The following is a 55,238-nucleotide window of genomic DNA, read 5'->3' as shown; positions in this document are numbered from 1 at the left end:
AGCGCGCGCGGTCCGGGAGGCGGGCGACCAGCGCCCCGGCGCCGCGGTGCAGCACCAGGGACAGCAGCGCGCCGCGCCGGGTCGCGGCCCGCCCGAACCGCTCCCGGACCACCGGTGGCAGGTCGGCCGCCGTCAGCTCGGTGATCACCCGGGCGACGACGCCCCGGACCACCCGCCAGCCGGCGTCCCCGAGGAACCACAGCCGCCGCGGCCGGGGCGCCTCGCGCAGCAGGTCGCCCATCAGGTAGCGCGCCGCCTCGGTGAACTCCAGCTTCTCGCGGGCGTACCGGGCGAAGTAGGGGGGCAAGTCCTCGGCCGTGGGCGGCAGTTCACCATCGGGCAGGTCGAAGGCGGCCACCGCCTGCTTGAACTCGTCGTACGCCTGCTCCAGTTGGGCCGCGTCGTAGCCGTCGCCGCCCAGCCGCCGCATCGCGACCACGCACTCGAAGAGCGTCAGCAGCACCCACGCCCTGGTCCCGGCGTCCCGGGCGTCGTACGGCCGCCCGTCCGGCCCCGTCCCCCGGATCCGCTTGTGCGCCCGGTCCAGCCGCGCGATCTCCCGCCGCAGCGTCTCCGCGTCCTGGTAGAACAGCCGGCGCCCGCTCCCCAGCGTGTGCTCCACCCGCCGCCACGGGTGCGCCCGGTACGTCGAGTGCTCCGCCATCCCGGCCCCGACCACCGGATCCGCCGCCTGCAGCACCAGCAGCCGCCACGCGACCAGGGCGATCCGCCACTCGGAGAGGTCCCGCTTGAACGACACCGCGCGCTCAGCCACGGCGCTCGCCGGTGATCCCGGGACCGATCACGAAACCCTTGGCGGGGCCTTCGGGGATCACGGCCTCCTTGCCGTAGGGGACCCGGGTCGAGGAGGCGTAGGCACGGCGCTCCCGGTCCGGCTCGGTCAGGACGGTGACGGCACCGCCGTCGTCGTAGTCGTCGATGATCACGTACACCGGGATGCCGGCGGCGGCGTAGGCGCGGTGCTTCAGGATGTGATCGCGTTTGCGAGCCTCGGCGCCGGGCGAGACGGTCTCGATGACGAGTGGCACGCCGGCGGCCGACAGTCCCACACCCTCGGGATGCTCGATCTCATCGGTGTCGTCGGGCGCCACGAAGACATCCGGGATGAGCACCTTGAGATCGGCAATGACGTTGCCGTCCTGCGCGGGGCCGTAGCCGGTCCCCCTCAGATGGTCATACAGAGCCCGACCCAACCGCCTGTTGACGGTGAAGTGGCGAGTTCCGCCAGTGGGTGACAACGTGATCGTCCCCTCGATGATCTCCGCTCGGAAGCCCTCGGGCACATCCATGGACTTCCACGCTTGCCACAGCACCTGGTCCAGGTTCACGGCGACGGTCCTCTCGGCGATGGCCTTCTCGGCGACGGCCCTCTCGGCAACGAGCGCGCTCATGGGAACACCCCACTTCCCGTCCAGTGTGGTCAGCCCGTGCGAGTCCGCACAAGCAACGGCAGCACGGTCGCACACGACCGGGGGGCCGGTCGGGTGATCGACGATCGGTTCACTCGATCGGGGCGTTTGGGGCTCGGAATGCCCGGTCAGCAAGGGAATTGACGGGCCGACATCTCTCCGGCGCCGACGCTCAGCAGGGCCGGTCGGCGTTGTTGGGAAGTTCGACCCGGAACGTCGCACCCTCGCCGGGCGCGGTGTCCAGGCTGAGGGTCCCGCCGTGCGCGCGGGTGAGGGCGGTGGCGATGGCGAGACCGAGTCCGGCGCCGCCGCCGTTGTCGCGGCTGCGCGAGGCGTCCACCCGGAAGAAGCGGTCGAAGACCCGCTGGGCCTGCTCCTCGGTGAGGCCCGGGCCGGTGTCGGCGACCTCCAGCAGGCAGACGCCGCCGGGCCCGGCGCCCACCCCGATCCGCACCGGGGTGCCGGCCGGGGTGTGCTTGACCGCGTTGCCGACCAGGTTGGTCACCACCTGCCGCAGCCGCGCCTCGTCGCCGAGGACGGGCGCCGCGCCGGGCGCGCCCGTGCCGGAGGGGCCGGTGAGCGCGACGGGCCGGCTGGGGTCGAGCGCGGTGAGGTCGTGCAGGGCGTCGGCGGCGAGGGTGCGCAGGTCCATCGGGGCGAGGTCGAGCGGGCGTTCCTCGTCCAGCCGGGCGAGCACCAGCAGGTCCTCGACCAGGGCGCCCATCCGGTCGGCCTCGCTCTCGATCCGGGTCATGGTGCGCTTGACGTCCGCCTCGTTGGGCAGCGCGCCCATCCGATACAGCTCGGCGAAGCCGCGGATCCCGGCCAGCGGGGTGCGCAGCTCGTGCGAGGCGTCGGCGACGAAGCGCCGCATCCGGGCCTCGGACTCGGCCCGGGCCGCGAAGGCCGCCTCGATCTGGGTGAGCATCCCGTTGAGCGCGACCGACAGCCGTCCGACCTCCGTGCCCGGGGAGAGTTCGGGCATCCGGTGCGACAGCTCGCCGGCCGCGATCCGCTCGGCGCCCTCCTCGATCCGCCGCAGCGGCCGCAGCCCGGCCCGTACCGCGAAGAAGCCGAGCGCGGCGATCAGCAGCAGGACGGCGCCGCCGATGGCCAGGAAGGAGGTGCGCAGCTTGCCGAGGGTGGCGTCGATGTCCTCGCGGGAGACGGCGACCATGACGTGGGTCGGGGTGGCCGTCGGGGAGGCGTACGCGTTGGCGCCGACGGCCGGACCGCGGGGAGCCTGGAGCGGCAGCACCAGCACCCGCCAGCGGTGCTCGCCGCGCTGGTCGGGCAGGTCGAAGGGGACGTCGGGGGCGGTCCGCGCCGGGTCCAGGCCGGCCAGCTGCGGCGCCGGGTCGGTGTCCGCGACGGGCTGGCGCATCACCGCCTGGACCTTGCCGTCCGCGGAGAGGTACTGCACCAGGTACTGGCTGGGCAGCATGATCCGCCGGCCGGTGACGGCGGGCCGGCCGGGGTTGGGGGTGGACACCTGGGCCGGGGGCTTGCGGGACAGCGGCAGCCCGTACCGCTGGAGCTGCTCGTCGAGCTGCTCCACCAGCTGGCTCCGGACGGTGCCGACGACGAAGGCGTCGCTGACCGCGAGGCCGGTGGTGACCAGCGCCAGTGCGAGCACCAGCAGCCGGGCGCGCAGCGACAGCCGTGAGGAGAACCGGGCGAACACGTGCGGCGGTACCTGTCAGCCCTGCGGGGGGCGGCGCAGTGCGTAGCCGATGCCGCGCACGGTGTGGATCAGCTTGGGGCCGTGCGCCGGGCCGGAGTCGAGCTTGCGGCGCAGGTAGGAGATGTACGACTCGACGATGGAGAGGTCGCCGCCGAAGTCGTAGGCCCACACGTGGTCGAGGATCTGCGCCTTGGAGACCACCCGGCCGACGTTGGCCATCAGGTAGTGCAGGAGCTTGAACTCGGTCGGGGAGAGCGAGACCGGGGTGCCGCTGCGGGTGACCTCGTGGGCGACCGGGTCGAGGCTGAGGTCGGCGACGACCAGGCGGCCGTCCTCGGCGGGCCCGCCGGCCCGGCGCAGGATGGCGCGGATCCGGGCGATCAGCTCTTCGAGGCTGAACGGCTTGGTGACGTAGTCGTCCGCGCCCGCGGCGAGGCCCTGGACCTTGTCGCCGACGCCGTCCTTGGCGGTGAGGAAGAGCACCGGCAGGTGGTCGCCGGGGTGCCCGTGCGCCGGCCCGGCTATCTGGCCGCGGCTGGTGCGCTCGCGCAGCTTCTCGACGACGGTGAAGCCGTCGAGGTCGGGGAGCATCACGTCGAGCACGACCAGGTCGGGGCGCTCGGCCGCGATCAGTTCGAGCGCCTCGGTGCCGCTGGCGGCGGAGGCGACCCGGAAGCCGGAGAAGCGCAGCGAGGCGGAGAGCAGTTCGCGGATGTTGGGCTCGTCGTCCACGACGAGCAGGAACGCCTCGCCCTGGCCCCCGGCCACCGTGGAGCCGCCTGGTGTGGTGACAGTGCCTTGCACGGGGCTTCGGCCTCCCGGTCGGACGATGACGTTCAGCATGAGGCTAGCTCTCGGAGGCTACGCGGCATGGATGAATGTTGGATTAACACCTTATCGGTCGGTTTTACGACGACAAGGCCATAGCGGGGCGCTCGGTGGTGTGCGGACGGGCGTGAACACGCCCGGCGCGCCCCCGGACAACAGTGCCCGCCCCTGCCCAGTCGCCGGTATGACCTGGCTCACTCCCCCGCGCCCGGAGCCCCGACCGGCGGGTGCAGGTCGGCCCACGGACGGAGCTTCTCCGGGTTGCGCACCGCCCAGATGTGGGTGATCCGGTCGTCGGCGATCCGGAAGGCGATCACCGTGACCGTGACGCCGCCCTGCCGGGCGACCAGACCGGGCAGGCCGTTGACGGTGCACTCCAGCAGCGTCGTCGCCGGCGCCAGGCGGGCGATCTCCAGGTAGGCGCGGGCGATCCGTTCGTTCCCCGACAGCGGGTGCGGCAGGGCGCCGACCAGGCCGCCGCTGTCGGCGATCACGGTGGCGCCGGGATCGAGCACGCCCATCAGCGACCTCAGGTCCTTCGCCTCCCAGGCCCGTTTGAACTCCCGCACCACGGCCGCCTGCGCGCCCGTCGGCACCGCCGGGGCCTGCGCGACGCGGATCCGGCGGCGGGCCGAGGTGGCCAGCTGACGGCAGGCGGCCGGCGAGCGGCCGACGATCGCGGCCACCTCGGCGAACGGGTACCGGAAGACGTCGTGCAGGACGAAGGCGACGCGTTCGGCCGGCGTCATGGACTCCAGCACGACGAGGAAGGCCATGCCGACCGACTCGTCCAGGGTGATCCGGTCCGCCGGGTCCGCCGCCGCGGTCGTCGCGGCGGACGTCCACTCCCGGCCCTCCGGCAGCGGCTCGGGGATCCACTCGCCCACGTAGCGCTCCCGCCGCACTCTGGCCGAGCCGAGGACGTTGAGGCAGATCCGGCTGGCGACCGTCGTCAGCCAGCCGCCGGGGGAGCCGATCGCCTCCCGCTCCCGCCGGGGCATCGCGTACCAGCGGGCGTAGGTCTCCTGCACCACGTCCTCGGCGTCGGCCAGCGAGCCGAGCAGCCGGTACGCAAGATTGATCAACCGCCGCCGCTCGCCCATGATCGCGCCCGGACCCTCGTCCCGCACCGGTCCCCGCCCCTTCGCCTCGTCGTCGGACTCCTCACCCATCTGACAGGACCGCGCAGCGGAATGTGACGCCTTTGCCGTCACCTCACATCCCGGACCGCTGTCCTGTCGTACCGCTCGAAGGCGAACAACCGAGACGGAGGAACCCGATGGACGACTTCCGAGCGACCGCCGACCTGGTCGAGATCCAGGCGCTGCAGGCCGAGTTCACCGATGCCGTGATGATGCGCGACCGCTCCCGGCTCTCGCGGCTGTTCACCCCCGACGGCGCGCTGCGGATGCCGAACGTCCCGGTCGAGCTGGTCGGCCGCGAGCAGATCCGCGTCGGCGGCGAGAAGCTGCAGGAGCAGTGGGACTTCTTCGTCCAGAACACCCACCCCGGCGCGATCCGGATCGACGGCGACACCGCGTCCGGCCGCGCCTACCTGTTCGAGCTCGCCCGTCTGAAGAACGGCTTCCAGGGGCTCAACCACGCCGTCTACCACGACCGTTACCGGCGCACCGAGGACGGCTGGCGGATCACCGAGCGGGTCTACGAGGTGCGGTACCTCGACACCACCCCGCTGACCGGCTCGGCGCCGGAGTCACCCCGGGTGTCGTTCACCGACCCGGCCCCGGCCGAGCGGCTGGAGCGGGCGGCGGCCGCCCTGACGGCCAACGGCTTCACCGTCGAGGTCCTGGACGGCCTCGCCGCCGCGCGCGCCCGGGTCGACGAGCTGATCCCGGAGGGCGCGGGCGTCTTCACCGGCGCCAGCGAGACCCTCCGGCTCTCCGGCATCGACGAGGACGTCAACGCCGGCATCCGCTACCGGGCGGTCAAGCCGCGGGTGACGGCCATGGACCGGGCCACCGAGGGCGACGGCATCCGGCGGGCGGTCGCCACGCCCGACGTGGTGCTGGGCAGCGTCGCCGCCGTCACCGAGACCGGCTCGCTCGTCGTCGCCTCCGGCACCGGCAGCCAGCTGCCCGCCTACGCGGGCGGCGCCGGCCGGGCGATCTGGGTCGTCGGCGCGCAGAAGGTGGTCCCCGACCTGCCGACCGCCCTGCGCCGGGTCGAGGAGCACGCCCTGCCGCTGGAGTCCGCCCGGGCCGAGGCCGCGTACGGGTGCCCCAGCGCCGTCAGCCAGCTCCTGGTCCTCAACGCGCCGGCCCGGATGACCCCGGGCACCGTCCTGCTGCTGCGCGAGGCCGTCGGCTACTGAGCGGGCCCCGCAGCAGTCGGCCTGTACGCCGGGTTCCGTCTCCCGAGTACCGCACCGGCGCAGGAAGTCGGCCGGACCGACTTCCTGCGCCGGACGGGCCCTACGGCTCCAGCCGGTGCGGCCCCCGGAAGAGGAAGGTCGCCTCGCGGATCGACGGCAGGCCGAGGGCGAGCATCAGCAGCCGGCCGAGGCCGAGACCGAGGCCGCCGTGCGGCGGGGTGCCGTAGCGGAAGCAGTCCAGGTAGCCGGAGAGCGGCCCGGTGTCCATGCCCTTCTCGCGGGCCTGCGCGACCAGCCGGTCGTACCGGTGCTCGCGCTGGGCGCCGGTGGTGATCTCCACGCCCTTCCACAGCAGGTCGAAGGACTCGGTGACGGTCGGGTCGTCCTCCGGTCGCAGGTGGTAGAACGGCCGCACGGAGGCCGGGAACCGGGTGACGAAGACGAACTGGTGCCCGGTCTCCTCGGCGATCAGGGCGCACAGCGTCCGCTCGCCCTCGGGGTCGAGGTCATCCTTGACGCCCTCCGGGTCCCGGCCGGTGGCGCGGAGCCGGGCCAGCGCGTCGGCCATCGTGATCCGCGGGAACGGCAGTTCCGGTACGACGACCTCCGTGCCGAAGTGCTCGGCGATCGCCCCGCCGTGGCGCTCGGCCACGGCGGCGAGGACACGGTGCAGCATCCGTTCCTCGAAGGCCATCACGTCCTCGACGCCGTCGATCCAGGCGATCTCGACGTCGACGCCGGTGAACTCGGTGGCGTGCCGGGAGGTGAAGGACGGCTCGGCCCGGAACACCGGCCCGATCTCGAAGACCCTGTCGATGCCGCCGGCGATCGCCATCTGCTTGTAGAACTGCGGCGACTGGGCGAGGTAGGCCGTCCGGCCGAAGTAGCCGACCTCGAACACCTCGGCGCCGGACTCGGAGGCCGTGCCCATCAGCTTCGGCGTGTGCAGCTCGGTGAACCCCTCCTCGGCGGTCACCTCGCGCATCGCCCGCTCGACGGTGGTCTGGACGTCGAACACCAGGTGCTGGGCGGGGCGCCGGATGTCGAGGAACCGCCAGTCCAGGCGCTGGTCGATGCCGGTCTTCTCGTCGATCGGCAGCTTCGGCTCGGCGAGCGAGACGATCTCCACGCGGGACGGGACGATCTCCAGGCCGCCGAGCTTGACCTGCGGGCTCGCGACCACCCTGCCGGTGATCTTCACCGCGGACTCCGGCGTCACCTGCTCGAACGCGGCCTCGATGACGTCGCCGTCGCCACCGCGCAGGTGGGTGACCTGGACGAGGCCGGTGTGGTCGCGGACCAGGACGAACTGGATCCGCCGCTGCAGCCGCAGCGTGTTCACCCAGCCGTAGACGGTGACCGTCTCCTCGATGCGCGCGTGGAGGTCAGCGACGAGGGTGCGCGTCATGGCGGCAACTCCCTGGGTTGCGGGCGCGTTGGTCGCGCCGACGACGAGCGGTAAACGGCCGCTCGGGGGGACGCGCCCACCATAGACGGTCAAGATCGCGGAAGTCGCCCGGTTTTCCGGCGGTACCGCCCCGGCGACACGGGACGGTACGGCCTCCTCAGCCCATGCCGAACGAGTCGTGGACCGGGCGCACCTCCACCGCCACGACGTGGAAGTCGAGGACCCGCGCGGCGATCTCCCGCGCCCGCTCCGGGCTCGCGCAGTCGATCACGTAGTAGGCGGTCAGGTGCTCGGCCGCCGCCGCGAAGGGCCCGGCCGTGGCGGTCACCCCGTCCGGTGCCTGCGACCCGTCCGACCCGTCCGATCCGTCCGGACCGCCGCCGTTCCGGCGGAGCGTGGTCGTGTCCGTCGGATACGCCAGCCCCGCGCCGTTCAGCATCTCGCCCGAGCCCTCCAGGTCCCGGTGGAGCGCCTCGTGCCGCCGGAACACGTCCGCCCGCTGCTCGGTGGTCATCGCCGCGGTCGCCGCCGGATCGGCGTACATCAGCACCATGAACTTCATGGCGCGATCCTCGCACCGGAACGCCCGGGTGCCGCGGCTCACCGCACCGGTGGCCCGACGGTCGGATGCGCACCGCGGTCGCGGCTGCGCGGGGGTGGTGGCGGGGGGGGGGGGGGGGGGGGGGGGGGGGGGGGGGGGGGGGGGGGGCGGGGGGGGGGGGGGGGGGGGGGGGGGGGGGGCCCCCCCCCCGGCCGCGCCCCGCCCCCCCCCCCCCGCGGGGGTGGACGGCTCCGGGGGCGCGGGTCAGAGGGTCCAGTCGAGGACGGTGCCGTCCGGGGCGGTGTAGCCGATGCGCTGGACGTCCGGGCCGGCTTCGAGGGTGAACCACTCGCGGCGCGGGCGGTTGTGGGCGAGCCAGCTCTTGTGGGCGGCGTCGACGTCCGCGGGGGCGGCGAGGGCGTGGAGGCCCGCCCAGAAGGAGAAGCCGGGGTCGTCCAGGACGCGCGGGTCGGCCTCCGGGGCCGCCGGGACGGGGGCCCCGCCGGGGTGCAGCGGCGCGAGGGCGGCCGGGCGGGGGAGGAAGCGGCCGACCGCACGGCCGTCGGGCAGCCTGGTGAGTCGGGCGACCGCGCCGCCGATTGGGGCGACGATGAGTCCGCCCGGCGCGCACTGGTCGAGCCAGGCCCGGGGGACGCGGCGGACCTCGCCGGTGGCGATGATCCGGTCGTACGGCGCGGCGGCCGGGTGCCCGTCCACGCCGTCGGCCCGGACGACGGACGGTGCGAGGCCGGACTCGGCCAGCCGGGCGCGGGCGGTGTCGACCGGACGCCCGGTGCAGTCGGTCGAGGTGACGGCGGCCGCGCCGGCGAGGTGGCAGAGCAGGGCCGTCTGGTAGCCGCCGCCGGTCCCGATCTCCAGCACCCGGTCGCCGGGGCGGACGTCCAGCGCGTCGAGCACGTCGGCGAGCAGGCTCGGCAGGGCGGCGGTCGACGTGGCGACTCCGCCGCGCAGGCCGCCCGGCGCGGCGTCCTCCGCGTGCACGCCGTCGATCCCGGTCACCAGCGCCCGGTTCGCGTACACCTCCCGCAGCCAGGAGTCGTCGCCGAAGTCGTCGGCGCGCCACGGCAGATGGAGCCCGCGCTCCTCGCGGTAGAACACCGGGACGAACGGGTGCCGCGGCACCGTGAGGAACGCCTCGACCACCCGGGCGGACAGCCCGGTGCTTCCGCGCTCGATCTCGGAGGCCAAGTCGACCCTGGCGCATAGGAGTTGCTCGTCGGTGTGGAGAACGGTCGGCATGCCCGGTCGGCCCTTTCGTGCTCGCGGTCACGGACGTCGGGGCAGACCGGTCAGGTGCTCGACGAAGACCGTCCGGCCGTTTTGCCTTCCCCCGCGACCGGCGCCCCCGATGCTCCCGAAGACGTGAACAGATGGTCAAGACTTGTGAATGGAGGAAATGCCGAATTCGCGGGGCCGGGCGGTCGGTTCGCGTTTCCGGGCTCAGCCGAAGACGGCCGTCGGCTCACCGGTGTACCAGGTGTTGTCGATGCGGAGCCGGCGGATGACCCAGCGGTCGCCGTCCCGGACGAGGTCGACGTCGTACGGGTTCTTCAGCAGGGCGTGGGTGGCCGGGTCGGCGGTGAGCAGGTGCTGGGCCTCCACCAGGGCGGTGAGCCGGGCGGTGTCGCCGTCGACGGTGATCCGCGGGTTGGTCACCTGGTGGGTGGTGTCCACCCGGCCGGCGAACATCGCCAGGATGGTGGTGACGATGGTGTCCCGCCCGGACATCAGCGGCGGCTCGGCGCCCCACTTGGCGGCGGCCGGGCGGAAGTCCAGCTCGGCGTCGGCGGCGAAGGCCGAGGCGAACAGCGCCTCGTCCTTGAGGTCCTGCCCCAGGCCGAAGCGGTACAGCGCGTCGATGATCTCCGCGCGGTCCCTGAGCTCCGCGACGACCGCGGCGGTGTCGTGGGCGGGGGCGGTCAGGGCGCGGTCCCGGGTGACGTCCATGATGTCCTCCTGTGGGGAGCGGTGGGGGCGTGGTGGCGACGACCTCGATCCTGCGCCGCGCCTGACGTGGCATCAACGCGCTCCTGCGCAACGATCGTGAAGTCCCGGTTGACGGTGGAGGGGTGGGTGCGCATGCTGGAGCGCCACGAGCTGGAGGCCTTCCTGACGCTCGCCGAGGAACTGCACTTCGGCCGCACCGCCGAGCGGCTGCACGTCTCCACGGCCCGGGTCAGCCAGACGATCGCCAAGCTGGAGCGCCGGATCGGCGTCCCGCTGTTCCACCGCACCAGCCGCCGGGTGGAACTGTCCCCGGTGGGGCGGCAGTTGCAGGCGGAGGTCCGGCCCGCCTGGGAGCTGATCACCGAGGCGTTCGGGCGGGCCGTCGAGGCCGGACGAGGCCTGACCGGGCTGCTGCGGGTCGCCTTCGACGGGCCGGCGGCGGGCCAGCTGCTGGTCGGCGCCGCCCGGGTGTTCCGCGACCGGCACCCGGACTGCGAGGTCCGGATCCGCGAGGCGCACCTGCCGGACGTCCTGCCGTGGCTGCGCGCCGGCGAGGTGGACCTGGCGCTGACCGGCCGCCCGGTGCACGCCGAGGGCGTCACCGAGGGCCCGGTCCTGGTACGGGAGCCCCGCATGCTCGCCGTACCGGCCGGGCACGCCTTCGCCCGCCGTACGGTCGTCTCCGTCGAGGACCTCGCCCGGGTGACCGTGCTGCAGCTCCCCGAGAGCGTGCCGGACTCCCTGCGCCACGACCTCGCACCGCGCCGGACACCCGCCGGGAAGCCCGTCCCGCCCGGCCCGTCGGCCGCGACGCTCAACGAGGCGCTGACCCTGGTCGGCGCGGGCGAGGGCGTCTTCGCCGTCGGCGCCCATGTGCGGCGCTACTTCGCCCGCCCCGACGTCGTCTACGTGCCCTTCGAGGACGCCGCGCCGGTCGAATGGGGCCTGGTGTGGCTCGCCGAGGGCGCCACCGCCCGCGTCCGGGCCTTCGGCGAGGCCGCCCTCGCCATGGTGCAGGAGCACGCCCCCTGAGCGGTCCGTGGGAAGTCGGCCGGGCCGACTTCCCACGCCGCAGGCGGCTTCCTCAGGACTGCGCCGGCGTGCCGATCGCCCGCGGCCGGCCGGACCACAGCACCGAGCCGAGCAGCATCGCGCCGGGCGCGATCCCGGCGACGACCGCGATCACGGCGACGGGGGCGTCGCAGGCGGCCAGCACCAGGCCGACGACACCGCAGGCCGCCATCCCCGCGGCGAGGACGTGCAGTGCGGGCCTGCGCCAGACGGCCGCGAGGCCGAAGAAGTGCACACCGACCACGAAGGCGATCCACGCGACGCTCGCACGGGGGGTGTGCAGCACGTTGGAGATCACGAACAGTCCGACCGCGAGGGCCAGCCCCTCGGCCGCCACCACGTACCAGTAGCGCCGCCCGAAGCCCGTGCCGCTCGGCGGTCCGCTGTCGCCGACGGTCGCGGCGTCGGTGGTGATGGCGGTGGCGGTGGCAGCGGCGGTGGCGGCGGCAGTAGGCACGGCGGCACGGCCGGCGAACACGATCCGGACGAACGCGAGGATGGCGAGCACCCGCAGCGGAGCGCCGAGGGCGGTCGGCAGGGTCCCCGCGTTCATCTGGACGAAGGCGAGGCCGAAGCCACCGCCGATGAGCCTGCTGACCTGATCTTTTGTCATGATCGTCAGATCTACAGCATGAAGATCATCCGGCACAGCGGGTTCCCGGACTTCCGCCACTGTCGGCCATCAGGGTCAAGGACGACCCCGCCTTGCTCACCCGCTGGCGTGCCTCGTGAAGCGGCCGAGCCCGTTCGGGCTGAAGTGGTGACACCATTCCCACCCGCCCGGAGAGAACCCCATGAAGATTTCCCGCACGGTGACCGCCACGGCCGCCGCCGTCGCCCTGATCACCGTGGTGTGCGGCGGCTGCTCCAGCAGCACCAAGACGACGACCACGGCGACCACCTCACCCGCGGCGAGCCCCACGGCGACGTCCACGGCGGGCGCCACCAGCAGCCCGACCGCCACGTCGACCTCGACGGAGAGCCCGAGCCCCACCGCCGGAGCCACCGGCGCGGCCGTGGTCGGGGCCGCCACCGTCGGCAAGTTCCAGAACGTCCTGGTCGACTCCCAGGGCAGGACGCTCTACCTGTTCGAGGCGGACACCTCGCCCACCTCGACCTGCTACGACGCCTGCGCCACCGCCTGGCCGCCCCTGCTGACCACCGGCACCCCCACCGCCACCGGCGGTGCCGACCAGGCCAAGATCACCACCACCGCCCGCAAGGACGGCACCTCCCAGGTCGTCTACAACGGCCACCCGCTCTACTACTTCGAGGGCGACACGGCGAAGGGCGACGCCAACGGCCAGGAGTCCAGCGCCTTCGGTGCCAAGTGGTACGTGGTCAACGTCTCGGGCAACAAGGTCGAGGGCGACTGAGCGGATGGCTGACGCCGAACGGCCGTCCCGTCCCCGGCGGCGGGCCCCCGGCCTCCTGTGGGCGCTCCTGCCGGTGGCGGTGACGGCCGGGCTCTTCTGGTACGGCCGGGCGCACACCCCCGACTACACGAGCAGCCTCTTCGGCCGCCGCTACGCCGACGCCAACCAGCTCAAGGCCCAGCTCGGCACCGCCCTGCTGGGCCTGGCGCTGGTCCAGCTCCTGCTGGCGCTGTGGATGTACGGCCGGCTGCCGGGCGCGGCCGCCGCGCCCCGCCCGGTCCGGACCGGGCACCGGGTGGTCGGCCTGGGGGCGTTCCTGCTCTCCCTCCCGATCGCCTACCACTGCATCACCGCCTACGGCGTGCAGCTGACGGACAGTCGGATCGCCCTGCACTCGTTCGCCGGGTGCTTCCTCTACGGCGCGTTCGTCGCCAAGGTCATCGTGGTCCGCCACCGCCGCGCGCCCGGCTGGGCCCTGCCCGTCGCAGGTGGCGCGCTCGTCGTCCTGATCGCCCTGCTCTGGTACAGCGCGGCGCTCTGGTACCTCGACGGGGACCACGTACCCGGCCTGTGAAACCGCCGGCGGCCCCTCGCGAGGAGCGGGGGGCCGCCGCACCGTTCAGCTCTGCCGGGGGAACGCGGAGGTGCGGGTGAGGACCGCGACCGCGACCAGGGCGAGGGCGGAGAGGCCCTGGAGGACGGCGTACCAGGGCGGGCAGAGGCCGGGGATCAGGTCGACGCCGACGAGCGCCACCGGCATGACCGTCGAGACGGTGCGGAGCCGGTCGAAGTCCCGGTAGGAGCCCTCGGCGGCCCGGGTGGCGAGCCGGAGGAGGAGCGGGGTGACCGCGAGGAGGATCACGCCGCGGACCCACATGAACGAGGTCGCCTCGTGCCCGGTGAACGCCATCACCGCGACCGTGGCGAGGATGACGGCGCTGACGGCGCCGAAGAGCGTGATGCACTTCTTCACCACGGTGAAGCTGTCCTGAGTGGTGGTGGTCGCCATGGTGCTGTTCCCTCCGTGTCGTTGTGGGAACGACGCTACGGAGTCGGGCCGCGCCCCGGTACGGGCTTGGCCCCACCGGTGGGTGGGGCCAGCCACACTCCCGGGCCGACCCTGCGGGCGCCGGGGAGGAGGTGGTCGGACCGGCACCGCGCCGGGCACGCGCGGAGGCCCTCGACCAGGGAAGGGACGAGGGCCTCGCGCGCGTCGGGCGGGTTCCGGGTCAGCCGCCGGACGGGTTCCTGGGGGCGCCGCCACCGGCACCGCCACCGCCGAAGCCACCGCCGCCGAAGCCTCCGGCGGCCGCGTTGCCTTCGACGAGCTGGCTGGCGGTGTAACCACCGTTGGCGTCGGGGGTGCCGACGACGGTCACGCTCTGGCCGGGCTGCAGGTCGGCGACCTTGCCCTCCTTGTTGAGCTGGACCTTCGTCGCGTCGCCGGTGGTGATCTTGACGGTGTTTCCGTTGGCGTCGGTCAGGTAGACCGTGGTGCCGTCGACGGCCTTGACCGTGCCCCGGGTGAGACCGGCCTGCCCGCCGCCCTGGCCACCCTGGCCGCCCTGACCGCCCTGACCGCCCTGACCGCCCTGGCCGGCCCCGCGGCGGGAACCGTTCTGCCCACCGCCCTGCCCGTACCCGCCCTGGCCCTGGCCACCCTGGCCCTGACCGCCGTACCCGCCGCCCCCCGCGGGGCGCTGGGCACCGGCGGCCGCCGCCGCGGGCCGGGCGGACTTGCCGGCGGAGGAACCGTTGCTCTGCTCGTACCAGACCCCGCCCGCGAACGCGCCGGTGGCGATCACGCCGCCGGCCAGCACCAGGCTGAGCCAGGGCAGCTTCCGCCGGGGCGGCGCGGCCAGCTCGGCGCTCACATCACGGGCGTCCGGCGGGGTGGAGAGCAGGGCGACCTGCTCGGCCGGGGTACTGCTGACCGTGGCGATCTCTTTGCTCATGGGTTGGAGTCCTACTCGTGCCGGAGGGCGTCGATCGGCCGCAGCGAGGCGGCCCGGTTGGCGGGGTAGCTGCCGAAGAACAGCCCGATGGCGACGGCGATGCCGAACGCGCCGAGCACCGATTCGGGGATCACCACCGGCTTGATGCCGACGATGCTGAAGTGCGAGCCGACCATGCCGGCCGCCACGCCCAACCCCGCGCCGATCACCGACAGCAGCGTCGACTCGGTCAGGAACTGCCCGAGGATGACCGCGCGCGGCGCACCGAGCGCCTTGCGGATGCCGATCTCACGCGTCCGCTCGGTGACCGTCACCAGCATGATGTTGGTGATCCCGATCCCGCCGACGAGCAGCGAGATCGCCGCCACCGCGCCGAGCAGCACGGTGAACGTCTTGGTGGTGCTCTCGCGCGCCGTGAGCAGCGAGGCCTGGTTGGTGATCCGGAAGTCGGCCTTGCTCGGGTCGGCGATCGCGTGCGACGCGAGCAGCACCCGGGTGATCTCCGACTGGGCCGCCGTGGTCGAGTCCGCGGAGGCGGCCTGCACCAGGATCTGGTTCACCGTACCGAAGCCGGTGAAGGCGTTCTGCACCGTCGGCAGCGGGGCGATGACCACGTCGTCCGGGTCGGTGAAGCCGCTGCCGCCCTTGGCCTGCAGCACGCCGACCACGGTGAACGGCGTGCCGCCGAGGACGATCTGCTTGCCCACCGGGTCCTCGGCGTCGAACAGCTGCTTCGCCGTGGTGGCGCCGAGCACGGCGACCTTGCGCGAGCCGAGCACGTCGTCGTTGGTGAAGTACTCGCCCTTCGCGACCTTCTGGTTGGAGGTCTCGAAGTACGCCGGGTAGGTGCCGACGATCGAGCCGGGGCTGTACGAGATGTTCCCGTACAGCGCCGTGCCGGTGGTCGTGACGACCGGGGCCACCGACTTGATCGCCCCGGGGTCGGCGTCGTTCGCCAGCGCCTTGGCGTCGGCGACGGTGAGCTTCTTGACCGAGGACGCGGCCCGGGCGCCGCCCGCCGCCGAACCGGAGCTGACGGTCAGCGAGTTGGTGCCGAGCGAGGTGATCGAGTCCTTGACCGCGACCGACGAACCGTTGCCGACCGCCAGCAGCAGGATCACCGAGGCGACGCCGATCAGCACGCCGAGCATGGTGAGCGCCGAGCGCACCTTGTTGGCGGCCAGGCCGCCGACCGCGAAGCGGAGTGTCTGCCAGAGGATCACGCGGGCACTCCCAGGTCACGAAGGGCGGGTGGCGGCCCCTCCACCGGAGCCTGCCGGACGTCGCTCACGATCTGTCCGTCGACCAGTCGCAGCACCCGCTTGGCGTGCCGGGCGACCTCGTCCTCGTGAGTGATCAGGACGACCGTGCGGCCGGTGGCGTTGAGCCCGTCGATCAGGGCCAGCACCTCCTCCGTGGAGCGGCTGTCCAGGTTTCCGGTCGGCTCGTCGGCGAGCAGCATCGCGGGGGCGGTGACCAGCGCCCGGGCCACCGCGACGCGCTGCTGCTGGCCGCCGGAGAGCTGGTTGGGCTTGTGCCCGGAGCGCTCGCCGAGGCCGACCAGGGAGAGCGCGGCCAGGGCCCGGCGGCGCCGCTCGGCGGCCCGGACGCCCGCGTAGGCGAGCGGCAGCTCGACCTGGGCGAGGGCGGTGGTGCGCGGGATCAGGTTGAAGGACTGGAAGACGAAGCCGATCTTGCGGTTGCGCACCAGCGAGAGCTGCTGCTCGTCCAGGTGACCGACGTCGACGCCGTCCAGCAGGTAGCGGCCGGACGTCGGGACGTCGAGGCAGCCGAGGATGTTCATCAGGGTGGACTTGCCGGAGCCCGAGCTGCCCATCACGGCGACGAAGTCGCCCTGCTCGATGTCCAGGCTGACGCCCTGCGGCGCGCCGGTCTCCGGGTCGTCGGGCCCGCGCAGCGCGTGCACGGTGGCGTCACCGTGCCCGTACGACTTGGTGAGCCGGCGGATCCGGATCACCGGCACGGGCGTCGCGGGGACGCGCTTGTCGATGACGTGACGCATGCTCAGCCCCGACCGCCCCGGCCGCCGCCGCCACCGCCGCCGGCACCGCCCGCACCGCCGCCCGGGAAGACCCCGGCGCCGCCGCCGGCGCCGCCGCGGTTGCCGCCGGCGCCCGGGAAGGAGCCGTTCGGGAAGCCGTTGCTGCCGCTGGTGGTGGGGAGTTCGACCTTGTCGCCCTCCTTCAGTCCGGACACCACCTGGACCGTGCTGTCGCCCTCGACGCCGACCCCGACGGTGACCCGCTCGGTGGCGCCGTTCTCGTGCACCACGGTCGCGGTGCGGGAGGTGCCGGTGCCCGACAGGGCTGAGGTGGGCAGCGAGAGCGCGTTGTCGGCCTCGCCGGTGATCACCTGGACGGTGGCGCTGAGACCGGTGCGCAGGGTGCTGGTGTCGCCGCTCAGCTGGAGGGTCGCCGCGTACTGGACGGCGGAGGAGCCCGCGGCGCCGCCGGAGCCGCTACCGCTGGGCAGCGAACTGACCGACAGGACGGTCGCGTTGAGCTTGGTGTCGGACTGCGCGTTCAGCGTGACGGTGGCCGCCTCGCCCTTCTTCAGCTTGAGCGAGTCGAGCTCGGAGAAGTTCGCGGTGACCTGCATGCCGGTCGGGTTGGTGAGCACGATGAATCCGCTGGGGGAGCTCGAACCCGTGCTGGTGCCCGTCGACTTGGTGGAGCCGCTGCCGGTGGACCCGGAGGCGGTCGCGCCGACCGTGTCGCCGACCTTGTTGGAGATCGAGGCGACGGTGCCGTCCGTCGAGGCCGTCAGCGTCGTCCCGCTCAGCGCCGCCTGGGCGTTGGAGAGGCTGGTCTGCGCGGTGGCGACCTGCTGCTCGGCCTGGGCCACGGCCGCGTCGTCGACCTTGGTGGTGGTGATGGTGGTGGTCTGCGGGGCGGGCGTACTGCTCCCGCCCGCCCCGCGTCCGCCACCGGCGGTGCCGGACCCGCCCCCGGACCCCCCGGAGGACGGGGCCGGCAGCGGCTCGGTGGTCGTGGTGGTGACCCCGGCCTGCGCCTTGGTGAGGTTGGCGTTGGCCGTGGTGAGGGCCACCCGGGCCGCGTCCACCTGCTGCTGCGCCGCCGTGGTGTCGACGGTGGCGAGCACCTGACCCTTCTTCACGGCGTCCCCGACCGCGACCTTGACCGCGGTGAGCTTGCCACCGGTGGTGAAGTCCTGGGCCGCGTCGGTGGGCGAGATCAAGGTGCCGGTTCCGGACACGGTGGCCAGGACCGTTCCCTTGCCGACCGTCGCCGTGCGGGTCGTGGGCTTGGCCGAGGCCGGACCGGAGCTGCCGCTGACCGTGGCGTACACCAGGGCCGCGCCGCCCAGCAGGGCCACGCCGAGCGCGGAGTTGACGAGGACGGCACCGCGCCGCCGTGGGAGCACCTTCATGGCGGACAGCTTCGCGGGGCGCTCTTGCGGAGCCCTGAGCGCAGGCTGGGAGAAGACTGAACGGTCGGATCCGGGCATTCCGGACGGATTGCCCGCCCCGCGCGACCTGCTTGGCCGCTCCGTGGGCGACCGTTGGCCGAACTCCCAGCCGGCTCCCAGCGATCCACAGCTTTCCGGGAGCGATCCGGGACGGAACCGGGACAACTCCGGGGCGGCTCCGGAACCGCTGCGAAACGGCCGCGGGAACGACTGCCGAACGGCTCATGAACGGCCGCGGGAACGGCCGCGCGCAGGAACGCCGCAGGAACGCCGCAGGGGCGCGCCGGTGGAGGCGCGCCCCTGCGGGTCCTGCGGGTCCTACGGGTCCTACGGGTCCTGCGGGTCCTGCCGACCCCTGCGGCCCCGGAGGGTCGGAGCGGGGGTCAGAGCGACTTGCGGAAGGCCTCGGCCACCGACAGGAAGATCGAGTTGCCCTCGGCCTCCCCGATCGACACCCGCACGCCCTCCGGGAACGGCCGCACGATCACGCCCGCCTCGGTGCAGGCCGCGGCGAACTCCGCCGAGCGCTCGCCGAGTCCGAGCCAGACGAAGTTGGCCTGCGAGTCCGGGATCTCCCAGCCCTGGGCGCGCAGCCCGGCCACCACCCGGTTGCGCTCCTCGACCAGCGCGTCCACCCGCTCCAGCAGCGCCTCCTCGGCACGCAGCGAGGCGACGGCGGCGTTCTGGGCGAGCTGGGTCACGCCGAAGGGGACGGCGGTCTTGCGCAGCGCGGCCGCCACCGGCTCGTGCGCGATCGCGAAGCCGACCCGCATGCCCGCCAGGCCGTACGCCTTGGAGAAGGTGCGCAGCACGCAGACGTTGGGGCGGTCGCGGTAGAGGTCGATGCCGTTGGGCACCTCGGCGTCGCGGATGAACTCGATGTAGGCCTCGTCGACGACCACCAGGACGTCACCGGGGACGGCGTCCAGGAAGCGCTCCAGCTCGGCGCGGTGGATCACGTTGCCGGTCGGGTTGTTGGGGTTGCAGACGAAGATCAGCCGGGTGTTCGGGGTGATCGCGGCGAGCATCGCGTCCAGGTCGTGGTCGCCGGCCTCGGTGATCGGCACCGGGACGGGCGTGGCGCCGGCGATCTGGGTGATGATCGGGTAGGCCTCGAAGGAGCGCCAGGCGAAGATCACCTCGTCGCCCGGGCCGGCCGTGGCGAGGATCAGCGACTGGGCGACGCCGACCGAGCCGGTGCCGGTGGCGATGTGCTCGGCGGGCACGCCGAAGCGCTCGGCCAGCACCGCGGTCAGCTCGCCGACGCCCATGTCGGGGTAGCGGTTGAGCGAGCCGGCGGCCTGGACCGCCGCCTCCAGCACGCCGGGCAGCGGGGCGTACGGGTTCTCGTTCGAGGACAGCTTGTAGGCGTCGGCGCCGGCCGGCTTGCCGGGCTTGTAGGTGGGGATGCCGTCCAGGGTCGGCCGCAGGCGCGGGCCCTGCGCTGACGTACCACTGCTCACGGTCGTACTCCGTTTCCAGAAGTTGCACAACTGTCCGGTGCGCTCGCCCGCCACGGACGGGTTCGCCCCCGTGCCCGGGATCTCCTGACGCGCCCGGACCACCCCGGTCGGGTGCCTTGCACCATACCGACCGCCCTCACCCGTAGGAGTGAGATGCCCGGTCGGGTTACAGGTGCAGATCAGCCATTCTGCCCGGTTCCTTTGGCACATGTCAGAGGTAAGAAGCCTGGTTTCGGGCGGGTATCGAAGGAGCGCACTACGGCTCACTCTTGGAGAAACGTATCTCCGAAGGCTCCCGATGCGCCGGTCACAGACCCTTGTCAGGAGCCATACGATCGGTCCGCCATGACAGCAGCAGCCAACCAGAGCGGTCGGCGACCCACCACCTCACGGCGTCTGGAGCGGGCCGGCATCCGGGATGTGGCGGCAGCCGCCGGAGTGTCGATCACCACCGTCTCCGACGCGCTGAACGGTAAGGGCCGCCTGCCCGACGAGACCCGCAGCCGGGTGCGCGAAGTCGCCGAGCGCCTCGGCTACCGCCCCTCGGCGGCAGCCCGAACCCTGCGCACCGGGCGGTCCGGCCTGATCGGGCTGACCGTCACGACCTACGGCGAAGAGCCCTTCACCTTCACCGAGTTCGCCTACTTCGCCGAGATGGCCCGGGCCGCCACCAGCGCCGCCCTCGGCCGCGGCTACGCGCTGGTGGTGCTGCCCGCCTCCTCGCGCCACGACGTCTGGGGCAACATCGCCCTGGACGGCACCGTGGTGATCGACCCGCCCGACCAGGACCCGCTGGTCAGCGAGCTGTACCGGTCGGGCGTCCCGGTCGTCAGCGACGGCAAGCCGGGCAACTGCCCGGTCACCGCCTGGGTCGACAACGACCACGAGGCCGCCGTCCTCGGCATCCTCGACCACCTCTCCGAAGCCGGCGCCCGCCGGATCGGCCTGCTCACCGGCACCAGCACCGACACCTACACCAGGCTCTCCACCGAGGCCTACCTCGGCTGGTGCACCAAGGTCGGGCAGGAACCGGTGTACGAGGCCTACCCGGCGCACGACCCGGCGGCCGGTGCGGTCGCCGCCGACCGGCTGCTCGCCCGCCCCGACCGGCCGGACGCCGTCTACGGACTGTTCGACCCCAACGGTACGGACCTGCTCGCCGCCGCCCGCCGGTACGGCCTGCGGGTGCCGGACGACCTGCTGCTGGTCTGCTGCAGCGAGAGCGACGTCTACGCGGCCACCGAACCGCCGATCACCACGCTCTCGCTCAAGCCGCGCAAGATCGGCACCACCGTGGTCAACCTGCTCATCGACGCGATCGAGGGCGTGGACTCCGGGACGGGCGTCGACATCGCGCGGCTCTTCCCGCCCCGGTTCCGCACCGCCGGCAACGGCCCGCCGCCGGGCACCCTGATGCCGACCGAACTGATCGTCCGCGCGTCCTCCCAACGCCGGAGCCCGCGCACCACCGTCAGCCCGCCCCGCCCCCCGGGCGAGGTCTAGACCGCCGATGCCGACCGGCACCGGCGGGGCACCGGCCGGACGCCTCCCGGGGCGCCGATCGAGGCACGGACCGGGACACCGGCGGGGCCCCCGAACGGCCCCGCCGGACACCGACCGGAGCCGGGCGAGCACGAAAGACGCCCGGCCAGAGCTGACGAGACCATACCGAGCCAGGACAAAACGGACCCTCATGGGCCGCCCGGCTGACGCTCCGGAGGATTGGATGCCCACCAGGTGACGACGGCGGGAGAGTGGTCTTCCTATGATGGGCGAATGACACCCGAGGACCGCTTCCCCGGGCCCGAGCACCCCCACCCGGGCCCCCGCCACCAGCCGGACCTCGACGTGCTGCCGTACGGCACCTATTACGAACCCGAGCCCGCCCAGGCCTACTCCGGCACCCCGTACGACGCCGAGACGTACAGCGGCTACGGCGGCGCCCGCTACCTGGAACAGCACTGGACCACCGACGGGCAGGGGCACACCGTGCACGCCCAGGGAAACACCGCGGGCCACGCCCGGGACCAGGCGGCGGCGTTCTCGCACCAGGACCACCCGGGGTACGACGCCCAGGACCGCCCGGCCTACGAAGGCCAGGAGCACGTCGGGTACGACGCGCAGGACCACGGCGGGTACGACGGCCGCGACCACGGCCCGTACGAAGGCCAGGAGCGCGCCGGGTACGACGGCCAGGACCACGCGGCCTACGACGCGCCCGAGCACGCGGCGTACGAGAACCGGGACACCGGCGGCTACGACGACCGCGCCGGCTACGAGCCGACCCTCCCCGACCAGCCCTCCCCGGCCCTCCGGCTCGCCGGCCGCGACGACCCGCCGACCATCGAACTCGGCCCGCCGCTGCCGCTCCCGGACCCCGCCGCCCCGACCTACCCCTACCCGGCCCCCGGCCCCGGCGAGCCCCCCGGCCCGGTGTACGTCGTCGGCGACGTGCACGGCTACCTGGAGGAGCTGCGCGCCGCGCTGCACGGCCAGGGCCTGATCGACGCCGACGGCCACTGGTCGGCGGGCCGCGCCCGGATCTGGTTCCTCGGCGACTTCACCGACCGCGGCCCCGACGGCATCGGCGTCATCGACCTGGTCATGCAGCTCGCCGCGGAGGCCGCCGCGGCCGGCGGCTACTGCCGCGCCCTGATGGGCAATCACGAACTGCTCTTCCTCGGCGCCGCCAAGTACGGCGACGAGCCCGTGCAGTCCACCGCCGGCACCGCCTCCTTCCTGGCCGCCTGGCGGCTGAACGGCGGTCAGCAGAACGACCTGGACCGCCTGGAGGCGCACCACATCAGCTGGCTGTCCCGGCTCCCCGCCATCGCGCTGGAGGACGACCACCTGCTGCTGCACTCCGACACCACCGCCTACCTGGAGTACGGCGAGTCCATCCCCGACGTCAACGACGCCGTGCACGGCCTGCTCTCCGACGGCAGCGTGGACGAGTGGTGGGACTGCTTCCGCCGCTTCACCAAGCGCTTCGCCTTCCGCGGCGACGCCGGACCGACCGCCGTCCACGAGCTGCTGGACACCTACGGCGGCAGCCGGATCGTGCACGGGCACAGCCCGATCCCGTACCTCACCGGCGCGGTGCACGCGGACGACGGCCAGCCGCCGCACATCCCCGGACCGTACGTGTACGCGGACGACCTCGCGGTGGCGATGGACGGCGGCGTCACCATGGAGGGGCGGCTGCTGGTCGCCCGACTTCCCGTCAACTGACGGCGGTCGTCGAACGGTTGTTCCCGGCGCCCGGGCCGTCGCGCACGCGCGGCCCGGGGCGCGAAATTCCGGAAACCGACTGTCAGCCCGGGCACACCCGCCCCTACCATGAGGCACACCACACCCGGCCGCCCGTCCGGCGGCCCGCCTCCGCGCCCGTTTCGGCGTCCTGAGGGCGCCCGCGCCCCCGGGGCGGAGCGAACCGGGGTCCGCACGAACGGGGTCCCCATGTCCAACCCCCCGCCGCTGCTCGCCGAGGACCGCCCGGAGTTCGAGCGCCTCCTCGCCGAAGCACTGCGCGACCGCACCGTCCTCACCGCCCTGCGCGCGCCCGGCGCGCTCACCACCGACCAACTGCGCATCCGCGCGCTGCGCGACGCCGACGGCATCAACGCCGCCGCCGGCACCGAGTACGCGCACTACAGCCGGCTGCGCGAGAGCCTGCGCACCACACCCCCGCCACCACCCGGCGCCGAACCCACCGCCCCCGGCCTGCTCACCCAACTGCGCTCCGCGAACGGCGGCGCCGGACTGTTCCCCGTCCTCACCGTGCTCACCCCGATCCTGGCCTGGGCCGCCGCCGTCTTCCTGCTGCTGATCGGCTACCTGCTGCGCGCCGCCGACCCGGACCTCGCCCTCGCCCGCTCGCTCGTCACGGCCGGCTGGGTGGCACTCGCCGCCGGAGTCGCCGCGATGGCCATCGGCATCGTCGGGCTCCTCCTCACCGCCATACGCGACGGCGCCGCGGCCGCCCCGGCCGGCACCGACCCGGAGCTCGCCGCCGAACTCACCGACGCCCGCACCGAGTGGCGCACCGCGCTGCGCGACCGCGGCCTGCTGCCCTACCTGCACGCCGCGCTCCCGCCGGTGCCCGGGCGCGAGCGCGCCGCCGACCCCGGTACCGCCTCCGGCCCGCCGGCCGCCTCCCCCGCCGACTCCCCCGCCGGCGACCACGACCCCGCCGAGCGGCCCGACTTCAGCAGCCCCGACTTCAGCAGCCCCGGCTACACCTCGCCCGCCTTCACCAGCCCCGGCCCCGACGGCCTGACCGACCCCGAGGGCCGCACCCCCCGCCCCGCCGCGTTCACCACCCCCGACTTCACCGGCCCCGGGTACACCGGCCCCGGCTACACCCCACCGGCCTTCACCGGCCCCGACGACGTGACCTGACCCGTCGACCACCACCCCCGCGACTCAACCCGAGTTCGGATCCGGGGGATGCATACACCCCCGATCCGGGTGCGACCACCATCGCCCGGGGCACCGCCTCCCGCCAGGCTGGAAGCACACGAGACCGCCGACCCGGGGGAGGCCGATGATGAGCATCGGACGGACCGGACCACAGCACACCGCGCACACCCGCACCGCACCGACGGCACTGCTGGTCACCGCCCTGCTGCTGGCCCTGCTCGGGCTGCTCCCCGGCGCGGGGCCGGCACGTGCCACCACGCCGAAGGCCCCGGGCGCGACCGCCCCGGCCACGAAGTCCCCGGCGGCCATGAACCGGGCGACGACCCCGGCCCCGACCCCGGCGCCGAAGGCTCCGAGCGCCGCCCCGGCCGCCGCGGGCGACCCGGTCGAAACCCGGGTCGACTTCGCCGGCGCCGGCGGCACCGTCCTGCACGGCCTGGTGCTGACCCCGCCCACCGCCACGGCCCGCCACCGCGGACCCGGGCTGGTCATGGTCCCCGGAGCCGGCCCTGGCCCGCTGGGCGAACTGCGGCCGGCCGCCGAGGCGTACGCCCGACGCGGCATCACCACACTGATCTTCGACAAGCGCACCGACGGCTACTCGATGACCCACCGCGACTACGGGCAACTCGCCGACGACGCCCTCGCCGCCGTCCGGCTGCTGCGCGCCCGGCCGGAGGTCGCACCGGGCCGGGTCGGCCTGTGGGGCCTCTCCGAGGGTGCCTGGGTGGTCTCGCTCGCCGCCGCCCGCTCCGGCGACGTGGCGTACCTGGTCACGGCCGGCGCGGTCGGCCTCACCCCGGCCCGCCAGCAGGCCTGGGCGTACGACGGCTACCTGCGCCACGCCGGCGTCTCCGGCTCGCTGCGCACCGCGCTGCCCGACAGCTCGGTGCGGGTGCTCGCCGCCGCCGGACTCTTCCCGGAGGCCGACTACGACCCGGTGCCGGTGTGGGAGCGGGTCCACCAGCCGGTCCTCGCCGAGTGGGGCACGCTCGACCGCGAAGCCGCCCCGGAGGAGAGCGCCGCGATCATCCGGCAGGCCCTCGACCGCGCCGGCAACACCCACTACACGCTGCGGACGGTCCCCGGCGTCCGGCACAACCTGCACCTGACCGACGACGACGGGTACGACCGGCCCGACCGGCTGCCGCCGGACTACGCCGAGGCCGAGACCGCCTGGATCCAGCGGCTCGCCACCGCGCTCCCCGCCGCCTCGGCCGATCCGGCCCCGCACCAGGACACCCTCAGCCACGCGCTCGCCCCGCTGCCCTGGTACCAGCGCACCTGGGCCGAAGCCGTCGCCACCCTGCTCTGCCTGACCGGCTTCGCCGGCTACGCGCTGACCGGCGCCGCCCGCCGGATCCGCCGCCGACCGCGCTCCGCCGCCCTGCCCCGCGCCGCCCGTTGGGCGGCCGCCACCGGCACCGCCGCGCTGCTGGGCGGGCTCGGCTACCTGTTCTTCCTGATGGTCACGGCCGCGATGTTCCCCGGGCCGGTGCTGCTCGGCCGTCCGGTGGTCTGGCTGGCGGTGCAGCTGCTCGCCGTGGTCGCGGTGGGATCCGCGGGCATCGCCGCCTGCACCGCGCTGCGGCGGCGGGCCGCCCTCGCCGCCACCCGCGGCCTGGACCGCGCCCGGCTCGGCGCGCTGCTGCTGGCCTCGGCGGTGTTCGTGCCCTGGGCCCTGTCGTGGGGCCTGCTGCTGCCCTGACGGCGGACCGCACCGGCACCCGCTCCCCGCCCGGGGGGCGGGTTCGCCCGTGCGCGCGCCGTCCCCCGGGCGGGGCGCCGGTCAGACCGCGCCCGTACAGGCAGGGCGCCGGTCAGCCCGCCCCGGCCCCGTGCGGGCAGGGTTCGGCGAGCGGCCCGTCCCCGAACCGGCTCGGCCACGGCGGGTGCTCCCCGACCGGCAGCCCCGCGGCCACCGCGTTCCAGCGCTCGACCCAGGGCCGGGCCAGGTCGGGGCAGCACCACACCCGGTCCAGGTTCCAGTACGGGCTCCGCCACCTGGCACGCCGCACGGCGGGCTCGTGCAGGCGCCTGACCCGGAAGCCCTCCAGGTGGCGCCGCCGGATGATGACGCTGATGTGGCGCCTCCCGCCGCCGCGGTGCAGCCCCACCACGTGCACGTCGCCGTCCTCGTCCGGGTAGCGGGGCGGGGACACCCAGAGCCGCGCCCCCGGCGCGAAGTGCCTGAGCCCGGACCGCACCTGCGCACCGTCCGGGCCGTGGGTGGTCGTGGCGGCGACGTTGGCCACCACACACCATTCCGGCGGCGCGCCCGCGCCCTCCGTCTGTTCGGACATGCGGGGAGTCTGCACCCGGGCCATGCCCTCCCACCAGCGCTTTTCCCGCTCAGCCGGCCGCCGCCGCGACGCACGACGGCGCTGCCCCGGCAGCGGGCCCACCGGTGGCCGGCCCGCCGGCGGCGTCCGCCGCCGCCCGGACGAACGCCAGGACCCGCGCGGTCGAGTTGCCCTCCCGCCAGATCGGGCCGCGTTCGATCGGCGGCGCGTCGTGGATGGGCACGTAGGCGACGTCCGGGCGCGGGTAGTAGCGGCGGGAGTGCTCGCCGACCGGCAGCACGCCGCGGCCCAGGGCGACCAGGCTGAGCATCTCGGAGAACGTCCCGCCGGACGGGCCCCTGGTGACCGGCCGACCGGACGGCGTGTGGTCGGGGGTGCGGTCCCGCTTGAAGCCCACCGAGGTGACGGCCGGGTACTGCACCACCGGGTGGTCGGCGAGCACCTCGATCGACACCGACCGCTCCGCGGCCAGCGGGTGCCCGGCGGCCACCGCGAGGACCCGCTGCTCGGTCAGCAGCACCGGCCCGCAGGCCATGCCGTCGAACGGGTAGGAGGCGATCAGGACGTCCACCGAGCCGTCCACCAGGCTCGCCCGGGAGTTGGAGAGCTGGACCTCGCGGACGTCGACCCGGCAGTCGGGGTGCCGCTCGCCGAACAGCGCGACCGCCTTGAGCAGCAACGGAGCCGTCCACTCGCCGAGGAACGCGACCCGCAGCTCCCCGGTCACCCCGCGGCTGGCGTCCTCCGCCCGGCGCAGGGCCGCCGCCATCGCCTCCACCACCGGGGCCAGGTCGTCGGCCAACTGGCTTCCCACGGCGGTGAGTCGCACCGTCCGGCTGGTACGTTCGAACAGCGGGCCGCCGATCCGGCGCTCCAGCTTCTTCACCACCTGGCTGACCCGCCCGGTGGTCAGGCGCAGACGCTCGGCCGTCCGGCCGAAGTGCAGCTCCTCCGCGAGCGCGAGGAAGACCTCGACCTCCAGCCGCTCCAGCATCCGCCCGCCCCGTCCCTCGATCGTTGAATCCGGCTCAACGATCGTACGTCGATCATGCGTTGATGGCAGGTCCGTTCCGGAGGATCGTGGAACACGTCACCGACCGCGCGGAACAGCCCGCGGCGATCCCCCGAGCCACGCCCGGAGCCCCCCATGACCAGCGCCACCGACCCGGCCGCCACCACCGCCGCCACCGACTCCGCCGGCACCGGGCGCCGGATCACCGCGGGCCTCTTCATGTCCCTCGACGGCGTGGTCGAAGCCCCCGAGACCTGGCACTTCCCGTACCTGAACGAGGAGATGGGCGCCGTCGTCGGCGGCCTCGCCGCCGCGGCCGACACCCTGCTGCTCGGCCGGCGCACCTACGAGACCTTCGCCGCCACCTGGCCGCAGCAGACCGGCGACATGGCGGACGCGCTCAACGCGATCCCCAAGCTGGTCGTGTCCACCACGCTCGACAAGGCCGAGTGGAACAACTCCACCGTCCTCTCCGGCGACCTCGTCGCCGAGCTGACCAAGCTCAAGCGCCGGCCGGGCCGCGACATCAGCCTCTCCGGCAGCATCATGCTCACCCGGTCCCTGCTGCGCGCCGGACTGATCGACGACCTCCACCTGCTCGTCCACCCGATCGTCCTGGGCTCCGGCATCCGCCTGTTCACCGAGCAGGACCGGATCCCGCTGCAGCTCGCCCACTCGGCCACCTTCCGCACCGGCGTGGTCCACCTGCACTACCGCCAGGCCTGACCACCACCCACGACACCCCCACCCACCGGAGGACCCACCATGCGCGTCATCGCTTTCGACCACCTCGTCCTCAACGTCTCGGACGTCGAGCGTTCCCTGGCCTTCTACGTGGACCAGCTGGGCCTGGAGCCCGTCCGCGTCGACGAGTGGCGGGCCGGGAAGGTGGGGTTCCCCTCCGTCCGCGTCACCGCCGACACCATCATCGACCTGACCGACCGCCCCCGGCAGGAGTCCAACGTCGACCACATCTGCCTCACCGTCGAGCCCCTCGACTGGCAGGAGGTCATCGACGCCGGCACCTTCACCGTCCTCGAAGGCCCCGTCCCCCGCTACGGCGCCCGCGGCACCGCCACCTCCCTCTACGTCCGCGACCCCGACGGCAACACCGTCGAACTCCGCTGGTACCCCGCGGACGCCGGCCACTGACCACGGCGCCGCCCCGGCCCCACGGGGGTGGACCGGGGCGGCACCGTCCGCGGCGACGGGAACGGCACAGGGTGACCCCGGCGGGATGATGATCCCGTGGAACAACTGACCGAAGATGATCTCAATCGCCTGAACGACTTTCTCTGCGCCCGGCTGCACGACGCCGCGGCGCTTCCGGCGAGCGAGGCCGACAGGATCGGCCAGGCCCTGTCCGTGACGCTTCGATCTGCGTACACCGAGGCACTACGCGGGGTGCGGATGAAGCGGACGTCCCTCGGATACGTGCCCCAGAGGGCCCGGACCGCGCAGGCGTGGGATCTGATGGTCGGTGCTGCGACCGTCTGGCAGAACCACTCGGACTTCCCCGCCGATCTCGCCGTGCGGGCCGTACGGTTCCATCTCCGTCCGCGGTGACGGGAAAGCGGGCCGGCTCGGGCGATTCTCGTCAGTCGAAGGTCAGCCGGCTGCCCCAGGCCGCGCTCGCACCACTACGCCAGACGGCCAGGCCCGTGTACGTGAAGACGCAGCCGAGACCGACCCAGTCGTCGCCGTCGTCGTGGCGGAGAGAGCGGTCCGCGAAGGCGGTCCGGAGGTCGTCGAGCGGGATCACCGTGAAGGCCTCGCCCGATTCCACCGGGAAGTGGCGGACCTCGATCCAGCCCTCACGCACGTACGGGAGCAGGGGAGCGAGCTGGCGATCGACCCACTCGGAGAGCTCCGTGCCGGTCAGCTCGGTCGGCAGATCCTCCCAGATGCCGAACGGCCCGGTGAGCATGCCGCTGAACTCGGCGGCGCAGACCAGCACCTTCTGTTGCTCGCGGGTGAGTTCGTCCCAGCCGGGCAGACCTTCACCGGTCGCGGCCGGAAGCGCGCTCGTGTGCCACGACTCGCACGCGGACTCGGTGGCGTGCAGGTCGAACGTCGCGGCCGCCTTCGGGCTCCAGAGCCAGTTGGCCGGCTCGGCCAGCACGTGCTGCAGCTGCGAGCCGGTCACGACGGGATCGGTCGGGGCAGCACCCATACCCTGTCGTATCCGGACGGTGAGCAGACCGCGCTCGACCAGATCCAGGACGACCGGGGCCAACTGGGGTACCAGCGCGCGCTGTTCGTCCCGGCTGTAGCTCCGTAGCGGCGGAGCATCCTTCGCCCCGGCCCACCGGAGATCGATTCCGTACTGCTGGACCGTTCCGGCCAGGGGCGACTGCCACAGACCACAGCGCATCAGCGTCTGCTCGGCCGGGCTCAAGGCGTTCCAAGGCTGCATGGCACGGATCATCCCAGGCACGGCCCTGCGCCACGGAGCGGTTTTCCGCGGTTCTGATCTGGCAACAACGTGCCCCTCCGGCGCAGTGGGCCTCGGTCTCGGCCACGGTTACCTGCCGGTTGCCGCCACGCACACAAAGGTTGCCGTGATCGGGAGGACTTTCCGAGAGCCGCCGGCACGTCGTCCACTGGTCATGACGGCATGGCATGCATCTCAGTGCGCCCGCGCTGCGCCGGGAAGCCCCCTCCTGCCTCCCGGAGCAGCGCGGTCCACACCGATGGTCAGTCGGCCAGCGGGAGGTAGACCCGGTTGCCCTGGGCCTTGAACTCCTCGGACATGGCCTGCATGCCGGCCACCGCCTCGGCGTCGTAGCCGGAGGCCACGGCCGTGGCGCCGTCGCCGTGCTCGTCGCGGATCTTCTGGGAGATCTTCATCGAACAGAACTTCGGGCCGCACATGGAGCAGAAGTGGGCCGTCTTGGCGGGTTCGGCGGGCAGCGTCTCGTCGTGGAAGTCGCGGGCGGTCTCCGGGTCGAGGGCCAGGTTGAACTGGTCCTCCCAGCGGAACTCGAAGCGGGCGTCGGAGAGCGCGTCGTCCCATTCCTGGGCGCCGGGGTGGCCCTTGGCGAGGTCGGCGGCGTGGGCGGCGATCTTGTAGGTGATCACGCCGGTCTTGACGTCGTCCCGGTTGGGCAGGCCCAGGTGCTCCTTGGGCGTGACGTAGCAGAGCATCGCGGTGCCCCACCAGGCGATCATCGCGGCGCCGATGCCCGAGGTGATGTGGTCGTAGCCGGGGGCGACGTCGGTGGTGAGCGGGCCGAGGGTGTAGAACGGCGCCTCGTCGCAGATCTCCTTCTGGAGATCCATGTTCTCCTTGATCTTGTGCATCGGGACGTGGCCCGGGCCCTCGATCATCACCTGGACGTCGCGCTCGCGGGCGATCCGGCCGAGCTCGCCGAGGGTCTGCAGTTCGGCGAACTGCGCCTCGTCGTTGGCGTCCGCGATCGAGCCGGGGCGCAGGCCGTCACCGAGCGAGAAGGTCACGTCGTAGGCGGCGAGGATGTCGCAGAGTTCCTCGAAGTTGGTGTAGAGGAAGTTCTCCTGGTGGTGCGCCAGGCACCAGGCGGCCATGATCGAGCCGCCGCGCGAGACGATGCCGGTCTTGCGGCGGGCGGTCAGCGGGACGTAGCGCAGCAGCACGCCGGCGTGGACGGTCATGTAGTCGACGCCCTGCTCGCACTGCTCGACGACGGTGTCCCGGTAGACGTCCCAGCTCAGCTCCTCGGCCTTGCCGTCCACCTTCTCCAGGGCCTGGTAGAGCGGCACGGTGCCGATCGGCACGGGGGAGTTGCGCAGGATCCACTCGCGGGTGGTGTGGATGTTGCGGCCGGTGGAGAGGTCCATGACGGTGTCGGCGCCCCAGCGGGTGGCCCAGGTCATCTTCTCCACCTCCTCCTCGATCGAGGAGGTGACGGCCGAGTTGCCGATGTTGGCGTTGATCTTCACCAGGAAGTTGGTGCCGATGATCGCCGGCTCCACCTCGGGGTGGTTCACGTTGACCGGGATGACGGCCCGGCCGCGGGCCACCTCGTCGCGCACGAACTCGGGCGCCAGACCCTCGCGGAGGGCCACGAACTCCATCTCCGGGGTCACCACGCCCCGCTTGGCGTACGCGAGTTGGGTGACGGCCGCACCGCCGCGGCCGCGCAGCGGACGGCGCGGGCGGCCGGGGAAGACGGCGTCCAGGTTGCGCAGGTTCCCGCCGCGCGGCGCGGTGTGCTTGATCCCGTCGTCCTCGGGGCGCGGCTCGCGGCCGTCGTACTCCTCGACGTCGCCGCGCTGGCGGATCCAGGCGTCGCGCAGCGCGGGCAGGCCGCGCCGCACGTCGGGCTCGTACGCCGGGTCGGTGTACGGGCCGGAGGTGTCGTACAGCGGGACGGACCTGCCGTTGGTGAGCCGCACCTCGCGGTAGGGGACCCGCAGGTCGGGGCGGGATCCCTCGCGGTAGGCCTTGCTCCAGGCCGGGGTCGGGTAGCCGGTGCGCTCGCTGCTGGGGGCGCTCCGGACAGACTGCGGCTGTGCGTCGAACGTGGTCATCTGACCTCTACTCCCTACGCCGGCATTACCCGGTCAGGTTCCTGCGGTCGACGCAGCCGTCGGTCCGTCCGTCGACGTCCCGGTCAGCGCCCTCTCAGCCCGGTGCTCCGAGCTCCCGCGTCGCAGGCGGTGTTGCCTGCACATGACGCCCAACACGGTAGCGAGCCGATCGCCGCTGGTCCAGAGCGGGTCCATTGGCCGGGAACGGCCGAGGCCCGGCTCCCCGTGACGGGGACCGGGCCTCAGGGCGGCGTTCGGGAGGGAGGTCAGCTCTTGGCGGCCTTCTTCACCAGGATCACCACGGCGGCCGCGATGCCGACCACCACCAGCAGCTTGATCGCGAAGCCCAGCAGCGTCCCGATCACCCCGAAGACGAAGGCGACGATGTTCCAGGCCAGCACCAGGACCAGCACCGGGATGACGATGTTGCGCACCCAGGAGGGCAGCGACTTCCAGAGCTCAGCCATGTCCGTTCCTCTTCTCCCCTCGGGCCGGCCGCCGTCCGGTGCCGGATCCCGCTTGCTTTCGATACTTCGATCGTACGGGGGCCGGAGTGCCGGAACGAGGCCCAACGGCCCGGAGAGAACCCCGAGATCACCCCGACCCCGACCCCCGGGGAACACCCCCGGGGATCTACGGGGACACCCCCTGGAAGGCCCCCGCCGAACGGCCGGGAACCGGTCCGCCGCCGGTCGGAACGGCGGTCGGAACGGCGGGCGGAGGGGCGGGCGGTCGGCGGGGGCCGCCGGATCCGCGGCAGGATCCGCCGCCGGTCAGACCGGCCAGCGCTCACCGCGCCAGGCGGCGTCCCAGAACATCCACTCGTAGCGTGAGGTGGTCACGAAGTGCTCGACCACCTTGCGGCGTTCGGCCGCGGAGAGCTCCTCGCCGATCCGGTCGGTGAGCGCCAGCACCCGGCGGACCACCGACTGGAACGCGTCGTCGCCGTAGGTCGCGATCCACTTGGCGTAGAGCGGGTCGGGGGAGCCCTGGGCGAGCAGGGCCCCGCCGACCCGGGCGTAGATCCAGTAGCAGGGCAGCACCGCGCCGACGGCCTCGGCGAAGGAGCCGCCGTAGACGGTGGCCAGCAGATAGCTGGTGTAGGCCCGGGTGGTGGGCAGCACGGGTTCGGCGGCGGCCTGCTCGGCGGTGCCGCCGAAGGCGGTCAGGAACTCCGCGTGCATGCCCTGCTCGGCGGCCAGTGCGCCGACCGCGTCGTCGGCGAAGGCCCGGACGTCCTCCTCGCCGGGCGCCTTGGCGGCGCAGACGGCGAGGGCGCGGGCGTAGTCGCGCAGGTAGTGCGAGTCCTGGACGACGAAGTGGCGGAAGGCCTCGCGCGGCAGGGTGCCGTCGGTGAGGCCGGCGAGGAAGGGGTGGGCCAGGATCTCGGCGTAGACCGGCTCGATGGCCGCCCAGAGTTCCTCGGTGAGGCTGCGTTCTTCGGTGAGGCTGCGGGTCATGCGGACGACCCTAGGCGAGCGCCCCGGCGGCGGCGGTCCCCGGCCACGGGCCGGACGGCGGGGCTCCGGCGGCGGGGTCCCCGGCCACCGGCCGGTCGGCCCTCCTCCGGGGGCGGGAGCGGGCCTTCGGCACCAATCCGCCGTGTGGTGGTTCCCCCGGGCGGTGCCGCCTGCCAGGCTTGGGCGGTATGAAGGGTTTCGTCATCAAGACACTGATCAACGCGGCGGCCATCTGGGCCGCCGCCTGGATCGTCGCAGGCATCCAACTCGCCCAGGGCAACGCCGACTGGCAGCACAAGGCACTCACGGTGCTCGGCGTCGCCGTCGTCTTCGGCGTCGTCAACTGGCTGATCAAGCCGGTGGTCAAGCTGTTCTCGTTCCCGCTGTTCATCCTCACACTGGGCCTGATCACCTTCGTGATCAACGCCCTGATGCTGATGCTGACCTCGTGGGCGTCGGGGAAGCTGCAGCTGGACTTCCACGTGACCGACTTCTGGGCCGCGCTGTTCGGTTCGCTGATCATCAGCCTGGTGGCGTGGGGCCTGCACCTGGCCCTGGACGACGACTGACCGCCGTCGTGCGGAGTGTGCGCGAGGGGCCCGTACCCGGGTGGACCACCCGGGTACGGGCCCCTTCGTCGTGCCGCGCGCGTGCCGCGGGGCGCTCCGGGCATCACCGCGGGATCGCCGCGGGCGTCCTCCGCGGGCGTCCTCCGCGGGCCGCCTCAGCCCGCGTTCTCCCGCCCGCGGAGGATGGCCGCGAGCTTGGCGTCGAGCTCCCGCCCGATCAGCTCCTGCCCCACCGGCACCAGCCGGGCGGTGCCGGCCAGGAAGCCGAGCAGCGGCGCGGACGGGGCCCGCAGTACGGCGTCGCCGGCGGGGGAGCGCAGCAGGATGCGCACCTCCGTGGACGCCTCGTCGACCGGGTGGATGTGCACGTCGCCCTCGCCCGCCGGGCCGGTGATCCCGTCGAGCAGCAGCTCCCGCGCGAAGAACCAGGTCACCGGTGCGTCACCGGGCAGGTGGAAGGCGAGCCGGACGGCGTACGGATCACCGGCCTCGTAGACCGCGTCCACCGGGACGCGCACGGAGAGCTCGTGCGAGACCACGAGGTTCATCACCAGGTGCCCCTGGACTCTGCTGTGCTGCATGGCGCCAGTCCTCTCGTTCTGCCCCGGTCGGGCTTCGACCCGGTCCCGGGGGTCCGGACGCATTCCCGGGGTTTCGCCCCATTCCCGGGGTTTCGACGCATTCCCGGCGCGGGAGACTCCCGCACAACGCTCCAGCCCCGGAGGTGGCCATGGGCCCCGACAACCGAACCCCGCCACCGCGCCCGGTCGTGAAGCGGACGGCGCGGGCGATCCTGCTGGAGCTGGACCCGGACGATCCGTACGGCCCGGCCTCGATCGTGCTGATCCGGCGGGTCCGGCCGGGCGCGCCGCACCCGTACTGGATCACGCCCGGCGGCGGGGTCGAGCGCGGCGACCGGACGGTGGTCGAGGCGCTGCACCGCGAGGTGGACGAGGAGCTCGGCGGCAAGGTCGTGGACGTGGTGCCCGCCTTCGTCGACACCATCAGCCACACGCACCACGACGACGGCACCCTCCTGCACCCGCACGGGGTCAAGGTGCAGCACTTCTTCGTCTGCCGGCTCGCCTCGATGGACCTCAGCCGACGGCACGGGCCGGAGGTGACGGAGCCGAACGGGGAGTACGAGGTGGTCCGGCTGCCCTTCACCCGCGAGGGGGTCACCTCGGTCAACGTGGTCCCGCCCCGGCTGCGGGCGTACCTGGCGGCCAACATCGAGGGCATCCGCGCGCTGCTCGCGCCCGATCTCGGGTGATCACCCGGCGGCCAGGTCGCCGACCAGGTCGTGCCGGATCCGCTCGGCCGGCACTCCCGCGCGCAGCAGCACCCCGACGCCCCGGCGCACCATCGCGGGCGGCCCGCTGAGCACCGCGTCGCGGCCCGCCCACGGGCCGAACCGGCCGACCACCTCGGGGAGTTCGCCGGTCATCGTCCCCAGGGCCGGGCCGTTGCCGCTGCCGGACAGCACCGGGTGCACCGTCAGCCAGGGGTGGACCCGGGCCAGCTCGCGCAGCCCGTCCAGCGCGTACAGCTCGGCGGTGCGGCGGGCGCCGTAGAACACCTCGACCCGGCGGCCGGGCGCGCCGTGCCCGGCGATCTCCTCGACCAGTGCGCGGATCGGCGCGATGCCGGTGCCGCCGCCGAGGCAGAGCAGGTCCGCGCCGCCGGTGTGGTCGACGGTCATCGCGCCGGCCGCCGGGCCCAGCCGCAGCACGTCCCCGGGTGCGGCCCGGTGGACCAGCGCGTTGCTCACCCAGCCCGCCTGGACGGCCTTGACGTGGAAGGTCAGCAGCCCGTCCGGGCGGGGCGCGGCGGCGAAGGAGTAGTGCCGCCAGACCCGCGGCCACCAGGGCGTCTCCAGGCTGGTGTACTGCCCGGCCCGGAACGGGTACGCCTGGTCGGGGCGGACGGTGATCACCGCGACGTCCCGGGTGGGGCGCTCGTGCCGGACCACCTCGCCCTGCCACCAGGGCGGCGAGGTGCGGGCGGCCTCCTCGGCGGCCTCGATCATGATCGAGGAGATCAGCCGGTAGGCGCGCCGCCAGGCCAGCTCCGTGTCGGTGTCCCAGCGCCCGCCCGTGTACCTGGCCAGCGCCTGCACCAGGCACTCGCCCACCGGGGCGTAGTGGCCGGTCAGGGTGCCGTACCGGCGGTGGCCGCGGCCGAGAGCGCCCAGCCTGGCGCGCAGGGCCACCGGGTCCTCGGCGCCGCGGGCGGCGGTGAGCAGGGCGCGGAACAGCCGGTCGCGCTGGACGTCCATGGCGGCGGGGAAGAGCGAGCGGACCTCGGGGTGGTGCAGGAAGAGCAACGCGTAGAAGTGCGCGGTGGCCCGGTCGGCCACCGGCTCGACGGCCGCGAGGCTGTCCCGGATCAGCTCGATGTCCCGCGCGGTGAGCGGCAGTTCGACGGCGGGGACGAGGGCCTGCCCGACGCCGGGGTTTGCGGCCGGCAGTGCGACCGGCAGTGCGGACGGCGCCGCGGGGGGCGCGGGCAGTGCGGCGACGGGCGTCGCCGGAGGCTGCCCGGCGGGGGTCGGCGCGGCCCAGGCGTCGCTCCAACTGTCCCCTGGTCCGGCCCAGTTGAGTCCGGGTGCGTCGGCGAACAGCGGGCGGAAGGCGGGCGAGCTGCCGGTGACCGCGACCGCCTCCGGGTAGCTCGGCGCCGGGTGGTCCGGCGCCGGGAAGCTCGGCCCGGGCGAGCCCGGTGCGGGGACGGTCGGCGGCTCGGACGGCATCGCCGGGATCACCGGGCGGAGGTGCTCCGCCCCACGAGCGTCCGGCGCCGGCGGGAGGACGGTCGCCGGCGGGAGGACGGTCGCCGGCGGGAGGACGGTCGCCGGCGGAAGGACGGCCGCGGGCGCGCCCGCCGGCGGTACCAGCGGCAGCGTCAGCACCGGAGGCACCGGCGGCGTCGGCAGCACCGGTGGCAGGTCCGGCGGGTCCAGTGGCATCGGCGGCCGGACGGCCCGCGTCGGCGACGGCGCCTGCGGCAACGGAGTCCCCTCGGGCGGGAGCTCCGGCAGGCCCGGGACGGACGTGGCCCCCGCCGAGCCGTGCCCGGTGCGGACCAGAAGTGTTCTGCGGGACTTCACCGCTACGTTTCGAGTACCCAAGAGAATCGTTTCGCCTCCGGCCGGCCTACGCCACCACCTGGCTTGTCTCTGTTGACGCCTAGGCAGCGTGGCACGCCCGAAGTGCTCATCCGACAAATCACGCGAAGCCCGGACACCCGGCCCGGGAACGCGCTACTCTCACTCGATCGCGGTTGCCCTGAGTGGCCCCCCGTCCACCCAGGGCAACCGTCGTCGCTCGACGGCGCCGCTCCTCAGAGCTGCCGCAGCAGCATCCCCGGCTGCTCCACGCAGTCCGCGACGAACCGCAGGAAACCGCCCGCCGTCCCGCCGTCGCAGACCCGGTGGTCGAAGGTGAACGACAGCTGCGTCACCTCGCGCACCGCCAACTCCCCGCCGTGCACCCACGGTTTGGCGACGATCCGGCCGACCCCGAGCATCGCCGCCTCGGGGTGGTTGAGGATCGGGGTGGAACCGTCCACGCCGAACACCCCGTAGTTGTTCAGCGTGAAGGTGCCGCCGGTCAGCTCGGCCGGGGTGAGCGCGCCACTGCGCGCCGCCTCGGTCAACCGGCCCAGCTCCTCGCCGAGCTGCTCGGTGCTGCGGGCCTGCGCGTCCCGCACCACCGGGACGACCAGGCCGCGCTCGCCCTGTGCGGCGAAGCCCAGGTGCACCGCCGAGTGCCGGACGATTCCCGAACCGTCCTCGGTCACCGAGGAGTTGAGCTCGGGGAAGCGCGCCAGCGCGACCGTGCAGATCCGCGCCAACAGCGCCAGCACGCTCACCTTCGGGCCCGGAGTCGCGTTCAACTGCCGCCGCAGTGCCATCAGTTCGGTGGCGTCGGCATCCACCCAGCAGGTCGCCGCCGGGATCTCCCGGTGGCTGCGGCTGAGCTTCTCGGCCACCGCCTTGCGCAGCCCGCGCAGCGGGACGACGCCCTCCGGCACCGCGGCCGCGGCGGGCCGGGCGGCGGCGACCGGAGCGGCCACCTTGGCCGCGACCGCCCGTTCGACGTCCGCCCGCATGATCAGCCCGTCCGGTCCGCTGCCGGTGAGCGCGGCCAGGTCGACGCCCTGCTCCCGGGCCAGCCGCCGCACCAGCGGCGAGATCACCGGCACCACGACCGGCGCGGCCGGAGCCGGGGCCGGAGCCGCAACCGCCGCAGCCGCCGCAACCGCCGTCACCGCCGGAGCGGCCACCGGAGCCGCCCCCGCAGCGGCCACCCCGACCCGGCGCCGCCGACCGCCCTTCCCGGTCTCCGCGACGCCGTACCCGACCAGCGGCCGCTCGACCTCGGCGGAGGCCGCGGGAGCGCGCCCGGCACCCGACCCGGCCGAACCCGCCGACCCGGCGGAACCCACCGGCTCGTCGGCCGCCCCGCCCGACGCCGCCACCGCGACCGTCACCAGCGGAGCGCCGACGGCGATCTCCTCGCCCTCCTCGCCGTACCGCGCGGTGACCACCCCGCCGTACGGGCAGGGCACCTCCACCACGGCCTTGGCGGTCTCCACCTCCACCACCGGCTGGTCGACGGCGATCACCTCGCCGACCTCGACCATCCACCGCACGACCTCCGCCCCGGTGAGTCCCTCACCGAGGTCGGGCAGCCGGAACTCCCGCACGACGGGCATCATGCTCAGTCCTCCCACTGCAGCCGGGCGACCGCGTCCAGGATCCGGTCCACCCCGGGCAGGTGGTGGTGCTCCAGCATCGGCGGCGGGTACGGGATGTCGAAGCCGGTGACCCGCAGCACGGGCGCGGCCAGGTGGTGGAAGCAGCGCTCGGTGACCCGCGCGGCGATCTCCGCGCCGGTGCCGCCGAAGCCGGTCGCCTCGTGCACCACCACGGCCCGGCCGATCGAGCGCACGACCCGGCAGACCGTCTCGTCGTCGAACGGCACCAGGGTGCGCAGGTCCAGCACCGCGAGGTCCCAGCCCTCGGCCTTCGCCGTCTCGGCCGCCTCCAGGCAGACCGGCAGCGAGGGGCCGTAGGTGATCAGCACGGCGGACGTCCCGGTGCGCCGCAGCACGGCCCGGCCGATCGGCTCGACCGGCGCCGCCGGGTCCAGCTCGGCCTTGCCCCAGTAGAGCCGCTTGGGCTCTAGGAACACCACCGGGTCGTCGGAGGCGATCGAGGCGCGCAGCAGCCCGTACGCGTCGGCGACCGTCGCGGGCGTGACCACGTGCAGGCCGGGGGTGCTGGTGTAGTACGCCTCGGAGGCGTCGCTGTGGTGCTCGACGCCACCGATGCCGCCGCCGTACGGGACGCGGACGGTGATCGGCAGCGGCAGCTTGCCCGCCGTGCGGTTGCGCATCTTGGCGACGTGCGAGAACAGCTGCTCCAGCGCCGGGTAGGCGAAGGCGTCGAACTGCATCTCGACCACCGGGCGCAGCCCGTACATCGCCATGCCGATCGCGGTGCCGAGGATGCCGGCCTCGGCCAGCGGGGTGTCCAGGCAGCGGTCCGGGCCGAACTCGGCGGTCAGCCCGTCGGTGATCCGGAAGACGCCGCCGAGCGCGCCGACGTCCTCGCCGAGGACGTGCACCGCGGGGTCCTCGCGCATGGCGTCCCGCAGCGCGGAGTTGAGTGCCTGCGCCATGGAGGCGGTGCGCACGGGGGTGGCCGTCTGGTTCATCAGTGCTGCACCTCGGCCTCGGCGGCCAGCTCGGCGGACAACTGGGCGGCCTGCTCCCGCAGCTGCGGGGTCGGCTCAGCGTAGACGTGGGCGAACAGCGCCATCGGGTCGAGCTCCGGGTCGGCGTGGAACTCGGCCCGCATCCGGGCCGCCAGCGCCTCCGCCTCGTCCGCGGCCTCCTGCACCAGCCGGTCGTCCAGCACGCCGAGTTCGCGCAGTGCGCGCTCCATCAGCAGGATCGGGTCGTGCTCCCGCCAGGCGTCCACCTCGGGCTCGGTGCGGTAGCGGGTCGCGTCGTCGGCGTTGGTGTGCGCCTCGATCCGGTAGGTCAGCGCCTCGACCAGGGTCGGGCCGCCGCCGGTGCGGGCCCGCTCGACCGCCTCGGCCAGCACGGAGTGCACGGCGGGGGCGTCGTTGCCGTCCACCAGCCGGCCCGGCATGCCGTAGCCGACGGCCTTGTGGGCCAGGCTGGGCGCGGCGGACTGCGCGCTGAGCGGGACGGAGATCGCGTAGCCGTTGTTCTGCACCAGGAAGACCACCGGCGCGTTGAGCACGGCCGCGAAGTTCAGCGCCTCGTGGAAGTCGCCCTCGCTGGTGCCGCCGTCACCGAGCATCGCCAGCGCGACGGCCGGCTCGCCGCTCAGCCGGGCGGCGTGCGCCAGCCCGACGGCGTGCGGGGCCTGGGTGGCGAGCGGGGTGCAGAGCGGGGCGGTGCGGGTGGCGCGCGGGTCGTAGCCGGTGTGGGCGTTGCCGCGCAGCAGGGTCAGCGCCTCCAGCGGGTCGACGCCGCGGGAGACCACGGCGAGGGTGTCGCGGTAGCTGGGGAACAGCCAGTCGCGGTCGCGGAGCACCAGCGCGGCGGCGACCTGGCAGGCCTCCTGGCCGGTGGACGCCGGGTAGACGGCGAGGCGGCCCTGCTTGGTCAGGGTGGTCGCCTGCTGGTTGTAGCGGCGGCCGACGACCAGGCGTCGGTAGAGCTCGCGCAGCAGCGCCGGGTCGTACTTCTCCAGCGCGGGGGTGCCGAGCACCCGGACGGGGGAGAGGTCCGGGAGTAGGGGGGCCGGGTCGGTGCGCGGGGCGGTGGCCCCGGGCGACCAGCCGGGCACGAGCGAGTGGTGTCTGTGGTCGAGAACGGTCATCTCGGGGCACCTCCAGGAGTAGCGGGGGCTCCCTACCGATTGTTCGGTCGTCTGTTCATCTTGACCAGAAGCGTGACAAGGTGGTGGACATTCGGCCTGCGGAGCGGTCGACTGGTGGCAGTGTGTCCAATCGGTGAGGGTGGGGGGTCATGTCGGCTGAACAGATGTCCAGACTCGACCGGGTCGACCGTTCGATCCTGCGGCTGCTGCAGCAGGACGGTCGCGCCTCGATCCGCTCGGTCGCCGAGCGGGTGCACGTGTCCCGGGCCAATGCGTACGCCCGGATCTCCAGGATGGTCGAGGACGGCATCATCCGCGGCTTCACCGCCCGGGTGGACCACGAACGAGCCGGTCAGGCGGCGTCCGCGTACATCACGCTGAAGATCGTCCAGAACTCCTGGCGTACGGTCCGCGAGCAGCTGCTGGAGCTGCCCGGGGTGGCGCACATCGCGCTGGTCGGCGGGGACTTCGACGTCCTGCTGCTGGTGCACACCGCCGACAACCGGACCCTGCGGGAGCTCGTGCTCAACCGCATCCAGTCCATCCCCCAGGTGCTCGGCACCCGCACCATGCTGGTCTTCGAGGAGACCGACCAGGTCCCCCCGGACCCGCAGACCCCCTGAAGCCCCCCGGCAACCCCCTGCCCGGCCCCCTGCCCGGCCCCCTGCCAGGCCCCCGCCGACGACCGGCTACCGCGCCCGCAGCCCGTCGAAGGCCAGGTGCACCACCGCGTCCGCGACCCCGTCGGCGGCCTTGAGCCCCGGCCGGTACCACTCCACGATCGAGTTGATCATCCCGAACAGCAGCCGGGTGGCCAGCCGGGGCTCCACGTCCGCCCGCAGCGCGCCGTCCGCGACCGCCGCCCGCAGCAGCTCCGCGACCTGGTGGTCGAAGTCCCGGCGCCGCTCCAGCGCCCACAGCTCGGTGGCCGTGTTGCCCCGCACCCGCAGCAGCAGCGTCACGTACGGCAGCTCCGCCAGCAGCACCTCCGCGGTGCGCCGCACCACGTGCTCCAGCCGCTCCACCGCCGGGCCCTCCACCGCCGCCGGCTCGACCAGGATCGCGAACAGCCCGTCCAGCGCCCGCCCGACGGCCAGCCGCAGCAACTCCTCCTTGCCGCGCACGTGGTGGTAGATGGAGGACTTGGAGATCCCGGCCGCCCGGGACAGGTCCTCCATCGAGGTGCCGTCGTAACCGCGCTCGTTGAAGACGTCGACGGTCACCGCGAGCAGTGACTCCACGGTGTAGGCGGTGCGCGTGGTGTGATCGGCCATCCTCCGAGTATCCCCGGCCGCCCCGGGCGGTACGCGATCGGGTCCCGCTGGTCCACACCACCCGCGCGGCCGGGCCCACCCCCGCCAGAAGGCCCAGGCCCAGGGCCCGTCTTCAAGCCCCCGGCGTCGCCCCACAGGCGGGGGCTTGAAGACGGGCCCTAGACTCTCCGGACGATCCGTCCACGTGCAGAGCAGGCTGGGGTCCACGGCTGATGAACGCAATACCGGCAGTCGCCTCCGACGTGCCCGAGCAGCGCAGCGGGGAGCCGGAGCACTCGCGCACCTGGCAGGAGCGCGCCCGCGCGCTGGTCGTCCGCTTCGGGCCGGCCGTGTGGTGCTACGCGGTGCTCAAGCTGGTCGGCTTCACCGTGTTCATGAAGCTGCTCTCCTTCGCCGGCGACTACGCCAAGAAGCCGGCCCGGTTCGGCGGCGGCGCCAACCCGTGGGACGTCCTGGCCAGCTGGGACGGCTGGTGGTACCAGCAGGTGGCCCAGTTCGGCTACCACCCGGCGCTGGTCCCGGTCGCGGGGACGGAGGGCATGAGCGTCGAGCAGAACTCGGCCGCCTTCTTCCCGCTCTACCCGGGCCTGATGCGGATGACCTCGGACGTCACCGGCCTCGGCCTGTACGGCGCCGGGATGCTGGTCTCCGTGGTGGCCTCGCTGTTCGCCGCCGCCGGCATCTACGCCGTGGTGGAGAAGCTGTCCGGGGACGTCCGGGCGGGCGTGATCGCGGCCGGGATCTGGGCGATCGCACCGGGCTCGGGCGCCGAGTGGGCGGTCTACTCGGACTCCACCTTCGTCGCGCTGGCCGCCTGGGCCTGCTACTGCGTGATGACCAGGCAGTGGGTCGCGGCCGGGGTGATCACCCTGGTCGCCGGGCTCAACCGGCCGACCGCGGCGGCCCTGATCGGCGCCGTGGGCCTGGCCGCCCTGGTCGAGCTGTACCGGCGGGACAGCGGCGTGCTGCGCCCGCTGACCGCGATGCTGCTGGCCCCGATCGGCCTGCTCGGCTACGTCGGCTGGGTGGGCTGGCGGATGGGCGAGTGGGGCGGCTACTTCCGGCTGCAGCACGACGCCTGGCTGCACTACTTCGACGGCGGCCAGGGCACCTGGCACGCGGTCCGCGGCGTCCTGCTGGGCCGCAACGACTACCCCTTCGCCTTCCCGGTGCCGGACCTCCTGGCGACCCTGATCGTGCTCACCCTGCCGGTGCTGATCACGCTGATGATCCGGCTGCGCCCGCCGCTGGTGCTGACCGCCTACACCCTGGCCACGATCGTCTCGGTGCTCGGCAGCCTCGGCATCTTCGGCAACACCTCGCGCTACCTGCTGCCCGCGTTCCCGCTGCTCATCGCCCTGGCGCTCGGCATGCGCAAGCTGAGCTGGCCGGTGCTGGCCGCCGTGCTGGGCACCGGTGCGATCGCCTCCGGCTGGTACGGCGGGTACGTGCTGTTCGAGCTGGGCGTGCCGTAGAGCCGGTCCACCCGAGCCCCGGAGGGCGCGTCCGCCACGGACGCGCCCTCCGTCCGTTCCGGCGGATTCCCACCCCTGCACCCTCTTGAGCCGACCGATCGTTCGGTTACTCTGTGACGTGTCCCGTCCTCCCCTCTGAGGAGCGCACAGATGTCCGCAGCGGTCACCCACCCCCTCGTCAGCGAGCTCGTCGAGCGCCACCAGGCCACCCTGGACGCCGCGCTCGCCGCCGCCGCCAAGCGCGACTACTGGTCGCCCTACCCCGAGTTCCCCAAGGCGTACGGCGAGAGCGGCCCGGCGGACGGCAAGGCCGCCTTCGACGCCCTGCTCGGCAAGCCCTTCGCCCTGGCGGGCCACCCCACCGACGGCGACCAGGTCGGCGGCGAGGCCTCCCCGTACGGCGTCGAGCTGGGCATCACCTACCCGCACGCCGACCCGGACGCGCTGATCGGCGCGCTCACCGCCGCCCGCCCCGGCTGGGCCGCCGCCTCCCCGCTGGAGCGCGCCGCCGTCTGCCTGGAGATCCTGCACCGGATCAACGCCGCCTCGCACGAGTTCGCCCAGGCCGTCATGCACACCACCGGCCAGGCCTACGGCATGGCCTTCCAGGCCGGCGGCCCGCACGCCCAGGACCGCGGCCTGGAGGCGGTCGCCTACGCGTACGCCGAGCAGACCCGGCTGCCGCGGCAGGCCGACTGGACCAAGCCGCAGGGCAAGCGCGACCCGCTGGTGATGACCAAGGAGTTCACCGTCGTCCCGCGCGGCCTCGCGCTGCTGATCGGCTGCAACACCTTCCCGACCTGGAACGGCTACCCGGGCCTGTTCGCCTCCCTCGCCACCGGCAACCCGGTGCTGGTCAAGCCCCACCCCCGGGCCGTGCTGCCGCTCGCACTGACCGTCCGGACCGCCCGCGAGGTGCTCGCCGAGGCCGGCTACGACCCCAACCTGGTCTGCCTGGCCGCCGAGCACGAGGGCGGCACCGTCGCCGCGGCCCTCGCGGTCCGCCCCGAGATCAAGATGATCGACTACACCGGCTCCACCGGCTTCGGCGACTGGCTGGAGGAGAACGCCAAGCAGGCCCAGGTGTACACCGAGAAGGCCGGCGTCAACGCGGTCGTCATCGACTCCACCGACGACTACAAGGGCATGCTGTCCAACCTGGCCTTCGCGCTCTCGCTCTACAGCGGCCAGATGTGCACCACCCCGCAGAACGTGCTGATCCCGCGCGGCGGCATCGGCACCGACCAGGGCGACAAGACCTACGACGAGGTGGTCGCCGACCTCGCCGGCGCGATCGAGGGCCTGCTCTCCGACGACGCCCGCGCCGCCGCCATCCTCGGCGCCGTGGTCAACCCCGGTGTGCTGCAGCGCTCGGCCGCCGCGGCCGGCGGCGAGTACGGCGAACTCGCCCTCGCCCCGCGCGCGGTGACCTCGCCCGACTTCCCCGGCGCGACCGTCCGCACCCCCGCCCTGGTCAAGCTGAACGCCGACAAGCCGGACGACCGCTCGGTCTTCCGCAGCGAGTGCTTCGGCCCGGTCTCCTTCGCCGTCGCCGTCGAATCCACCGCCGCCGGCATCGAGCTGCTGCGCACCACCGTCCGCGAGAAGGGCGCCATGACGGCCTCCGGCTACACCACCTCCCCCGAGGTGGAGGCGCTGCTGGTCGAGGCCGCGCTGGACTCCGGCGTCTCCCTCTCGCTCAACCTGACCGGCGGCGTCTACCCCAACCAGACCGCCGCCTTCTCCGACCTGCACGGCACCGGCGCCAACCCGGCCGCCAACTCCGCCTACTGCGACGGCGCGTTCGTCGCCAACCGGTTCCGCACGGTCGAGATCCGCCGGCACAGCTGAGCGTTCGTACCGGCACCCCACCCCTCCCGGGCCCCGGCGGTCATCGACCGCCGGGGCCCGGCGGTTCACAGCTCCCGCCGGGCCCGCGATGATGGAGGCTGGGAGAGCGCCGGGAACGGCGTCCAACCACCCTCCGAACACCGGGAGCTGAATACATGGCCGTGAAGCCGACGACCGAAACCGACGTCCTGATCGTCGGCGCCGGACCCACCGGACTGCTGCTGGCCGGCGACCTCGCCGCCGCCGGCGTCGGCGTCACCGTGCTGGAGAAGCGGGCCGCCGAGTCCAACCTCACCCGGGCGTTCGCCGTGCACGCCCGCAGCCTGGAGCAGCTGGACGCCCGCGGCCTGGCCGAGGAACTGATCGCCACCGGCCGCCCGCTCGGCTCGCTGAAGATGTTCGACCGCTTCCGCATCGACCTCGGCGCGCTGCAGACCCGCTTCCCGTTCGTCCTGATCACCCCGCAGTACAACGTCGAACGGCTGCTCCTGGACCGCGCGGAGAAGGCCGGCGCGACCCTGCTGCGCGGCGCCGAGGTCACCGGGCTGCGCCAGGACGCCGACGGCGTGACGCTGGAGACCGCCGACGGGCACACCCATCGCGCCGCGTACGCGGTCGGCACCGACGGCGTCCACTCCGCCGTCCGCGACCTGCTCGGCATCCCGTTCCCCGGCGAATCGGTCGTCGACTCCGTGGTGCTGGCCGACGTCCGGCTGGAGCGCGAGCCCAGCGACGCGATCACCGTCGGCGCCAACGAGACCGGGTTCGCCTTCATCGCCCCGTTCGGCGACGGCTGGTTCCGGATCATCGCCTGGGACCGCAACGAGCGCTTCCAGGACGGCACCGTCCCCACCACCGAGCAGCTCACCGCCCTCACCTCGGCCATCCTCGGCGAGGACTACGGCCTGCACGACGTGCGCTGGAGCTCGACCTTCCACAGCGACGAGCGCCAGGCCCCCAACTACCGCTCCGGCCGGGTCTTCCTGGCCGGCGACGCCGCCCACTGCCACTCCCCGGCCGGCGGCCAGGGCATGAACACCGGCCTCCAGGACGCCGCCAACCTCTCCTGGAAGCTCGCCGCCGCCGTCCGCGGCCACGCCACCGACGCCCTGCTGGACACCTACCAGACCGAGCGGCACCCGGTCGGGAAGACGGTGCTGCGCACCTCCGGCGCGCTGATCCGGCTCGCCCTCGCCGAGTCCGCCCCCACCCGCGCCCTGCGCGGGGCGCTCACCGCACTGGGCAACCACCTCGACCCGGTCACCGGGCGCGGCGCCCGGCTGGTCTCCGGCATCGGCATCTCCTACCCGGCGCCCAAGGACGCCCACCCGCAGGTCGGCAAGCGCGTCCCGGACCTGCGGCTGACCGCCCTCAGCAAGCCCGTCGAGGGCGCCCCGGCCGCGCCCGAGCGGCTCTACGAGGCGCTGCGCGCCGGACGGTTCGTCCTCGTCAGCAACGACGAGCTCGTCGCCGCCGAACCGTGGGCCGACCTCATGGTCGCCACCGCCCCCGCCGACCCGCACGGCAAGCTGCGCGACACCGTCCTGCTGATCCGCCCGGACGGCTACGTCGCCTGGGCCGCCGTCGACCCCGGCCAGGGCGAACTGCGCGCCGCGCTCACCACCTGGCTCGGCAACCCGGCCTGACCCCCGTTCGGGCGGGCGCGCCACGCCCCGCGCCCGCCCGAACCGGCCTCACCGCATCCCCGCCACGACCGTCCCGGGCCCGTGCAGCGGCCGCCGCCCGGCCCGACCCATCGTTCGGTCGTCCGTTAACCCCGCGCCTTCTCGTAGTGCCGCGCCGCCTTCGCCCGATTCCCGCACACCGCCATCCGGCACCACCGCCGGCGCCCGTTCTGCGAGGCGTCGAAGAAATGCAGAATGCACGCCTCGTGCGCGCACTGCTTCACCCGCTGCGCCCCCTGCCCGAGCAGCGTGAGGAAGTCGTCCGCGGCCAGCCAGGGCGCCAGCCAGTGCGGCCGGTCGACCTCGACCCGGTCCTCGGCCCCGCCCGGTCCGGCTGTCCGCCGGATCCGCCCGTGCGCCAGTACCGCGTCCAGTCCCTCCCGCGCCGCAGTGCTCAACTCGCCCTGCCCGTGGGCTTCCTGGGCGGCCAGCCCGATCGCATCGCGGACCTGGCGGATCGCCGCCAGCCCGGCGTCGTCGGCCTCGCAGCGGGCGCTCAGCCCGGCGGAGGAGAGCCAGATCCCGTACCCCTCGACCCCGGTGAGCAAGTCGTTGACGGGCGTTCCGGCCCAGCGCGTGTTGAGCAGGTCGAGCGCGAGCGGCTCGCCGATCAGCGGTCGCGGGTCCCTCGGGTCCGCCTTCACGTCAGTCATCGTTCTCCCTCGGCTCCGTCCGATTCTACGTCCGCGTGCCGCCGCCCGAATTGGTATGGACCGACTCCTGAATTCCGCTCATTCACTGTATGGATTCCGCGAGTTTCCCGGCCTCCACACTTGACTGTTTTTTAGCAACGAATTGCTTGATCATGAGCCACTTCGCACACCGGTTCTGTCATGTTCGAGCCAGCGTTCTCGACCCCGGAACGCCTGGCCCCTTGCCGGCCCCCACAGCCGGCCGGAGGAGGATCCGTTGCGCCCCCGCACCCTTGCCCTTGCCGCGGCGATAGCCGTCCTGCCGCTGACCGCCGTCTCGCTCGGCGTCTCCGCCGCGCAGGCCGCCACCCCCAACGCCGCCCCCCGCGTCGCCCTGCCGAACACCGTGAACCCCGCGGTGGCCCACTCGGAGAAGAAGGGCGACGTCCCCGCCGAGCAGCAGATCTCGGTGGCCGTCAGCCTGAAGCTGCGTGACACCGACGCCCTGGACCGCTTCCTCACCGCGGTCGCCACTCCGGGCACCCCGGAGTTCGGCAAGTACCTGACGCCGGAGCAGTTCACCGCCCGGTTCGGCCCGACCCAGGCCGACGTCGAGCAGGTCAAGGCCTACCTGGCCCAGCAGGGCCTGACCGTCTCGGACGTGAGCGCCAACCGCCAGGTCGTCAACGCCCGTGGCACCGCCGCGCAGGTCTCGCAGGCCTTCGGCACCCACGAGAGCGCGTACGTGGACCCGCAGATGCAGCGCTCGTTCTTCGCCAACGACGCCGCCGCCTCGATCCCGTCCTCGCTGGCCGCCGTGGTCCAGGGCGTCAGCGGCCTGGACAACCACCCGGTCCGCAAGACCCACCTGGTCAAGCCGGGCTCGCTCAGCCCGAACGCCGCCACCGCGGGCCCGACCGGAATGTCCCCGGCCCAGTACACCGGCGCGTACAACCTGAACAAGACCGGCGCCGACGGCACCGGCGTGACGGTCGCGCTGTGGGAGTTCGACGGCTACAGCAAGTCCAACCTGACCACCTACGACTCGCAGTTCGGCCTGACCGGCCCGGCCGTCTCCACGGTCTCGGTGGACGGCGCCAACTACGACTCCAAGCCCGGCGAGGGCCAGGGCGAGGTCGAGCTGGACAGCGAGATCATCCGCGGTGCCGCGCCCAAGGCCACCCAGCTGCTGTACGAGGCCCCGAACAGCGACCAGGGCGAGATCGACATGGCCAACAAGATCGTGGCCGACAACCGCGCCTCGGTCATCTCGATCTCCTGGGGCTCCTGCGAGCCGGACACCACCCCCGCCTCGATGACGGCCGTCGACAACGCCTTCAAGCAGGCCGCCGCCCAGGGCATCTCGATCTTCTCCGCCTCCGGTGACGACGGCTCGCGCGACTGCACCCGCTCCACCAGCGGCTCGACCGTCAAGGCGGTCGACTTCCCGGCCTCCAGCCCGCACCAGACCGGTGTCGGCGGCACCAACCTGAAGGTCGGCAGCGGCAACACCTACTCCTCGGAGAGCGCCTGGAGCACCGCCGGCGGCGGCGTCTCCACCGTGTTCGGCAAGCCGAGCTGGCAGACCGGCACCGGCGTCAGCGGCACCATGCGCACCGTCCCGGACGTCGCCTCCAACGCCGACCCGCAGAGCGGCTTCTCGATCTACACGGCCGGGGGCTGGCAGGTCTACGGCGGCACCAGCGCGGCCGCGCCGCTCTGGTCCGGCTACGCGGCCCAGTTCAACCAGAAGGCCAAGGCCGCCGGGCAGCCGGTCCTCGGCGAGGCGAGCCCGCGGCTGTACTCGGTCGCGAACAGCAGCAGCTACGGCAGCACCTTCCACGACGTGACCACCGGCGCCAACCAGGACTTCTCCACGAAGACCGGCTACGACCAGGTCACCGGCTGGGGCTCCCCGGTCGCCGACGCCCTGACCACCGCCCTGCTCGGCGGTGGCGGCACCACCCCGCCGCCCACCGGCGGCTGCACCGCGGCCCAGCTGGTCGGCAACGGCGGCTTCGAGACCGGCAGCGCCGCCCCGTGGACCACCTCCAGCGGCGTCGTCGACAACAGCTCCTCCGAGGCCGCCCACGCGGGCTCCTGGAAGGCCTGGATGGACGGCTACGGGTCGACCCACACCGACACCGTGTCGCAGACCGTCTCGATCCCGGCCGGCTGCACCTCCGCGAAGCTGACCTTCTGGCTGCACATCGACACCGCGGAGTCCGGCTCCACCGCGTACGACAAGCTGACCGTCCAGGCCAACAGCACCACGCTGGCGACCTACTCCAACGTGAACGCCGCCGCCGGGTACGTGCAGCGCACCCTGGACCTGACCTCCTTCGCCGGCCAGACCGTGACGATCAAGTTCACCGGCACCGAGGACTCGTCCCAGCAGACCAGCTTCGTGATCGACGACGTCGCCCTGAACGTCAACTGACCACCGCTGACGATCACCGCACCCGGTCACCGGGCGGCAACGCCCGGTGACCGCCGGTAGCGGCAGTAGCACCGCACAGCACGACCGAGACCCCCGCCGGGGCGGCGCCGAGAGAGCCCGCCCCGGCGGTGTCGCGTCCGCCGGACCGACCCGGACCGGGGACTCCGGTAAGGACGGTGTTTCCGGAGTGTTTCAAGATCGCTAACCATTCGGTCGACCTGCCGTGACCACTGTCATACGCACGACTGATGACGTAGCCTCTCGACCGTGCATAGGGTTCCCCAAAGCTCGGTGAAGCCGCTGGCGGCGCGCCCCGGCGTCGGCCCGGTGCCACCGAACTCACCTGGTGGGGAGGGTCACCGCATGGCCGCACAGCAGCCTCAGGACGCCGCGCGACTGCGGCTGGTCGGGTCGCACACGGAGCGCCCCGGGCCTCCCGCGCCCGCACCGGCCCCGGCACCGGCACCGCCCGCCGCCCGGCTCGCCCCGGTCGGCGGCTTCGCGGACACCCTGCACCTGGCGATCGAGGCCAGCGGCCTCAGCCTGGACCGGATCCGCGCGGCCCTCGCCCAACGCGGCGTCAGGGTCAGTGTCACGACGTTGAGTTACTGGCGGCGCGGCCGCAGCCAGCCCGAGCGGGCCAGCTCGCTGCGCGCCGTCCACCTGCTGGAGGAGCTGCTCGGGCTGCCGCACAGCGCGCTCTCCTCCCTGCTCGGCCCGCCCCGCCCGCGCGGCCGCTGGGCCGCCGCGGCCAACACCCTGCACCTCGGGCTGGAGGACGTCTGGCCGGGCGAGCAGGAGATCGCCAACATCTTCGCCGAGCTGGACGCCCCGCCGGCCGGCGAGCTGGAGCGCCTGAGCATCCACGACTCCTACTACGTGGACGCCGAGCGGCGCGGCAACCTGCTGCGGATGCGCCAGGTGGTGCGCGCCACCGTCGGCGGCGTCGGCCGCTGCCTGGTGGTGCACATGGCCGACGAGGAGGCGGCCGGCTGCCCGGAGATCACCTCGGTGCGGCACGGCCGGCTGGGCCGGGTGCGCCGCCGCCCGGAGGCCGGGCTGACCGTGGCCGAGCTGATGCTGGACCGCCCGCTCGGGCTCGGCGACAGCACCGTCTTCGAGTACGAGGTGGAGATCCCGCCGGGCGGTCCGACCCTGGAGTACAGCCGCCGCTTCGCCACCACGGTGCGCGAGTACGTGCTCCAGGTGCACTTCGACCCGGCCGCCGTCCCGGCGCACTGCGAGCGCTACGACCGCGAGCCGGGCGCCGACGTCGACCACCGGCGCGAGCAGCTCTGGATCGGCGCCTCGGCCAGCGCCCACGTCCTGGCCCCGGACCAGCAGCCGGGCCACATCGGCATCCGGTGGGAGTGGGCGTAGCCCCGCCCGCCCCTCCTCCGCCTCCCGAGCCCCGTCGGACCGCCAGGTCCGGCGGGGCTTTCGCGTGCCCCCCGGAACACCTAACCACTTCAATGCCGCGCACTGGTTGACGCCTCATCACCTAACTCCTACTCTGATGAGTATCGGTTAGACACGAGTCTCGCCGGAAGCCCCAGCCCCGGGAGTGACCAGGCATGTCCAGCACCACCCTGCTCCGCACCCTGCAGACCGGCCACGTGGGCCTGAACGTCACCGACCTGGCCCGCTCGATCGACTTCTACCGCGCGGTCCTCGGCCTCCAGGTCACCCACGAGGGCACCGACCCCGAGCGCCGCTTCGCCCTGCTCGGCCGCGACGGCCGCCTGGTGGTGACCCTCTGGCAGCAGAGCGCCGGCACCTTCGCCACCACCAGCCCCGGCCTGCACCACCTCTCCTTCGAGGTCGAGAGCCTCGACGAGGTCCGCGCCGCCGAACGGCTGCTGCGCGAGCTCGGCGCCGAGTTCGCCTACGACGGCGTCGTCCCGCACAACGAGGGCTCGGCCTCCGGCGGCGTCTTCTTCACCGACCCGGACGGCATCCGGCTGGAGATCTACACCCGCACCGGTGTGGACGGCACCGAGGCCGAAGCCCCCACCACCGACGCCCCGACCTGCGGCTTCTTCTAGACAGGACCGACCATGACCGCCACCAGCACGCCGTACCACGCCGGCGAACGGGCCGCCCAGGCCCGGGCCGGCCGGACCGAGCGGGCCGACCACGCCGGCCGGTCGATCCGCAGCACCGTTCCGGCGGTCGCCGCCCGCTTCCTGGCCGAGCGGCGGATGCTGGTCGTCGGCGCCGCCGACCTCGACGGGCGGGTCTGGGCCACCCAGCTGACCGGCCCGGCCGGCTTCCTGCAGGCCCCGGACGAGCGGACGATGTCGGTCGCCGCCCGTCCGACCGGGGCCGACCCGCTCGCCGAGGCGCTGGCCCGCCCGGCCCGGGTCGGCACCATCGCCCTCGACCCGGCCGGCCGGCGCCGGATGCGGCTCAACGGCGGCTCCGTCCCGGACGGCCGCGGCGGGCTGCTGGTCAGCGCCGACGAGGTGGTCTCCAACTGCCCGAAGTACATCCAGCGCCGCAGCCCGCTGGACCGCCCGGCGGCCGGCCCGCCCCGTACGGTCGCCGCCGGCCCGCGGCTGACCACCGCGCAGCGCCTGGCCGCGGCCACCGCGGACACCTTCTTCATCGCCACCACCGGGCCGGACGGCAGCGTGGACGCCTCCCACCGCGGCGGCTTCCCCGGCTTCCTGGAGGCGGTGGCAGCGGACCGGCTGCGCTGGCCGGAGTACCCGGGCAACAGCATGTTCCTGACCCTCGGCAACCTGGAGCTGGACCCCAGGGCCGGCCTGCTGCTGCCCGACTGGGAGACCGGCGGGGCCCTGCTGGTCACCGGCGAGGCCCGCACCGACTGGTCGCCGGAGGCCCGGCAGGCCGCCCCGGGCGCCGAGCGGACGGTCGAACTGGCCGTCACCGGTGTGCTCGAACTCGCCGACGCCACCCCGCTGACCTGGACGGACCCCGAGTACTCGCCCGCCATCCCGCGCTGATCCCGCGTCGGCTCCGCACCCCGGCACTATTCGGTCCCGCCCCGCCGCGCCACGCCCGGACCGCCGAACGGGTCGTCACCCGCGCGGCGCAATCCGCCGCGCCGCGCTCCTCCCGCTTTGGGACCTTGTTCCCGATGACACGCGGAGCCGGCCGGGGAAGGCCGGTCCTGTCACGCCGTCAGGCCGTGACCGGGAACGACCGCAGGAAAGAGGCGGAGCATGACCCTCACCGACCCCCTGTCCACGCTCATGGAGTTCGACGAGGTCGAACCGGAGGAGGACTGCATATGCGGGGGCTGCAGTGCCCGCCGCCGCGCCCGGCTGCACGCCGCGCCGGTCCACGAGGGCGGACACGCCGCAGCCCGCAGCATCCGCCGCCGCGCCGCCGTCCTGGTCGCCGCCGTCGGCACCGCGCTCGGCGGCGGGACGGCCGCCGCCGCCCCGGCCCTCGCGGCCCCCGCCCCCGGCCCCGCCCCGGGCGACAGCAGCGCCCCCCGGCCGCAGACCCCGCAGGGCGAGGTCGGCGGCCTCCACGGCGGGTCCGCCGGCGCCCGCGCCTTCGCCACCCCGGACGCCGCCCAGCCGGTCACCCGGGCGCAGATCATCCGACGCGCACAGAGCTGGGTCGACCAGGACGTGCCGTACAGCATGAGCCGCTACTGGTCGGACGGCTACCGCCAGGACTGCTCCGGCTTCGTCTCGATGGCCTGGGGCCTCGGCAGCAACCAGACCACCTGGACCCTGCCGGACTTCGCCGAGCGCATCGGCAAGGACGACCTGCTCCCCGGCGACGTGCTGATCCGCAACGACCCGGCCGACCCGCAGGCCGGTTCGCACGTGACGGTCTTCGGCGGCTGGACGGACTCCTCCCGCACCAGGTACGTCGCCTACGAGCAGACCTCCCCCGGCACCAGGAAGCGCTCCACCCCGTACGCGTACTGGAACGACTCCGGCGCCTACGTCCCGTACCGCTACACCGGCCTCGCCGGGCCCGGCAACGACGGCGGCACCCCCGCCACGGCCTTCCCCGGCCCGCAGTACTTCCGCCCCGGCGCCGACAACGCGTACGTCCGGCAGCTCGGCGAGCAGCTGGTCCGCAAGGGCTTCGGCGGCTCGTACCGCGTCGGCCCCGGCACGCGCTGGAGCGAGGCCGACCGCAAGGCGACCCAGGCCTTCCAGCTCGCCCAGGGCTGGCGCGGCGCCGAGGCCGACGGCTACCCCGGCAAGGACACCTGGCGCCGCCTCTTCTCCTGACCCGCCCCCTCAGCGCTTCCCGGACATCCAGTGGAAGAGGCCCATCGCCACACTGGTCGCCAGGTTGAAGCTGGACACCCCCGCCTGCATCGGCACCGCGACCAGCCGGTCCGCCCGCGCCTTGAGCTCCTCCGACACCCCGTGCCGCTCGGTCCCGAAGGCCAGCAGCGCGTCGTCCGGGAACGGCACGTCCCGGATGTCCGCGCCCTCCGGGTCCAGCACGAACAGCGGCCCGGCGGGCAGCTGCGGCAACGTCAGCCGCTCCACCGCCGTGGCGAAGTGCAGACCGGCGCTGCCCCGCAGCACGTTCGGGTGCCACGGATCCAGGTCCCCCGTGGTCACCACCCCCGTGGCCCCGAACCCCGCCGCCAACCGGATCACCGCCCCGACGTTCCCCAGGTTCCGCGGGTTCTCCAACACCACCACCGGCGCCCGCCGCGGCCGCGCGCCCAACACCGCCAGATTGGCCCCGGCAGTAGGCCGCCCCGCCAACGCCACCACCCCGGTCGGATGCAGCCGGGGCACCAACGTCCGCACCACCGCCTCCGGCACCTCCACCGCCAGCCCGTCCACCGCCGCAACGACGTCCTCCGCCAACTCGGCGGCCAGCGCCATCAACGCCCCCCGATCGACGGTCACCACCCGCCGAACGTCCCCCCCGAACCGCAGCGCGTGCTTCAACGCATGAAACCCGTCCAGCAACACCACCCCAGGCTCCCGCTCAACCACCCGCCACGCCCGCACCAGCTCCTCGTCCATGCCGCCCACTCTGCCACCCACCCCCGCACGTACCCGCCCACACCCGCCCCCGGCACCCCCGCCCCCTCCCCCAGCCCCTCAGGGAGAGGACCACCCCCACCCCGCCGCACCCACCCCCGACCCCCACCCCCCACCCACCCCCCACTCTGCACAGCGAGAGGGACGCGCTGCGGGGACGGACGGGGGCGGCGCAGGGGGTGGCCCGGAGAGGGGCGTTGCGGGTGATTTTCAGACTGCCAACGGCGCCCGACCC

The 55,238-nt window shown here is 73.7% G+C and carries 52 protein-coding genes and 1 riboswitch (1 of these 53 running past the window's edge); of the genes, 22 read left to right on the top strand and 30 right to left on the bottom strand.

Annotated elements, in window-relative coordinates:
• The 5 genes from ACIRST_RS37090 to sigJ all read right to left on the bottom strand — a co-directional run.
• Positions 1-775: the 5' portion of an oxygenase MpaB family protein gene (locus ACIRST_RS37090; RefSeq protein ID WP_402808182.1), read on the bottom strand. The gene continues 590 nt to the left of window position 1, outside the view; 775 of the gene's 1,365 nt are visible here — the first part of the coding sequence; the start codon lies at positions 773-775; its stop codon lies off the left edge, out of view.
• A complete protein-coding gene (locus tag ACIRST_RS37085) occupies positions 768-1,412 on the bottom strand; it encodes a Uma2 family endonuclease (protein ID WP_402808179.1) in 645 nt (214 codons plus the stop codon). Before ACIRST_RS37085 ends, ACIRST_RS37090 begins: the two co-directional genes overlap by 8 nt.
• A 190-nt stretch (positions 1,413-1,602) precedes the next feature.
• Positions 1,603-3,114: a HAMP domain-containing sensor histidine kinase gene (locus tag ACIRST_RS37080; protein ID WP_350523685.1), complete on the bottom strand. Its 1,512-nt coding sequence runs from the start codon at positions 3,112-3,114 to the stop codon at positions 1,603-1,605.
• A gap of 15 nt (positions 3,115-3,129) precedes the next feature.
• Entirely contained in the window at positions 3,130-3,957 is an 828-nt protein-coding gene (locus ACIRST_RS37075) for a response regulator transcription factor (protein WP_396551085.1), read from the bottom strand.
• A gap of 179 nt (positions 3,958-4,136) precedes the next feature.
• Positions 4,137-5,114 (bottom strand): RNA polymerase sigma factor SigJ, encoded by a 978-nt coding sequence (sigJ, locus tag ACIRST_RS37070; RefSeq protein WP_402808175.1) that lies wholly within the window; start codon positions 5,112-5,114, stop codon positions 4,137-4,139.
• Between the two features lie 107 nt (positions 5,115-5,221).
• On the opposite strand from sigJ, the gene ACIRST_RS37065 reads away from it, so the two are divergent.
• Positions 5,222-6,274 carry an LUD domain-containing protein gene (locus ACIRST_RS37065; protein WP_350523683.1) on the top strand — a complete coding sequence of 351 codons (1,053 nt, stop codon included), beginning with the start codon at positions 5,222-5,224 and terminating at the stop codon, positions 6,272-6,274.
• 100 nt (positions 6,275-6,374) lie between these two features.
• Here ACIRST_RS37065 and aspS read toward each other — a convergent pair whose 3' ends face one another.
• The 4 genes from aspS to ACIRST_RS37045 all read right to left on the bottom strand — a co-directional run bounded on the left by aspS (position 6,375) and on the right by ACIRST_RS37045 (position 10,191).
• A complete protein-coding gene (gene aspS, locus ACIRST_RS37060) occupies positions 6,375-7,682 on the bottom strand; it encodes an aspartate--tRNA(Asn) ligase (RefSeq protein ID WP_402808172.1) in 1,308 nt (435 codons plus the stop codon).
• A gap of 157 nt (positions 7,683-7,839) precedes the next feature.
• Complete coding sequence (locus ACIRST_RS37055; RefSeq protein ID WP_402808170.1) at positions 7,840-8,244, bottom strand: YciI family protein; 405 nt, start codon at positions 8,242-8,244, stop codon at positions 7,840-7,842.
• Between the two features lie 243 nt (positions 8,245-8,487).
• Positions 8,488-9,483 carry a methyltransferase domain-containing protein gene (locus ACIRST_RS37050; RefSeq protein ID WP_402808168.1) on the bottom strand — a complete coding sequence of 332 codons (996 nt, stop codon included), beginning with the start codon at positions 9,481-9,483 and terminating at the stop codon, positions 8,488-8,490.
• Between the two features lie 201 nt (positions 9,484-9,684).
• Entirely contained in the window at positions 9,685-10,191 is a 507-nt protein-coding gene (locus tag ACIRST_RS37045; RefSeq protein ID WP_350523679.1) for a nuclear transport factor 2 family protein, read from the bottom strand.
• A 132-nt stretch (positions 10,192-10,323) separates the two neighbouring features.
• Between ACIRST_RS37045 and ACIRST_RS37040 the strand changes: the two genes are divergently transcribed.
• Positions 10,324-11,223, top strand: a complete 900-nt coding sequence (locus ACIRST_RS37040) for a LysR family transcriptional regulator (RefSeq protein ID WP_350523678.1) — start codon at positions 10,324-10,326, stop codon at positions 11,221-11,223.
• A gap of 52 nt (positions 11,224-11,275) precedes the next feature.
• On the opposite strand, the gene ACIRST_RS37035 is transcribed toward ACIRST_RS37040, so the two are convergent.
• Entirely contained in the window at positions 11,276-11,875 is a 600-nt protein-coding gene (locus tag ACIRST_RS37035; RefSeq protein ID WP_402808164.1) for a hypothetical protein, read from the bottom strand.
• Between the two features lie 181 nt (positions 11,876-12,056).
• Here ACIRST_RS37035 and ACIRST_RS37030 point away from each other — a divergent pair, with 181 nt between their 5' ends.
• Positions 12,057-12,638, top strand: coding sequence for a hypothetical protein (locus ACIRST_RS37030; protein ID WP_402808161.1), 582 nt, complete (start codon positions 12,057-12,059; stop codon positions 12,636-12,638).
• Positions 12,639-12,642: 4 nt separating this feature from the next.
• A complete protein-coding gene (locus ACIRST_RS37025; protein WP_402808158.1) occupies positions 12,643-13,212 on the top strand; it encodes a DUF6529 family protein in 570 nt (189 codons plus the stop codon).
• A gap of 45 nt (positions 13,213-13,257) precedes the next feature.
• On the opposite strand, the gene ACIRST_RS37020 is transcribed toward ACIRST_RS37025, so the two are convergent.
• The 6 genes from ACIRST_RS37020 to hisC form a co-directional block, all read right to left on the bottom strand.
• Complete coding sequence (locus ACIRST_RS37020; RefSeq protein WP_402808156.1) at positions 13,258-13,647, bottom strand: hypothetical protein; 390 nt, start codon at positions 13,645-13,647, stop codon at positions 13,258-13,260.
• Positions 13,648-13,867: 220 nt separating this feature from the next.
• On the bottom strand, positions 13,868-14,593 hold the full coding sequence (locus ACIRST_RS37015; protein ID WP_402808153.1) for a hypothetical protein: 726 nt from the start codon (positions 14,591-14,593) through the stop codon (positions 13,868-13,870).
• Between the two features lie 11 nt (positions 14,594-14,604).
• Positions 14,605-15,816: an ABC transporter permease gene (locus ACIRST_RS37010; protein WP_402808150.1), complete on the bottom strand. Its 1,212-nt coding sequence runs from the start codon at positions 15,814-15,816 to the stop codon at positions 14,605-14,607.
• A complete protein-coding gene (locus ACIRST_RS37005; protein ID WP_350523671.1) occupies positions 15,813-16,616 on the bottom strand; it encodes an ABC transporter ATP-binding protein in 804 nt (267 codons plus the stop codon). The genes ACIRST_RS37010 and ACIRST_RS37005 overlap by 4 nt, the downstream gene beginning before the upstream one ends.
• A 2-nt stretch (positions 16,617-16,618) precedes the next feature.
• Positions 16,619-18,004: an efflux RND transporter periplasmic adaptor subunit gene (locus tag ACIRST_RS37000; RefSeq protein WP_402808147.1), complete on the bottom strand. Its 1,386-nt coding sequence runs from the start codon at positions 18,002-18,004 to the stop codon at positions 16,619-16,621.
• Positions 18,005-18,426: 422 nt separating this feature from the next.
• A complete protein-coding gene (gene hisC / locus ACIRST_RS36995) occupies positions 18,427-19,506 on the bottom strand; it encodes a histidinol-phosphate transaminase (RefSeq protein ID WP_350523669.1) in 1,080 nt (359 codons plus the stop codon).
• A gap of 345 nt (positions 19,507-19,851) precedes the next feature.
• On the opposite strand from hisC, the gene ACIRST_RS36990 reads away from it, so the two are divergent.
• The 4 genes from ACIRST_RS36990 to ACIRST_RS36975 all read left to right on the top strand — a co-directional run bounded on the left by ACIRST_RS36990 (position 19,852) and on the right by ACIRST_RS36975 (position 25,636).
• Positions 19,852-21,009: a LacI family DNA-binding transcriptional regulator gene (locus tag ACIRST_RS36990; RefSeq protein ID WP_350523668.1), complete on the top strand. Its 1,158-nt coding sequence runs from the start codon at positions 19,852-19,854 to the stop codon at positions 21,007-21,009.
• Between the two features lie 273 nt (positions 21,010-21,282).
• Complete coding sequence (locus tag ACIRST_RS36985; protein ID WP_402808143.1) at positions 21,283-22,737, top strand: metallophosphoesterase; 1,455 nt, start codon at positions 21,283-21,285, stop codon at positions 22,735-22,737.
• A gap of 228 nt (positions 22,738-22,965) precedes the next feature.
• Positions 22,966-23,907 (top strand): hypothetical protein, encoded by a 942-nt coding sequence (locus ACIRST_RS36980; RefSeq protein WP_402808140.1) that lies wholly within the window; start codon positions 22,966-22,968, stop codon positions 23,905-23,907.
• Between the two features lie 148 nt (positions 23,908-24,055).
• On the top strand, positions 24,056-25,636 hold the full coding sequence (locus tag ACIRST_RS36975; protein ID WP_402808138.1) for an alpha/beta hydrolase family protein: 1,581 nt from the start codon (positions 24,056-24,058) through the stop codon (positions 25,634-25,636).
• A 112-nt stretch (positions 25,637-25,748) separates the two neighbouring features.
• Here ACIRST_RS36975 and ACIRST_RS36970 read toward each other — a convergent pair whose 3' ends face one another.
• On the bottom strand, positions 25,749-26,231 hold the full coding sequence (locus tag ACIRST_RS36970) for a hypothetical protein (protein ID WP_402808135.1): 483 nt from the start codon (positions 26,229-26,231) through the stop codon (positions 25,749-25,751).
• Between the two features lie 49 nt (positions 26,232-26,280).
• Entirely contained in the window at positions 26,281-27,225 is a 945-nt protein-coding gene (locus ACIRST_RS36965; protein ID WP_350523663.1) for a LysR family transcriptional regulator, read from the bottom strand.
• 153 nt (positions 27,226-27,378) lie between these two features.
• Here ACIRST_RS36965 and ACIRST_RS36960 point away from each other — a divergent pair, with 153 nt between their 5' ends.
• From ACIRST_RS36960 to ACIRST_RS36950, 3 genes are all read left to right on the top strand, one after another.
• Complete coding sequence (locus ACIRST_RS36960) at positions 27,379-27,969, top strand: dihydrofolate reductase family protein (RefSeq protein WP_402808134.1); 591 nt, start codon at positions 27,379-27,381, stop codon at positions 27,967-27,969.
• Positions 27,970-28,008: 39 nt separating this feature from the next.
• Positions 28,009-28,395, top strand: a complete 387-nt coding sequence (locus ACIRST_RS36955) for a VOC family protein (RefSeq protein ID WP_350523661.1) — start codon at positions 28,009-28,011, stop codon at positions 28,393-28,395.
• 96 nt (positions 28,396-28,491) lie between these two features.
• Entirely contained in the window at positions 28,492-28,809 is a 318-nt protein-coding gene (locus tag ACIRST_RS36950) for a hypothetical protein (protein ID WP_402808131.1), read from the top strand.
• Positions 28,810-28,840: 31 nt separating this feature from the next.
• Here ACIRST_RS36950 and ACIRST_RS36945 read toward each other — a convergent pair whose 3' ends face one another.
• The 4 genes from ACIRST_RS36945 to tenA form a co-directional block, all read right to left on the bottom strand.
• The gene (locus tag ACIRST_RS36945; protein ID WP_402808130.1) at positions 28,841-29,659 is read right to left on the bottom strand and encodes a hypothetical protein; all 819 of its coding nucleotides are present in this window, start codon (positions 29,657-29,659) and stop codon (positions 28,841-28,843) included.
• 281 nt (positions 29,660-29,940) lie between these two features.
• Positions 29,941-31,755, bottom strand: a complete 1,815-nt coding sequence (gene thiC / locus ACIRST_RS36940; RefSeq protein WP_402808127.1) for a phosphomethylpyrimidine synthase ThiC — start codon at positions 31,753-31,755, stop codon at positions 29,941-29,943.
• Positions 31,750-31,884, bottom strand: a riboswitch (TPP riboswitch). Its footprint overlaps the gene before it by 6 nt.
• 137 nt (positions 31,885-32,021) lie before the next feature.
• Positions 32,022-32,222 (bottom strand): DUF5326 family protein, encoded by a 201-nt coding sequence (locus tag ACIRST_RS36935; protein WP_350523657.1) that lies wholly within the window; start codon positions 32,220-32,222, stop codon positions 32,022-32,024.
• Positions 32,223-32,528: 306 nt separating this feature from the next.
• Entirely contained in the window at positions 32,529-33,215 is a 687-nt protein-coding gene (gene tenA / locus ACIRST_RS36930) for a thiaminase II (protein WP_350523656.1), read from the bottom strand.
• A gap of 188 nt (positions 33,216-33,403) precedes the next feature.
• Here tenA and ACIRST_RS36925 point away from each other — a divergent pair, with 188 nt between their 5' ends.
• The gene (locus ACIRST_RS36925; RefSeq protein ID WP_350523655.1) at positions 33,404-33,784 is read left to right on the top strand and encodes a phage holin family protein; all 381 of its coding nucleotides are present in this window, start codon (positions 33,404-33,406) and stop codon (positions 33,782-33,784) included.
• A gap of 155 nt (positions 33,785-33,939) precedes the next feature.
• Here the strand turns inward: ACIRST_RS36925 and ACIRST_RS36920 are convergent, their stop codons facing one another.
• Positions 33,940-34,365, bottom strand: a complete 426-nt coding sequence (locus ACIRST_RS36920) for an SsgA family sporulation/cell division regulator (RefSeq protein ID WP_402808124.1) — start codon at positions 34,363-34,365, stop codon at positions 33,940-33,942.
• A 149-nt stretch (positions 34,366-34,514) separates the two neighbouring features.
• On the opposite strand from ACIRST_RS36920, the gene ACIRST_RS36915 reads away from it, so the two are divergent.
• Entirely contained in the window at positions 34,515-35,057 is a 543-nt protein-coding gene (locus tag ACIRST_RS36915) for an NUDIX domain-containing protein (protein ID WP_350523653.1), read from the top strand.
• Here the strand turns inward: ACIRST_RS36915 and ACIRST_RS36910 are convergent, their stop codons facing one another.
• The 4 genes from ACIRST_RS36910 to pdhA all read right to left on the bottom strand — a co-directional run bounded on the left by ACIRST_RS36910 (position 35,058) and on the right by pdhA (position 40,646).
• Complete coding sequence (locus ACIRST_RS36910; protein WP_402808122.1) at positions 35,058-36,794, bottom strand: globin domain-containing protein; 1,737 nt, start codon at positions 36,792-36,794, stop codon at positions 35,058-35,060.
• A 332-nt stretch (positions 36,795-37,126) separates the two neighbouring features.
• Complete coding sequence (locus ACIRST_RS36905; RefSeq protein ID WP_402808195.1) at positions 37,127-38,503, bottom strand: dihydrolipoamide acetyltransferase family protein; 1,377 nt, start codon at positions 38,501-38,503, stop codon at positions 37,127-37,129.
• 5 nt (positions 38,504-38,508) lie between these two features.
• Positions 38,509-39,507: an alpha-ketoacid dehydrogenase subunit beta gene (locus ACIRST_RS36900; RefSeq protein ID WP_350523651.1), complete on the bottom strand. Its 999-nt coding sequence runs from the start codon at positions 39,505-39,507 to the stop codon at positions 38,509-38,511.
• Positions 39,507-40,646: a pyruvate dehydrogenase (acetyl-transferring) E1 component subunit alpha gene (gene pdhA, locus ACIRST_RS36895; protein ID WP_350523650.1), complete on the bottom strand. Its 1,140-nt coding sequence runs from the start codon at positions 40,644-40,646 to the stop codon at positions 39,507-39,509. The genes ACIRST_RS36900 and pdhA overlap by 1 nt, the downstream gene beginning before the upstream one ends.
• Before the next feature lie 164 nt (positions 40,647-40,810).
• Between pdhA and ACIRST_RS36890 the strand changes: the two genes are divergently transcribed.
• Entirely contained in the window at positions 40,811-41,269 is a 459-nt protein-coding gene (locus ACIRST_RS36890) for an Lrp/AsnC family transcriptional regulator (protein ID WP_396551035.1), read from the top strand.
• 66 nt (positions 41,270-41,335) lie between these two features.
• On the opposite strand, the gene ACIRST_RS36885 is transcribed toward ACIRST_RS36890, so the two are convergent.
• Positions 41,336-41,920, bottom strand: a complete 585-nt coding sequence (locus tag ACIRST_RS36885; RefSeq protein ID WP_350523648.1) for a TetR/AcrR family transcriptional regulator — start codon at positions 41,918-41,920, stop codon at positions 41,336-41,338.
• Positions 41,921-42,132: 212 nt separating this feature from the next.
• Here ACIRST_RS36885 and ACIRST_RS36880 point away from each other — a divergent pair, with 212 nt between their 5' ends.
• The 3 genes from ACIRST_RS36880 (at position 42,133) to ACIRST_RS36870 (ending at position 46,892) form a co-directional block, all read left to right on the top strand.
• Positions 42,133-43,395: a hypothetical protein gene (locus ACIRST_RS36880; protein ID WP_402808117.1), complete on the top strand. Its 1,263-nt coding sequence runs from the start codon at positions 42,133-42,135 to the stop codon at positions 43,393-43,395.
• Positions 43,396-43,545: 150 nt separating this feature from the next.
• The gene (paaN, locus tag ACIRST_RS36875; RefSeq protein WP_402808114.1) at positions 43,546-45,246 is read left to right on the top strand and encodes a phenylacetic acid degradation protein PaaN; all 1,701 of its coding nucleotides are present in this window, start codon (positions 43,546-43,548) and stop codon (positions 45,244-45,246) included.
• Between the two features lie 155 nt (positions 45,247-45,401).
• A complete protein-coding gene (locus ACIRST_RS36870; protein WP_402808111.1) occupies positions 45,402-46,892 on the top strand; it encodes an FAD-dependent monooxygenase in 1,491 nt (496 codons plus the stop codon).
• Between the two features lie 125 nt (positions 46,893-47,017).
• Here the strand turns inward: ACIRST_RS36870 and ACIRST_RS36865 are convergent, their stop codons facing one another.
• Positions 47,018-47,584, bottom strand: a complete 567-nt coding sequence (locus tag ACIRST_RS36865; RefSeq protein ID WP_402808108.1) for a CGNR zinc finger domain-containing protein — start codon at positions 47,582-47,584, stop codon at positions 47,018-47,020.
• A gap of 256 nt (positions 47,585-47,840) precedes the next feature.
• Between ACIRST_RS36865 and ACIRST_RS36860 the strand changes: the two genes are divergently transcribed.
• The 5 genes from ACIRST_RS36860 (at position 47,841) to ACIRST_RS36840 (ending at position 54,226) form a co-directional block, all read left to right on the top strand.
• The gene (locus ACIRST_RS36860; protein WP_402808105.1) at positions 47,841-50,003 is read left to right on the top strand and encodes a protease pro-enzyme activation domain-containing protein; all 2,163 of its coding nucleotides are present in this window, start codon (positions 47,841-47,843) and stop codon (positions 50,001-50,003) included.
• Positions 50,004-50,366: 363 nt separating this feature from the next.
• Positions 50,367-51,383 (top strand): XRE family transcriptional regulator, encoded by a 1,017-nt coding sequence (locus tag ACIRST_RS36855; RefSeq protein WP_396551022.1) that lies wholly within the window; start codon positions 50,367-50,369, stop codon positions 51,381-51,383.
• Positions 51,384-51,577: 194 nt separating this feature from the next.
• Entirely contained in the window at positions 51,578-52,048 is a 471-nt protein-coding gene (locus tag ACIRST_RS36850; protein WP_402808102.1) for a VOC family protein, read from the top strand.
• A gap of 12 nt (positions 52,049-52,060) precedes the next feature.
• A complete protein-coding gene (locus ACIRST_RS36845) occupies positions 52,061-52,972 on the top strand; it encodes a pyridoxamine 5'-phosphate oxidase family protein (RefSeq protein ID WP_402808100.1) in 912 nt (303 codons plus the stop codon).
• Positions 52,973-53,191: 219 nt separating this feature from the next.
• A complete protein-coding gene (locus tag ACIRST_RS36840) occupies positions 53,192-54,226 on the top strand; it encodes a peptidoglycan-binding protein (protein ID WP_402808098.1) in 1,035 nt (344 codons plus the stop codon).
• Positions 54,227-54,235: 9 nt separating this feature from the next.
• Here ACIRST_RS36840 and ACIRST_RS36835 read toward each other — a convergent pair whose 3' ends face one another.
• On the bottom strand, positions 54,236-54,985 hold the full coding sequence (locus tag ACIRST_RS36835) for a TrmH family RNA methyltransferase (protein ID WP_402808096.1): 750 nt from the start codon (positions 54,983-54,985) through the stop codon (positions 54,236-54,238).
• Positions 54,986-55,238 lie beyond the last annotated feature (253 nt).

The sequence above is a fragment of the Kitasatospora sp. NPDC101447 genome (genome assembly GCF_044767225.1).
GTDB lineage: Bacteria > Actinomycetota > Actinomycetes > Streptomycetales > Streptomycetaceae > Kitasatospora.
This window is presented reverse-complemented; position numbering and strand designations above follow the sequence as displayed.

What these genes read in the sequence shown, in the direction of transcription:
- ACIRST_RS37085 (WP_402808179.1), bottom strand. Translation starts at nt 1,412, where the DNA reads ATGAGCGCGCTCGTTGCCGAGAGGGCCGTCGCCGAGAAGGCCATCGCC.
- ACIRST_RS37075 (WP_396551085.1), bottom strand. Translation starts at nt 3,957, where the DNA reads ATGCTGAACGTCATCGTCCGACCGGGAGGCCGAAGCCCCGTGCAAGGC.
- sigJ (WP_402808175.1), bottom strand. Translation starts at nt 5,114, where the DNA reads ATGGGTGAGGAGTCCGACGACGAGGCGAAGGGGCGGGGACCGGTGCGG.
- ACIRST_RS37065 (WP_350523683.1), top strand. Translation starts at nt 5,222, where the DNA reads ATGGACGACTTCCGAGCGACCGCCGACCTGGTCGAGATCCAGGCGCTG.
- aspS (WP_402808172.1), bottom strand. Translation starts at nt 7,682, where the DNA reads ATGACGCGCACCCTCGTCGCTGACCTCCACGCGCGCATCGAGGAGACG.
- ACIRST_RS37055 (WP_402808170.1), bottom strand. Translation starts at nt 8,244, where the DNA reads ATGAAGTTCATGGTGCTGATGTACGCCGATCCGGCGGCGACCGCGGCG.
- ACIRST_RS37050 (WP_402808168.1), bottom strand. Translation starts at nt 9,483, where the DNA reads ATGCCGACCGTTCTCCACACCGACGAGCAACTCCTATGCGCCAGGGTC.
- ACIRST_RS37045 (WP_350523679.1), bottom strand. Translation starts at nt 10,191, where the DNA reads ATGGACGTCACCCGGGACCGCGCCCTGACCGCCCCCGCCCACGACACC.
- ACIRST_RS37040 (WP_350523678.1), top strand. Translation starts at nt 10,324, where the DNA reads ATGCTGGAGCGCCACGAGCTGGAGGCCTTCCTGACGCTCGCCGAGGAA.
- ACIRST_RS37035 (WP_402808164.1), bottom strand. Translation starts at nt 11,875, where the DNA reads ATGACAAAAGATCAGGTCAGCAGGCTCATCGGCGGTGGCTTCGGCCTC.
- ACIRST_RS37030 (WP_402808161.1), top strand. Translation starts at nt 12,057, where the DNA reads ATGAAGATTTCCCGCACGGTGACCGCCACGGCCGCCGCCGTCGCCCTG.
- ACIRST_RS37025 (WP_402808158.1), top strand. Translation starts at nt 12,643, where the DNA reads ATGGCTGACGCCGAACGGCCGTCCCGTCCCCGGCGGCGGGCCCCCGGC.
- ACIRST_RS37020 (WP_402808156.1), bottom strand. Translation starts at nt 13,647, where the DNA reads ATGGCGACCACCACCACTCAGGACAGCTTCACCGTGGTGAAGAAGTGC.
- ACIRST_RS37015 (WP_402808153.1), bottom strand. Translation starts at nt 14,593, where the DNA reads ATGAGCAAAGAGATCGCCACGGTCAGCAGTACCCCGGCCGAGCAGGTC.
- ACIRST_RS37005 (WP_350523671.1), bottom strand. Translation starts at nt 16,616, where the DNA reads ATGCGTCACGTCATCGACAAGCGCGTCCCCGCGACGCCCGTGCCGGTG.
- ACIRST_RS37000 (WP_402808147.1), bottom strand. Translation starts at nt 18,004, where the DNA reads ATGAAGGTGCTCCCACGGCGGCGCGGTGCCGTCCTCGTCAACTCCGCG.
- ACIRST_RS36990 (WP_350523668.1), top strand. Translation starts at nt 19,852, where the DNA reads ATGACAGCAGCAGCCAACCAGAGCGGTCGGCGACCCACCACCTCACGG.
- ACIRST_RS36985 (WP_402808143.1), top strand. Translation starts at nt 21,283, where the DNA reads ATGACACCCGAGGACCGCTTCCCCGGGCCCGAGCACCCCCACCCGGGC.
- ACIRST_RS36980 (WP_402808140.1), top strand. Translation starts at nt 22,966, where the DNA reads ATGTCCAACCCCCCGCCGCTGCTCGCCGAGGACCGCCCGGAGTTCGAG.
- ACIRST_RS36975 (WP_402808138.1), top strand. Translation starts at nt 24,056, where the DNA reads ATGAGCATCGGACGGACCGGACCACAGCACACCGCGCACACCCGCACC.
- ACIRST_RS36970 (WP_402808135.1), bottom strand. Translation starts at nt 26,231, where the DNA reads ATGTCCGAACAGACGGAGGGCGCGGGCGCGCCGCCGGAATGGTGTGTG.
- ACIRST_RS36965 (WP_350523663.1), bottom strand. Translation starts at nt 27,225, where the DNA reads ATGCTGGAGCGGCTGGAGGTCGAGGTCTTCCTCGCGCTCGCGGAGGAG.
- ACIRST_RS36960 (WP_402808134.1), top strand. Translation starts at nt 27,379, where the DNA reads ATGACCAGCGCCACCGACCCGGCCGCCACCACCGCCGCCACCGACTCC.
- ACIRST_RS36955 (WP_350523661.1), top strand. Translation starts at nt 28,009, where the DNA reads ATGCGCGTCATCGCTTTCGACCACCTCGTCCTCAACGTCTCGGACGTC.
- ACIRST_RS36945 (WP_402808130.1), bottom strand. Translation starts at nt 29,659, where the DNA reads ATGCAGCCTTGGAACGCCTTGAGCCCGGCCGAGCAGACGCTGATGCGC.
- thiC (WP_402808127.1), bottom strand. Translation starts at nt 31,755, where the DNA reads ATGACCACGTTCGACGCACAGCCGCAGTCTGTCCGGAGCGCCCCCAGC.
- ACIRST_RS36935 (WP_350523657.1), bottom strand. Translation starts at nt 32,222, where the DNA reads ATGGCTGAGCTCTGGAAGTCGCTGCCCTCCTGGGTGCGCAACATCGTC.
- tenA (WP_350523656.1), bottom strand. Translation starts at nt 33,215, where the DNA reads ATGACCCGCAGCCTCACCGAAGAACGCAGCCTCACCGAGGAACTCTGG.
- ACIRST_RS36925 (WP_350523655.1), top strand. Translation starts at nt 33,404, where the DNA reads ATGAAGGGTTTCGTCATCAAGACACTGATCAACGCGGCGGCCATCTGG.
- ACIRST_RS36920 (WP_402808124.1), bottom strand. Translation starts at nt 34,365, where the DNA reads ATGCAGCACAGCAGAGTCCAGGGGCACCTGGTGATGAACCTCGTGGTC.
- ACIRST_RS36915 (WP_350523653.1), top strand. Translation starts at nt 34,515, where the DNA reads ATGGGCCCCGACAACCGAACCCCGCCACCGCGCCCGGTCGTGAAGCGG.
- ACIRST_RS36905 (WP_402808195.1), bottom strand. Translation starts at nt 38,503, where the DNA reads ATGCCCGTCGTGCGGGAGTTCCGGCTGCCCGACCTCGGTGAGGGACTC.
- ACIRST_RS36900 (WP_350523651.1), bottom strand. Translation starts at nt 39,507, where the DNA reads ATGAACCAGACGGCCACCCCCGTGCGCACCGCCTCCATGGCGCAGGCA.
- pdhA (WP_350523650.1), bottom strand. Translation starts at nt 40,646, where the DNA reads ATGACCGTTCTCGACCACAGACACCACTCGCTCGTGCCCGGCTGGTCG.
- ACIRST_RS36890 (WP_396551035.1), top strand. Translation starts at nt 40,811, where the DNA reads ATGTCCAGACTCGACCGGGTCGACCGTTCGATCCTGCGGCTGCTGCAG.
- ACIRST_RS36885 (WP_350523648.1), bottom strand. Translation starts at nt 41,920, where the DNA reads ATGGCCGATCACACCACGCGCACCGCCTACACCGTGGAGTCACTGCTC.
- ACIRST_RS36880 (WP_402808117.1), top strand. Translation starts at nt 42,133, where the DNA reads ATGAACGCAATACCGGCAGTCGCCTCCGACGTGCCCGAGCAGCGCAGC.
- paaN (WP_402808114.1), top strand. Translation starts at nt 43,546, where the DNA reads ATGTCCGCAGCGGTCACCCACCCCCTCGTCAGCGAGCTCGTCGAGCGC.
- ACIRST_RS36870 (WP_402808111.1), top strand. Translation starts at nt 45,402, where the DNA reads ATGGCCGTGAAGCCGACGACCGAAACCGACGTCCTGATCGTCGGCGCC.
- ACIRST_RS36865 (WP_402808108.1), bottom strand. Translation starts at nt 47,584, where the DNA reads ATGACTGACGTGAAGGCGGACCCGAGGGACCCGCGACCGCTGATCGGC.
- ACIRST_RS36855 (WP_396551022.1), top strand. Translation starts at nt 50,367, where the DNA reads ATGGCCGCACAGCAGCCTCAGGACGCCGCGCGACTGCGGCTGGTCGGG.
- ACIRST_RS36850 (WP_402808102.1), top strand. Translation starts at nt 51,578, where the DNA reads ATGTCCAGCACCACCCTGCTCCGCACCCTGCAGACCGGCCACGTGGGC.
- ACIRST_RS36845 (WP_402808100.1), top strand. Translation starts at nt 52,061, where the DNA reads ATGACCGCCACCAGCACGCCGTACCACGCCGGCGAACGGGCCGCCCAG.
- ACIRST_RS36840 (WP_402808098.1), top strand. Translation starts at nt 53,192, where the DNA reads ATGACCCTCACCGACCCCCTGTCCACGCTCATGGAGTTCGACGAGGTC.
- ACIRST_RS36835 (WP_402808096.1), bottom strand. Translation starts at nt 54,985, where the DNA reads ATGGACGAGGAGCTGGTGCGGGCGTGGCGGGTGGTTGAGCGGGAGCCT.